General features: G+C 49.7%; 51 protein-coding genes (2 of these 51 cut by a window edge). 19 read left to right on the forward strand and 32 right to left on the reverse strand.

The features are described 5' to 3' along the window. The 16 genes from EX31_RS02900 to EX31_RS02975 form a co-directional block, all read right to left on the reverse strand. Nucleotides 1-120: the 5' end (the start) of a glycosyltransferase gene (locus EX31_RS02900; RefSeq protein ID WP_037033315.1), read on the reverse strand. It extends 1,119 nt beyond the left edge of the window; 120 of the gene's 1,239 nt are visible here — the first part of the coding sequence; the start codon lies at nucleotides 118-120; its stop codon lies off the left edge, out of view. 15 nt (nucleotides 121-135) lie between these two features. Beyond that, nucleotides 136-1,827: a right-handed parallel beta-helix repeat-containing protein gene (locus tag EX31_RS02905; RefSeq protein ID WP_037033316.1), complete on the reverse strand. Its 1,692-nt coding sequence runs from the start codon at nucleotides 1,825-1,827 to the stop codon at nucleotides 136-138. 17 nt (nucleotides 1,828-1,844) lie between these two features. Then, complete coding sequence (locus EX31_RS02910; protein WP_037033317.1) at nucleotides 1,845-3,083, reverse strand: hypothetical protein; 1,239 nt, start codon at nucleotides 3,081-3,083, stop codon at nucleotides 1,845-1,847. 75 nt (nucleotides 3,084-3,158) lie between these two features. Further along, on the reverse strand, nucleotides 3,159-4,142 hold the full coding sequence (locus tag EX31_RS02915; protein ID WP_037033318.1) for a glycosyltransferase family 4 protein: 984 nt from the start codon (nucleotides 4,140-4,142) through the stop codon (nucleotides 3,159-3,161). A gap of 25 nt (nucleotides 4,143-4,167) precedes the next feature. Next, nucleotides 4,168-5,325 (reverse strand): glycosyltransferase, encoded by a 1,158-nt coding sequence (locus EX31_RS02920; protein WP_037033319.1) that lies wholly within the window; start codon nucleotides 5,323-5,325, stop codon nucleotides 4,168-4,170. Between the two features lie 80 nt (nucleotides 5,326-5,405). Beyond that, entirely contained in the window at nucleotides 5,406-7,586 is a 2,181-nt protein-coding gene (locus EX31_RS02925; RefSeq protein WP_037033320.1) for a polysaccharide biosynthesis tyrosine autokinase, read from the reverse strand. 18 nt (nucleotides 7,587-7,604) lie between these two features. Continuing rightward, nucleotides 7,605-8,039: an arsenate reductase/protein-tyrosine-phosphatase family protein gene (locus EX31_RS02930; RefSeq protein WP_037033321.1), complete on the reverse strand. Its 435-nt coding sequence runs from the start codon at nucleotides 8,037-8,039 to the stop codon at nucleotides 7,605-7,607. Between the two features lie 2 nt (nucleotides 8,040-8,041). Further along, the gene (locus tag EX31_RS02935; RefSeq protein ID WP_037033322.1) at nucleotides 8,042-9,175 is read right to left on the reverse strand and encodes a polysaccharide export protein; all 1,134 of its coding nucleotides are present in this window, start codon (nucleotides 9,173-9,175) and stop codon (nucleotides 8,042-8,044) included. Between the two features lie 97 nt (nucleotides 9,176-9,272). Beyond that, the gene (wbaP, locus tag EX31_RS02940) at nucleotides 9,273-10,703 is read right to left on the reverse strand and encodes an undecaprenyl-phosphate galactose phosphotransferase WbaP (protein ID WP_013576880.1); all 1,431 of its coding nucleotides are present in this window, start codon (nucleotides 10,701-10,703) and stop codon (nucleotides 9,273-9,275) included. Between the two features lie 169 nt (nucleotides 10,704-10,872). Next, nucleotides 10,873-12,963, reverse strand: coding sequence for a YjbH domain-containing protein (locus tag EX31_RS02945; RefSeq protein ID WP_037033561.1), 2,091 nt, complete (start codon nucleotides 12,961-12,963; stop codon nucleotides 10,873-10,875). Next, nucleotides 12,963-13,706, reverse strand: a complete 744-nt coding sequence (locus tag EX31_RS02950) for a capsule biosynthesis GfcC family protein (protein WP_037033324.1) — start codon at nucleotides 13,704-13,706, stop codon at nucleotides 12,963-12,965. Before EX31_RS02950 ends, EX31_RS02945 begins: the two co-directional genes overlap by 1 nt. Beyond that, the gene (locus EX31_RS02955) at nucleotides 13,703-14,359 is read right to left on the reverse strand and encodes a YjbF family lipoprotein (RefSeq protein WP_037033326.1); all 657 of its coding nucleotides are present in this window, start codon (nucleotides 14,357-14,359) and stop codon (nucleotides 13,703-13,705) included. Before EX31_RS02955 ends, EX31_RS02950 begins: the two co-directional genes overlap by 4 nt. A 74-nt stretch (nucleotides 14,360-14,433) precedes the next feature. Further along, nucleotides 14,434-14,649, reverse strand: coding sequence for a hypothetical protein (locus EX31_RS02960; RefSeq protein ID WP_013576884.1), 216 nt, complete (start codon nucleotides 14,647-14,649; stop codon nucleotides 14,434-14,436). A 288-nt stretch (nucleotides 14,650-14,937) separates the two neighbouring features. After that, nucleotides 14,938-15,624 carry an EAL domain-containing protein gene (locus EX31_RS02965; RefSeq protein ID WP_037033328.1) on the reverse strand — a complete coding sequence of 229 codons (687 nt, stop codon included), beginning with the start codon at nucleotides 15,622-15,624 and terminating at the stop codon, nucleotides 14,938-14,940. A gap of 74 nt (nucleotides 15,625-15,698) precedes the next feature. Continuing rightward, nucleotides 15,699-16,172: a helix-turn-helix transcriptional regulator gene (locus tag EX31_RS02970; RefSeq protein WP_223509121.1), complete on the reverse strand. Its 474-nt coding sequence runs from the start codon at nucleotides 16,170-16,172 to the stop codon at nucleotides 15,699-15,701. Between the two features lie 1,110 nt (nucleotides 16,173-17,282). Further along, nucleotides 17,283-19,994: a cation-transporting P-type ATPase gene (locus EX31_RS02975; protein WP_037033329.1), complete on the reverse strand. Its 2,712-nt coding sequence runs from the start codon at nucleotides 19,992-19,994 to the stop codon at nucleotides 17,283-17,285. Between the two features lie 290 nt (nucleotides 19,995-20,284). On the opposite strand from EX31_RS02975, the gene EX31_RS02980 reads away from it, so the two are divergent. Genes EX31_RS02980 through EX31_RS02990 form a run of 3 tightly spaced genes read left to right on the forward strand, consistent with a single transcriptional unit; the run spans nucleotide 20,285 to nucleotide 25,397 of the window. After that, entirely contained in the window at nucleotides 20,285-21,370 is a 1,086-nt protein-coding gene (locus EX31_RS02980; RefSeq protein WP_037033330.1) for an efflux RND transporter periplasmic adaptor subunit, read from the forward strand. Continuing rightward, complete coding sequence (locus EX31_RS02985) at nucleotides 21,370-24,435, forward strand: efflux RND transporter permease subunit (RefSeq protein WP_037033331.1); 3,066 nt, start codon at nucleotides 21,370-21,372, stop codon at nucleotides 24,433-24,435. The genes EX31_RS02980 and EX31_RS02985 overlap by 1 nt, the downstream gene beginning before the upstream one ends. Beyond that, a complete protein-coding gene (locus EX31_RS02990) occupies nucleotides 24,432-25,397 on the forward strand; it encodes an acyltransferase (RefSeq protein ID WP_013576891.1) in 966 nt (321 codons plus the stop codon). Before EX31_RS02985 ends, EX31_RS02990 begins: the two co-directional genes overlap by 4 nt. Before the next feature lie 63 nt (nucleotides 25,398-25,460). Here EX31_RS02990 and EX31_RS02995 read toward each other — a convergent pair whose 3' ends face one another. The 3 genes from EX31_RS02995 to EX31_RS03010 all read right to left on the reverse strand — a co-directional run bounded on the left by EX31_RS02995 (nucleotide 25,461) and on the right by EX31_RS03010 (nucleotide 27,400). Next, nucleotides 25,461-25,715 carry a hypothetical protein gene (locus EX31_RS02995; protein WP_037033333.1) on the reverse strand — a complete coding sequence of 85 codons (255 nt, stop codon included), beginning with the start codon at nucleotides 25,713-25,715 and terminating at the stop codon, nucleotides 25,461-25,463. A 349-nt stretch (nucleotides 25,716-26,064) separates the two neighbouring features. Further along, nucleotides 26,065-26,721 (reverse strand): hypothetical protein, encoded by a 657-nt coding sequence (locus tag EX31_RS03005; RefSeq protein ID WP_037033335.1) that lies wholly within the window; start codon nucleotides 26,719-26,721, stop codon nucleotides 26,065-26,067. 130 nt (nucleotides 26,722-26,851) lie between these two features. Beyond that, on the reverse strand, nucleotides 26,852-27,400 hold the full coding sequence (locus tag EX31_RS03010) for a helix-turn-helix domain-containing protein (RefSeq protein ID WP_013576895.1): 549 nt from the start codon (nucleotides 27,398-27,400) through the stop codon (nucleotides 26,852-26,854). A 98-nt stretch (nucleotides 27,401-27,498) separates the two neighbouring features. Between EX31_RS03010 and EX31_RS03015 the strand changes: the two genes are divergently transcribed. Further along, on the forward strand, nucleotides 27,499-28,167 hold the full coding sequence (locus EX31_RS03015) for an AzlC family ABC transporter permease (RefSeq protein ID WP_013576896.1): 669 nt from the start codon (nucleotides 27,499-27,501) through the stop codon (nucleotides 28,165-28,167). Further along, nucleotides 28,164-28,487 (forward strand): AzlD domain-containing protein, encoded by a 324-nt coding sequence (locus tag EX31_RS03020; RefSeq protein ID WP_013576897.1) that lies wholly within the window; start codon nucleotides 28,164-28,166, stop codon nucleotides 28,485-28,487. Before EX31_RS03015 ends, EX31_RS03020 begins: the two co-directional genes overlap by 4 nt. A gap of 50 nt (nucleotides 28,488-28,537) precedes the next feature. Here EX31_RS03020 and EX31_RS03025 read toward each other — a convergent pair whose 3' ends face one another. Then, nucleotides 28,538-29,899 carry an APC family permease gene (locus EX31_RS03025; RefSeq protein WP_037033563.1) on the reverse strand — a complete coding sequence of 454 codons (1,362 nt, stop codon included), beginning with the start codon at nucleotides 29,897-29,899 and terminating at the stop codon, nucleotides 28,538-28,540. Nucleotides 29,900-30,506: 607 nt separating this feature from the next. Here EX31_RS03025 and EX31_RS03030 point away from each other — a divergent pair. Then, nucleotides 30,507-31,313 (forward strand): helix-turn-helix transcriptional regulator, encoded by an 807-nt coding sequence (locus tag EX31_RS03030; protein ID WP_013576899.1) that lies wholly within the window; start codon nucleotides 30,507-30,509, stop codon nucleotides 31,311-31,313. Here EX31_RS03030 and EX31_RS03035 read toward each other — a convergent pair. Further along, nucleotides 31,300-31,938 carry a LysE family translocator gene (locus EX31_RS03035; protein ID WP_037033336.1) on the reverse strand — a complete coding sequence of 213 codons (639 nt, stop codon included), beginning with the start codon at nucleotides 31,936-31,938 and terminating at the stop codon, nucleotides 31,300-31,302. The genes EX31_RS03030 and EX31_RS03035 overlap by 14 nt on opposite strands. Continuing rightward, nucleotides 31,935-33,227: a hypothetical protein gene (locus tag EX31_RS03040; protein WP_037033341.1), complete on the reverse strand. Its 1,293-nt coding sequence runs from the start codon at nucleotides 33,225-33,227 to the stop codon at nucleotides 31,935-31,937. The genes EX31_RS03035 and EX31_RS03040 overlap by 4 nt, the downstream gene beginning before the upstream one ends. 155 nt (nucleotides 33,228-33,382) lie before the next feature. Between EX31_RS03040 and EX31_RS03045 the strand changes: the two genes are divergently transcribed. The 4 genes from EX31_RS03045 to EX31_RS03060 all read left to right on the forward strand — a co-directional run bounded on the left by EX31_RS03045 (nucleotide 33,383) and on the right by EX31_RS03060 (nucleotide 37,020). Beyond that, nucleotides 33,383-34,042, forward strand: coding sequence for a DUF1345 domain-containing protein (locus EX31_RS03045; RefSeq protein WP_037033343.1), 660 nt, complete (start codon nucleotides 33,383-33,385; stop codon nucleotides 34,040-34,042). A gap of 154 nt (nucleotides 34,043-34,196) precedes the next feature. After that, nucleotides 34,197-35,015, forward strand: coding sequence for a transporter substrate-binding domain-containing protein (locus EX31_RS03050; protein WP_015690384.1), 819 nt, complete (start codon nucleotides 34,197-34,199; stop codon nucleotides 35,013-35,015). Then, complete coding sequence (locus EX31_RS03055; protein ID WP_037033345.1) at nucleotides 35,015-35,839, forward strand: amino acid ABC transporter permease; 825 nt, start codon at nucleotides 35,015-35,017, stop codon at nucleotides 35,837-35,839. The genes EX31_RS03050 and EX31_RS03055 overlap by 1 nt, the downstream gene beginning before the upstream one ends. A gap of 44 nt (nucleotides 35,840-35,883) precedes the next feature. Next, a complete protein-coding gene (locus tag EX31_RS03060; RefSeq protein ID WP_037033346.1) occupies nucleotides 35,884-37,020 on the forward strand; it encodes an aminotransferase class I/II-fold pyridoxal phosphate-dependent enzyme in 1,137 nt (378 codons plus the stop codon). 94 nt (nucleotides 37,021-37,114) lie between these two features. Here EX31_RS03060 and EX31_RS03065 read toward each other — a convergent pair whose 3' ends face one another. The 5 genes from EX31_RS03065 to EX31_RS03085 all read right to left on the reverse strand — a co-directional run bounded on the left by EX31_RS03065 (nucleotide 37,115) and on the right by EX31_RS03085 (nucleotide 41,810). Continuing rightward, nucleotides 37,115-38,899 carry a chitinase gene (locus EX31_RS03065; protein WP_037033347.1) on the reverse strand — a complete coding sequence of 595 codons (1,785 nt, stop codon included), beginning with the start codon at nucleotides 38,897-38,899 and terminating at the stop codon, nucleotides 37,115-37,117. A 289-nt stretch (nucleotides 38,900-39,188) separates the two neighbouring features. Then, nucleotides 39,189-39,455 (reverse strand): phage holin family protein, encoded by a 267-nt coding sequence (locus EX31_RS03070; protein ID WP_037033348.1) that lies wholly within the window; start codon nucleotides 39,453-39,455, stop codon nucleotides 39,189-39,191. 262 nt (nucleotides 39,456-39,717) lie between these two features. Continuing rightward, complete coding sequence (locus tag EX31_RS03075; protein ID WP_037033349.1) at nucleotides 39,718-40,659, reverse strand: LysR family transcriptional regulator; 942 nt, start codon at nucleotides 40,657-40,659, stop codon at nucleotides 39,718-39,720. 142 nt (nucleotides 40,660-40,801) lie between these two features. Then, on the reverse strand, nucleotides 40,802-41,344 hold the full coding sequence (locus tag EX31_RS03080; protein WP_015690389.1) for a glycoside hydrolase family 108 protein: 543 nt from the start codon (nucleotides 41,342-41,344) through the stop codon (nucleotides 40,802-40,804). Between the two features lie 22 nt (nucleotides 41,345-41,366). Continuing rightward, nucleotides 41,367-41,810, reverse strand: a complete 444-nt coding sequence (locus tag EX31_RS03085; protein WP_037033565.1) for a winged helix-turn-helix domain-containing protein — start codon at nucleotides 41,808-41,810, stop codon at nucleotides 41,367-41,369. 450 nt (nucleotides 41,811-42,260) lie between these two features. Here EX31_RS03085 and EX31_RS03090 point away from each other — a divergent pair, with 450 nt between their 5' ends. Continuing rightward, nucleotides 42,261-44,402, forward strand: a complete 2,142-nt coding sequence (locus EX31_RS03090; protein ID WP_037033350.1) for a glycoside hydrolase family 18 protein — start codon at nucleotides 42,261-42,263, stop codon at nucleotides 44,400-44,402. A 62-nt stretch (nucleotides 44,403-44,464) separates the two neighbouring features. On the opposite strand, the gene EX31_RS03095 is transcribed toward EX31_RS03090, so the two are convergent. Then, a complete protein-coding gene (locus EX31_RS03095) occupies nucleotides 44,465-45,361 on the reverse strand; it encodes a LysR substrate-binding domain-containing protein (RefSeq protein WP_037033351.1) in 897 nt (298 codons plus the stop codon). A gap of 117 nt (nucleotides 45,362-45,478) precedes the next feature. Here EX31_RS03095 and EX31_RS03100 point away from each other — a divergent pair, with 117 nt between their 5' ends. The 7 genes from EX31_RS03100 to EX31_RS03130 all read left to right on the forward strand — a co-directional run bounded on the left by EX31_RS03100 (nucleotide 45,479) and on the right by EX31_RS03130 (nucleotide 53,317). Continuing rightward, on the forward strand, nucleotides 45,479-46,975 hold the full coding sequence (locus EX31_RS03100) for an MFS transporter (protein ID WP_037033352.1): 1,497 nt from the start codon (nucleotides 45,479-45,481) through the stop codon (nucleotides 46,973-46,975). A 413-nt stretch (nucleotides 46,976-47,388) separates the two neighbouring features. Then, nucleotides 47,389-47,934, forward strand: a complete 546-nt coding sequence (locus EX31_RS03105) for a Csu type fimbrial protein (protein WP_013576914.1) — start codon at nucleotides 47,389-47,391, stop codon at nucleotides 47,932-47,934. Between the two features lie 62 nt (nucleotides 47,935-47,996). Then, nucleotides 47,997-48,515 (forward strand): Csu type fimbrial protein, encoded by a 519-nt coding sequence (locus tag EX31_RS03110; RefSeq protein WP_037033353.1) that lies wholly within the window; start codon nucleotides 47,997-47,999, stop codon nucleotides 48,513-48,515. Between the two features lie 8 nt (nucleotides 48,516-48,523). Then, complete coding sequence (locus EX31_RS03115) at nucleotides 48,524-49,069, forward strand: Csu type fimbrial protein (protein ID WP_037033567.1); 546 nt, start codon at nucleotides 48,524-48,526, stop codon at nucleotides 49,067-49,069. A 19-nt stretch (nucleotides 49,070-49,088) separates the two neighbouring features. Then, entirely contained in the window at nucleotides 49,089-49,886 is a 798-nt protein-coding gene (locus EX31_RS03120; protein ID WP_037033354.1) for a fimbrial biogenesis chaperone, read from the forward strand. A gap of 18 nt (nucleotides 49,887-49,904) precedes the next feature. Next, complete coding sequence (locus EX31_RS03125) at nucleotides 49,905-52,352, forward strand: fimbria/pilus outer membrane usher protein (RefSeq protein WP_037033356.1); 2,448 nt, start codon at nucleotides 49,905-49,907, stop codon at nucleotides 52,350-52,352. Beyond that, nucleotides 52,349-53,317: a Csu type fimbrial protein gene (locus tag EX31_RS03130; protein WP_013576919.1), complete on the forward strand. Its 969-nt coding sequence runs from the start codon at nucleotides 52,349-52,351 to the stop codon at nucleotides 53,315-53,317. The genes EX31_RS03125 and EX31_RS03130 overlap by 4 nt, the downstream gene beginning before the upstream one ends. 56 nt (nucleotides 53,318-53,373) lie before the next feature. Here the strand turns inward: EX31_RS03130 and EX31_RS03135 are convergent, their stop codons facing one another. Continuing rightward, nucleotides 53,374-53,853 carry a cold-shock protein gene (locus tag EX31_RS03135; RefSeq protein ID WP_013576920.1) on the reverse strand — a complete coding sequence of 160 codons (480 nt, stop codon included), beginning with the start codon at nucleotides 53,851-53,853 and terminating at the stop codon, nucleotides 53,374-53,376. A gap of 108 nt (nucleotides 53,854-53,961) precedes the next feature. Continuing rightward, nucleotides 53,962-54,615: a DNA oxidative demethylase AlkB gene (gene alkB / locus EX31_RS03140; RefSeq protein WP_037033358.1), complete on the reverse strand. Its 654-nt coding sequence runs from the start codon at nucleotides 54,613-54,615 to the stop codon at nucleotides 53,962-53,964. A 137-nt stretch (nucleotides 54,616-54,752) separates the two neighbouring features. On the opposite strand from alkB, the gene EX31_RS03145 reads away from it, so the two are divergent. Next, a complete protein-coding gene (locus EX31_RS03145) occupies nucleotides 54,753-55,571 on the forward strand; it encodes a shikimate 5-dehydrogenase (protein ID WP_037033359.1) in 819 nt (272 codons plus the stop codon). Between the two features lie 61 nt (nucleotides 55,572-55,632). Here the strand turns inward: EX31_RS03145 and gudD are convergent, their stop codons facing one another. Continuing rightward, nucleotides 55,633-56,970 carry a glucarate dehydratase gene (gene gudD / locus EX31_RS03150; RefSeq protein WP_037033361.1) on the reverse strand — a complete coding sequence of 446 codons (1,338 nt, stop codon included), beginning with the start codon at nucleotides 56,968-56,970 and terminating at the stop codon, nucleotides 55,633-55,635. A gap of 28 nt (nucleotides 56,971-56,998) precedes the next feature. After that, on the reverse strand, nucleotides 56,999-57,671 hold the 3' portion of the coding sequence (locus EX31_RS03155; protein ID WP_013576924.1) for an enolase C-terminal domain-like protein. Its footprint extends 671 nt past the window's final position; 673 of the gene's 1,344 nt are visible here — the last part of the coding sequence; its start codon lies off the right edge, out of view — the gene reads right to left on this strand; the stop codon is at nucleotides 56,999-57,001.

Below are 57,671 nucleotides of genomic sequence, written 5' to 3' on the forward strand. Positions count from 1 at the left end.
GCCGGGAAAAACAGAAGCAATTCTAACATCACATCCCTGATTAATGAAATAGGCTATCTGATTGAGTATAAATGTTTCCGATAAGACAGGGAATTTATACACAAAAAACAATACTTTCATAGCGCCTCTTTATTTTTAATAAAATCCATCTTTTATAACCAAGAAATATTTATCACCAGATTTTAATTGCAAATTTTTCACAGCAACCAACGATCTATTTTTTAAATTAGGGTTGAAAATGTTATCTTTGATTACCGGCTGCTTTGACATATTTCGTCCAGTCACTACAAATGCATAAGCTGAAAAACCAGTAAATGTATTCTTTTGCATCTCAACTTCGTCAGAACTACCATGCCCAGAATTTATTGTGAATATTGCGCTATTCCTGTTTCCAGCGCTAAGTATACTTATTTCGTTTGAAGTCATACTTAAACTATTAAAGTTTTGAAATAGCGTGCTATTAACATTGTATTTATCAGAGTGATAGATGAATTTATTATCTGTGAAAACGACTTTATTCAATCCGTTTAGCATCCCCATATCATTTGAAAAAGATTCAAATCTGTTATTTTTAAAAATAACAACAGCATCACTCTTATTACTGGCTCTGGAAGCGAAACATCTCATCGACTTATTTGAAGAATTTTGCGCAGTAATACTGTTGTTTTCAAAAATAATGGGGCCAATCAAATGAGGATCAAGATTGCCATAAATCATGCATGCACCGACATCTTTCAAATAATTTATTTTTTTGGTGCCTGCGCGATTCAAATAATCCCCTGCCCTGACAACGATATTATTCTTATGAGTCAGGTTTCCCATTGGGACGTTAAATCTCTTCAACTCGGGTCCTGTCGCAAAAACGGCTAATTCACCATTTGTACAGAACTTTATGGTATTACCATCTGAAATGCAGTTATTACCCCCCTCCCAGTCAAGACCCACATCAGAGCAATCATGGATAAGATTTTTTGCTGCATATACATTTTGAGCGCATGCGCTCCATATACCACCTTTTACCTGTGATATTTGATTTTCATTTATTTTTATGTTTTTCGAAAGCCACAACTGAATACCATGATATGAGGTTGAAATACTATTACGTGCATAAACACAATCTTTACTCATATAATCTAATATGGCCTGGCCTTTACCATTAGAAATCCGACAATTTTTAATCGCGACATTAGTTTTCTTTTCTACTAGAAAACCATTGTTTCTAAAACCACCACCATTAATGATAACCCCATCAATATCGCAGTTATTACCTACTTCTAAAGTTTGCCCTTGATTATTTTGGCTTCGTTCTGGATCGTGATTAACGTCGCTGATCGCGTAAATTACCGCTCCTTCCGAAGCAGACAGACGAGTATCATCAGCTAACCTGGCCATACCACTCGTGAAAATACTCACATCGATAATTTTTTCAAGTTTGCATTTCAAGAAATCCTTGAAAGCCATGGTATTATCTCCGGGTTTTCCATCCATACCATAATCGCTGGCACGAATTTTGTTACCCGCTACAATACGTTTTATTCGTTCGCCACTGCTATTAATAAAGCAATATCCTCCATCATCAGGACTTTGCTTATCTGCGAGGTCAACTTTGAATGTTCCGCCACCTTTCCCAGACCCATTAGAGTATTCAGCCAGATAAATTATCTGTCCTTCCTTGACTGAGCTCAGATTGCGTAATGCGGTGACGTTGGCACATTTTATGTCGACGCTACTGCCAGTTTGGCTGGCAAATACTCGCCCCAGCCCTCCTAATACTGGGTAACATAACGCAAATTTTATCAATCCTCTTCGATTTATACCCGCAGACATAAGTTATGGCCTCTGGTTTAACGTTCTGACTGTAAAAAATAGTTATGTTTCGATATTAAGCATAGCAATGCCAGGAAGAAAGGGAACAATGCATTTACAGGGAAAACCACTTCTAGCGGAAGGTTAATTCCACCAATAAACACAGAAAAGCAGAAAGTCAGAGCACAAAGCCCCAGGATATAAGTCGGATCATTTTTGATATATCTGAAGTGCTTCTTATATGATTTCAAATGTTGGCTAAATCGGTAAAGAATAGTGATGACCATGCCATACATAGCCAAAGTAACTATTATCCCAAAATTCAATAAAATATTAACATAGGCGCTTTCTGCAATCCAGCCGGGTGGATTCAACCCCAGGACATCAGGAATACCTATATTACTTAACGCGCTAAATAAATTGGCATGCTGATCAATTGAACCTTGTTTAGTAGAAAGGATGTTCTGAAGAATAGGCAATTGAGATAATAACATAATACCAATTACGCCAAAAACAAGCGAGAACCATGCTGTTACCAGTTTAGTAAAGCTAACAGGCATGCTAAGAGTCATCACAACAACAATCGCCAACATCACTGATGCCATGCCGGTAAAACTTATGGTTAACAATAAATTAATGGCATATAAAAGATAAAATATTGTTTTCTTATATCCATAGTAAGACATACCAACAAAATAAAGTGCAGCCAAAAGAAAAGCATAACCATTAGGATCATCTTGCAATGAACCAAACCGTACTGAAACACTCCCCGCATAGGCAAGTGCAGGTAATCTGTTAAAAAAGTAGAACAATAAATATTGAATTAAATCATAAAACAAGAAAATCCAGGCAGAAATTTTTACTATATTAAATATTTTATTAAAAAGTTTCTCACGATCATACTGGCCTATCAATATAAATATAAAGACCGGGAAAAAGCACACTGCTTCAAACGCATAGGCATCCCGTGATAGAACAGTAACAGACATAGCATATAAGCAAAATAGCATTGACAAAATAATATAAATTGAATCATTTTTTCTGTCTTGTCGCACTGCAACAGAAACACCATAGGGCTTTACTTTGTACTTATACATTGCCAAAACAAAAAGCATTAAACCAAAAGTAGCAAAAATAATAATATACTTTCCGCTTGATAGCCAAAGAGGTGTATCAGAATAAGTTGGTGATGTCCTTGCATTGTTTATTTTAAAAATATACCTGTAAAAATTATAATAAAATACAGTGAAAAGGTAAAAAGTAACCAACTTAATCATAATATTCTCTGGTATTCATCATGATGGTATGGAAATAATTAATGATTCTTCAGTTAGCCTGTGAGTGCCCCAATCTTAAATCGCTGATATTGCATCTTTAATCTTATTAACTGTTTTATCCCATGTGTATAATTTCACATGTTCCAAACCTTTCTCGATCATATGCTGTCTCAATTCAATATCTAAAAATAACTTACTGATTGAGTCCGCTATATCAGCAACATTTGTTGGGTCAACCAGTATTGCTGCATCACCTGCAATTTCCCCCAGTGAGGTTGTACGGGATGCAATAGTTGGAACACCGCAAGCCATCGCCTCAATAACCGGAAGCCCGAACCCTTCATAAAGAGAAGGCATAATGAGTCCCGTCGCGCCACGATAGTAAGAAGGTAGTTCATCATCTCGTATAAAACCGGTAAATCTCACACGATCGTTAAGGTTGAGCTGGCCGATAAGTTCAGACAATTCAGGTGTCGTATTACCGGATAACAATAACACGGTATCACTACCCGTATTAGCCTGCGCAAAAGCCTGTATCAGGCGCACTTCATTTTTATGAGCCTTCCGGTTGCTGACACAAAAAAGATATCTGTAGCCCGGGCTATATGGTTTTACATGGGGAGAAAAATCATTGGAAACACCATTACCCACAACGACCACTTTAGATTTTTCCACACCTGACCATTCGATAATTCTTTTTTTAGAAAACTCAGAGACAGTAAAGATAACTAATGCTTTTTTACAGCCTCTTTTGAGAATTATATTATAATAAATCCTTTTGAGCAGACTCGAGTTACCTGGCATATCTATATGATTTAAATCGTGTATCGTGATGATAGATCGACTTGCTGCGACATAGGGTGCATTGAATCCCGGAGTAAAAAAAATGTTCTGATTAAATATAAGCGCCCGGGCCGTAATTAACACATCAAAAATACTGGTCGGCTTTATTTTAGAATTTAAATAGTTATTAAACTTTAATCTTTTGGTAATCTCTGTGGAAAAACGCCCAATGCCATGACTTCCTTCCCAACGCTGATCATAAGTAATTTTCTTCACCGATCCCCCTTTTACCTATAAATCTTCACATGAGTAACTCAGACCATTTATTTATTATATTTTCCGTTCTGAATTCTTGTAATTTGAAGTTGAATTCAATTTCACCGTTCACAAACTTATTGATTATCTGAACAAGCCCGACTTCATCATCAAATAAAAAATCTTTATTATCTGTCAATAACTCTGGGATCCCACCGACATTCTTTCCTGCCACCGGAACATGTCTGCCCATGCTTTCAATCAAAACACGTCCAAAAGGTTCATTCCATTTCGAGGGCACAATCAGCAAATCGACACTGTCGAGAAAATCATTTGCATTCCTGTTACCCAAAAAATGACATTTTACACCGAAGGAATTCGCCAATATTTTCAATTCTTCTATATATTTTTCATCGCCAGTTCCTGCTATATGAACCTCAATCTTACCTTTCAGTTCTGCGCTAATTCTGGAAAGTGCATTGAAGATAATATCGATACCTTTCGTTTTATGTACTCGCCCCAAATAACCTATTTTAATCGTGCCCTGCTTGAAACCATTATAAAGTCGCTGGTCAATAACAGCTCCAAGGCAGATATTGTATATGACATGTTTTTTAGCTGCTGAAAAATACCCATACTTAAGATGTTCATCAACAACAAAATGGCTAATACCTATAACATCATCAACGTATTTCGAATTGTGTTTTTTGGGTAGAGTGATAGTTTCACAAAGTTTACACCTGGAATCGCAATTATCTTCTTTAAACATATTTGCATTAGGGCAAAGTAGTGAGTAACTTCTTAATATATGTACAGTTCTTATCTTATTACTTTTTGCAACCTTCCATATTATAGATGAAATATCTTCTATGGTGCTGGTGATCAATACGTCTGGCTTTACCTCAGCAAGGATTTTCTTTAATTCCCCTTCGATAAATATATTATTTGAATCAATCAGGTGCCAGGCGATTTTTTTTACCGGCCCAACATCTGCATTCTTGAAAGACCAATAAACATTTTTATATTTTATTCTATGAACTAATACTCCCTCAACATTTTCTTTTTTATTACTGTCACTTATTGTAAGTACCGTGACATCGAAACCTAATTTAACCAGAGTTTCAGAGAGTGTTTTTGTCGATATTTCGCCGCCCCCTGCAATATCAGGATAGTAAGCTCTGCATGCTATTAATATTTTCTTCATTACTCGAGACCTACCTCTTATATTAAAATGCAAGCATTGCTCAATAAAAATTAATTTCATTTAACAGCTTGCATAAGAGATCATGCACGGGGATTTTTATTATCTGAATAATCGTATCCATAATGGTTGTAGCCATAGCCATAATAGCTGCTAGCTTTTTTGATTATCCCATTAAGGATGCAACCTTTAATCGTGACACCACTTTGCTCAAATCGTCTCGCACTTACTTCAACTTCTTTAATTGTATTTTGTTCAAATCGGGCAACGAGAAGTGTTGTCCCGGCATGACGTCCAATGATAGCGGCATCTGTAACGGCCAGGATAGGTGGGGTATCAATAATGACTAAATCATACTTCGCCGAAGCCCAGTTAAGCAATTCCTGGAATCTTGCGTGCATCAACAATTCTGCTGGATTTGGCGCTACCTGCCCACGGGAGATAAAATCGAAGTTGGCACTTTTGATGTTCTTTACACCGCTTTCAAAGCTTATGCTCGATGAAATCAGATCTGAAAGCCCCATTTCATATCCAACTTTTAGCATCTTATGAGCAATACCTTTGCGCATATCCCCATCAATTAATAATATTTTTTTATCTGCCTGAGCCATAACAGCAGCCAGGTTAGCACTGACAAAAGATTTACCCGCTCTTGGACTTGGCCCTGAGATCATCAATATATTATTGGTAGCTTCGAGCATAGCGAAATGAAGACTTGTCCTCAAACTCCGCAACGCCTCGATTGAAATATCCGCAGGGTTATCCACCGCCAGGAAACTGGTATTATCTTTATTCTTACCTTTAACTTTTTTCCCAGTGTTTATTACTGAATTTTTCAACAACCAATCTGAGCTTGGGATACTGGCATAAACGCTGATACCCAGATTTTCAAGCTGCTCAGGAGATTCAATGCCTCTGTGGAAAAATGCCTTAAATAAGATCACACCCACGGAGATAAAACCACCCAAAATAAAGCTTATTGCAACAATTAACGCTTTTTTTGGCTTAACGGGGATGGGATCCGTGACTGCATGGTCAATGATCCTCACATTGCCTATTGCACTCGATTTTGCTATTTCCAGCTCTTGCTGTCGATTTAATAACTGCATATAAACAGCTCTGCCAGAATCAACATTTCTGCTCAACCGCACGACTTCCTGCTGGGTGGACGGCATAGCTGAAACCTGCTGATTCAGACTCAAACGGTTTTTCTCGAGAACTTTTCTCTTTTCCAACAACGCTTTGTATTTAGGATTTTCTTTTGTATAGAGTTGTGAGATTTCGGCCTCACTAAATGTCAACTGATTAAGTTGATTATCAACATTGACAATCTGATCTAATACTGACTTCGCTTCCAAAGAGAGATCTATTGAATCTTGTTTCTTGCGATACGCATTCAGTTTATCTTCTGCATCATCAAGGTCTGAACGCACCTTAGGCAATTGTGACTGCAAGAACTCCAGACTTTTAGCATCTTGCGCGGCTTGTCTGGCGATATTTTGTGCCAGATAGTTTTGAGTAATACGATTGAGAATCGCTGATATTTGTGCACGATCTTCACCCGTCAGAGTCAGTGTTAACATGCCTGAATCTTTACCCTGGTCAACTACCAGAAGATTTTTTTGTAATTTCTCAATCGCGCTCAATTTGCTCTGATAAGTAATTGTAAAAGAGGTACCTGGTTCCGCAACTATCTCATCGACGAGTATCGTGACCTCAGGTTTTTCTAATACCTTCCCTGTTTGTCCGGAAAATGAGAAAGATTTTCCTTCGACTTTGAAATTATTTTTATCGATGACCGTTAAAGTCACTTCTTGTTTATCACTCCCAATTTGGGGAATATACAGTTTTGTGACTTTAAGACTTCCCGTTTTTGCACCTGTCAGACGGGCCCATCCTTGTCCGAAGAGAGGAAAATAGTTTTGTTGGATCTGAGCCTGTAAATTGAGATCATCAACGGTTTTTCCCAAGATCATACGCGATTGTATTAGCGCAATCTCCGGTTCTGATTGCGGTTGAGCCTCAGGAAGAACCTGACTCAGATTTTCCAGCAAAACATTCCCTTGCTTTTGTTCAACTTGTACTAAAGCATCAGCCTGAAAAACAGGAGTTGAAAAGAGAACATATAGAATAGCAATAATCGTGAATATCCCGGTGATGCTAATAATCAATTTTTTATGATCTAAGAGCTCACCAATAATCAGGCCCAGTTCAATTTCATCTGAGTCAGGAACAGTAGGTTTTTTTGTGAATGCCGATGTCATGCAATAATTTCCTGAAGGTTATCCATTTAGTTTTTCAACCCAGCGAAGGCAGGCTTGCTCAATGAGTTGGTACACATATTCGAATGCCTCATGGCTCTTACGGTAAGGGTCCGGAATTTCTTTCTGTTCTAACCAATATCCCAAAAGAAAAACCTTCCCTCTTGCTTCTGGTGATATGCCACTAATAAATTCGATATGCGACTTTTCCATTACCAGAATCAGGTCATATTTCCGACCAAGTGATGACTTGAATTGAGTTCCTTTATGCCCGTCAAGAGATACTCCATGTTCCTGCGCTACAGCGATAGCCGATGCATCTGCTTCATGGTCCACTAAAGCGGCAATACCTGCCGAGTCTATTTTCTTCTCTGGAATTAATTTCCGTAACAATCGTTCAGCGAGGGGGGAACGGCATATATTGCCGGTACATACAACCAGGACGGAGTCAAACATAGTTAGTTCCAGTTATGGATATAACGAACCGCTTCGATCGTATTATGTACACCGGAGATGGTCGGAACGATTTGAGATATCACGCGGTTCCAGCGGACAACCGGTGCGGCGGTAACATAAACAATATCGTACGGCTGTAACTGGAATTCAGTACTCATCACCATTGCGGAGGCATCTTTAGCATTCAGCTGATAGATATTGGCGATTTTCCCCTGTTTATTATCCTTAATCTGGCGGATAACAAATATCCCCGACGCATCCGACATAACCTGTGAAACGCCGTCGGCATTACCTAATGCTTCTGCCAGCGTCATTCCGCTGCGATCCATTTTAAGCGTGCTCTGTTTCCCGACTTCACCCATGACGAATACTTTCAGGTCATCATTACGTGGTACGTAGAGAATATCGCCCGGAAAGAGCAACTGATTTTGGGTTAAATCCCCTTTCTGCATCAATGCTTCAAGCGAGATGCGACGATCCTTCCCGTTATGAGTTAATACGACATTACGCCAGTCTGCGTCCGGCGCCAGCCCGCCCGCGGCATTGATGGCATCAATAACAGTGAGAGGGATATTGGTAATCGGCTGCTGGCTCGATTTCACAACCTCGCCACTGACATAAACTTTTTGTGAGCGGAACGACGCGACGCTGACATCCACCTGCGGACTTTCAATGTACGTCGCCAGACGGCTGCTGATCTCCTCACGAACCTGAGAGACAGTTTTCCCCGCCACGGCGACTTTACCTATGTATGGGTAAAATATCGTGCCATCGGTATTCACCCAGTTACCCGTATCACTGGCACTGCGGTACTGACCTGCCGGGGTGGTCAGTTCAGGATGATCCCACACCGTAACCATCAGAACATCACCGGAACCAATGCGGTATTGGTAGTTTTGCAGTTGCATATCCAGCTCTGGATTTGGCCGTGCCTGAGCAACGATCGGACGCAGCTGATCCACCAGGCCGGGCGTCATCGGGTACACGTTAACTAATTTATCAATGTCATAATTGCTATCAGTAGGTTGAACAACATCTTTGTCCATGGTACTTAACGACTGCCCTGGAATAACCGTACATCCGCTCAGTAGCAAAGCCCCGAATAATGCAGAAATCTTAAACGTTTTATTTTTCATAAAATCCATATCATGTGGTTCAACAGAAATTGATGTTGGCCATGACGCTAATAACTAGCAGCCAATACATGAGGGTGATGCATTATTTAAATAACTGTTAATAAGCACCGTCTTTTCTAAGCACAACACTTACTGTTTTAAATAAGATGGCAATGTCATTCCACATCGACCAGTTTTTTACATACCAGGCGTCAAGATAGACGCGGGTCTCGTAATCCACATCACTGCGACCACTCACCTGCCATAATCCGGTCATTCCCGGTTTGCTCAGCAAGTAATAATCCACCTCATCACTGTAACGCTCCAGTTCAGCGTTAATAATAGGCCTCGGACCAACAAGGCTCATCTCTCCTTTTAATACATTAAATAACTGCGGCAATTCATCCATGCTGGTTTTACGCAATAAATGTCCGATGCGCGTAATACGTGGATCGTTTTTCAGCTTAAATGTCTCATCCCACTCAGCGCGTGCTTCGGGGTTATTTGCCAGCAATTCCTCAAGCACTTCCTTGGAATTGATTACCATTGAGCGGAATTTAAGACATTTGAAAGGACGGCCGCCTTTACCAATACGCTCATGACCATAAATTGCCGGGCCGCCATCTTTCCTCACTTTGAAGCTGATATACAGCAGCAGCGGAGACAATATGGCAATAATCCCCAGTGAAGCCACAATATCGAAAGCACGTTTCAGGAAGCGTGATGACCATTTCGCCAGGTTCTGATGAACACGTAAGATCATCACTTCATGGCTGAAAATAAACGACATATCCGTACTGTCGAGCGGCATGCCGCGCAGGGTCGGGATCACTGAGACATAACGGTAACCGTGGATCATAAACACCCGCAGCCAGTAGTTACGGATATCGCTCTGGTGTGCTTCCACGGCGACAATAAACTGGGTTTTCTTGTCGCACGGGGTTAATAACCACAGGTCATCGCAGAATATGATCGGAATGCCATCAATGCTGTCCCCCGGCTTGTCAGTCAGTTCGCTGGAAATAAATCCGGTGACGTTCAGCCCGAGATTCTTTTCGCTTTGAATCGCTTTGTAAGCCTCGTGAGCATTTTTACCGGTACCAATAATAATGGCATCGCGTTGCCAGATACCCAGAACCGTTAATACACGCTTAGTCATCATGCGGGCACAAGGTACAAATATCAGCACCAACAGCCAGGTGAGGATCCACATATAACGGGAAAAATTCCACTCCGCGAAAGCCATCACCGCGATCTCAATAACGGCAAAAATGACCAGCGTGCGTAAAATTTCTTTCAGTTCAAACCAGAAGGTTTTGCGGTAGTAATAATGCCGCAAGCGCATGGAGAACCAGCCAACACAACAAAATGCCAGCGTCCAGTGTAATAAAACCAGGGCAGTAACATGTTGAGCGGGAATATAGTCATCAAACTCTTTGAGCATGAAGCTCAGTAATATTTTAGCGACATAAATCGACAGGGTAAAACTGACGAAATCCGAAAGAGCAAGAAACAGGCTTGAGTAAAAATTTCTGGTGAGAAATGTCATATTTCCCTCACAACAAGTATCAAAAATAATTATTACCTGAGGACATCAGGTTAATAGGCTTATAATAATGGACTTCATTAACTGTCTCCTGACATGCTGACATATCAGAAAAATAATAAATAAGTCATTTTGTAGGTGCCTGACTGTTGCAGTCAGGCACAACCTTTCATTAAGGCAACTGCGGTGTATCTCTGTCTGAAGTAATACCGTACAAGCCGTACTGTCTGCCCAGCATCTGGCCACCATCACGCGTCAGTGGTGTCCAGCTGACGGTTGGTGTACTGCGTGTCGGTTTGACCGTCAGCAAGTCCAGCGGAACAGAGATGTAGAAACCTTTAGTAAAGGAGCCTTCACCGTATTCCTGTTTAGAGACATTCGTCAGCGTCGCATAGGCTCCCACGGTGACACCGCTGTCAAAGCGTTTGGAGAGATCCAACGTGCCGCCTTTGTCTTTAGCCAGATATTGCCCGACACTCATTTTCACCAGCACATCATCCATAAATGCCGGCCGCCAGTAGGCTGTCAGGTTGCCGGTCGCGGCTTTGTAATCGGTAAAACGCATCATGTCGTCCCAGTCGCGCTGTTTGACATAGTTAGCATCAATACCCAGTGCCCAGTCAGAATCCAGTGGCCGGTAGAGCACTTCGCCCCCGACGCCGCCGTACATCATCTCCAGATAACCGCCATAAAGCTGTCCGTAGAAACCGTTGCCCAGATAACGGAAGTAGTTGGCTTGCAGGTTATTCACATAGACATCGTTCTGAACGTATTCACGGATATGCGTTCGTACGCGTGGCAGAGAAGAGTCATTACTGACGCCGTCATAGCGGAACTTATCGTAGTTATTGGCAACGTTGCCAAACACGCCGCCATCGACAAGCAGGTGATCTGTCAGCCAGTAGTTGGCATCCGCCAGCACCCCGATCTGATACATATAAAAGTTTTCAGGGCCGCCGACGGATTGTCTTAATACCGGCGACAGGCTGTAATTAAACCGGTCCTTGCCGATAAAGAATCCCTGACCAACATCCGTGACCGGTTCAATCCGTTGCTGGTTCAGGGACTGTTCCTGCCCCAGGGGATAACCCTGTTGCTGCTGACGCAGGCTCGCCACACGGGTACGTGTGGTGACCATCGGCATACCAAAGCGGTTTTGGGTAACATCCAGTGTGTCGACATTCTCCGGCAGATTATTCAGCATGATGAGATTGGCACGCTCTACGCCTTTGGACGTATTGCGATATTTATCCTGCTGACCCGTAACGTTGAGGGTGTCGTCACGGATGTCGATACGCGGTTCGCTAAACCCGGCATTGCCTTTCAACTGAGCCAGTTGCCCGGTCGCGACGCTGTAATTAACCATTCCCGCACTTTGCGGCTGCGGCTGATAGGCAGGAACCGGATCATCAATCTGATGAGGAACCCAATCGTTCATGTTACTGCGCAGGGTAAACCCGAACATAAAGGTATTGCCACGCTCGTAGCTGGCGTTGACATCCATCCAGCTTGCCAGGCGATAAACAGCACCGAAGTTAAACTTACTGTTCTGTTTTAGTGCCCCGGCAAAATCATCGCGGTAGTTATTACCATCGTATTCCATCTTCAGGCGCAACGGCTGCCAGGGGGTCTGATACTCCACGCCGCCGAATACCCCCGCAGGGCCGCGGAACATATCATTGAGTGAAATATCGCCGGTGGAATGGCTTTGCGCGCGGGTACAATATTTATCGCTGGCTTTGCAGAAAGGGTTCGTGATATTGCCGCTGTTGCCGATATAACCCCAGCCTACCCCCAGCGTGAAATCTAGCGGTCCGGCCGCTTTACTGGCGACCAGATATTCACTGTCAAACAACCCCGTGCCGCCGATATCGCGCTTGCCCAACGCGACCTGCGGAAGATAGTAACCCTCTTCCCACAGTCTTAATTTCACATCGAAAGACTTGTCTTTATAGGTTTGATTGCCGCTGAAGTTCGGATCACTACTGTAAAGCCGGTCACGCACGTCGGTATAACGCAACGTGGTCTCCAGCCAGGGAAACAACGCCATCGAGACCGAATAAAAACGGTAGGCATCATTATCGCGGTAGTTGGCACTGAACTCCCCTTCTTTGGGGACCCGCGCCGTCGGTGTTTGTAAAAGTCCCGCGCCACCGAAATCGGACTGTGAAGGACCAAGGGGTTCATCATACGTTTGCGCCCGGACGGAATTAGCGTAAACCACGGACACAGCAAGCAGGCTGAGAAGATATTTTGGTTTCATCATTCAGGGATCCGGTGCGCCAAAACAGAGACGATGTGCTGATTAAGGTTTTTAAACTGGCGCGGCAGCGTCCAGTCAGAAAAACCGACCCAAATGATACTGCCCGGCTGGGCTTCAGCGTGGCGATAATTCCAGTACGCGACCGGCGCGACCCGGATGGTTCCATTGGGATCAATCACCACGGCTTCATTCAGATTGGCACCAGAAAGAAATTGATGGTCTGCGAGATATTCACGAATCGTACGACCTGCAACCCACGGCTGTTTTCCCGCACCACTCACCGCCCCCAGCAACAACACGCTGTTGGGACGCGTTGCGGTATAGACGCGATAATCCCCTTGTAACTGGCGGTTAGCGGCATTGTTGTTGAGGATCAAATCCGCATCCATCGGGGTAAACTGACGACCGGTAACCTGCAACCCCTGCAACTGCTGAATGACGCGGTTAATGGTCTGCTGCGTATCACCACTCTCCGTGGCACGCCAGGCCTTGAGCTGGTTCTGCATGGACAGATACTGTTGCTGCGCCTCAGGCGTAGCGGCAGGCACAGCAATCACGGTACCGGGCGACCAGGATTGGCGGATCAGATCGGACTCCGCCATCATCTGGCGCATATCTTTAATATGGCTGAGTACCTGGGCAGGCTGCCCCTGAGAGGCGCTGGTGTAAACGGCCACGTTGCCCTCGGAAAATGCCATCCCCGGCAAGGCGCTAAAAATGAATAAAAGCGTTTTTATTTTCATGCTGGTGGGATCCCCGCATTGGCAGGTTTGAGCAATGTCATACTCACCGGCATATCTGCTCCCAACCTCTGATTGCTCTTGAGCACTAATCCGCTGTGCGGATCTACCCAGAAAGTGTTTTGCCAGCGGTCACCCGTGGCCTCAAGCGTCACATCCTCGCGCCACACCTGACAGGCGACGACTCTTCCGGGAAGTGTCAGGGTTTCGTCGTCCTGACGGCTGAAACGGGATGTCACAACGGATGACAATGGCTGCCGGTTCTCCGTCCAGCGCATCAGACGTGTCCAGCTCGCCCCTTCACGCAAACTTGCTGCATGCAACAGCGGGTCTTGTTGCAGATTGGTGACTTCCAGCAGATCCCCTTGCGAATAACCGGTCGAACGGACCAGGCGACCATTTTGGGTAATAAATACGACCTGGTCGCCGGTACTCCATTTTTCAAAGCCATCCTGGAGATAACCGACCACAAAGATTTGCGCAGACGTAGGCAGTTTTAAATAAATGCTGCCGTAAGGAATAGCGGCAATTCTTTGGGGTGGTACCACAACATCCTGCGGCCCTTTAACGGCAACCTTAAAAGTATCAACCAGACTGTTTTGCGAAGGGGAACATGCTTGTAACAAGAGGCAGAGGAACAATAAGGAATAGCGCACAAGTGATTCCCTATATCTTTATTATCATGTGGGAAAATAACCACACGGATGTGTGGTTATAATTAAGTGACTTATTAGCGTGAGGTTGTGGTGGTAGTTGAGGTATTGGTGTTGCTGTTACCATCACTATCATCGTTACCTACAGCAATCAGACCTGCGGCTAATATTGCGCCGCTGGTACCGACCACTGCCGCCACTGTTTCCCCTGAGCTGAGTTCAGCAGCAGATGTTGTCTGCGAATATAGGGGCAGCAGCATCAGGGCAATAACAGAAAACATAAATTTTCTCATAATTACTCCTCTTCAATTGACAAACGAATTGTTCACCCAATAACCAATGGGCCCTTTGAGTATATCAATAGAAAATAATTATTGTACAATTTAAGACCGGTATATATTTTAGCTATGCTACCGCCCCTGGTTTACGGCCACCAATTTGCCAAACGATAATTCCGGTAATAATTCGCACAGGTTCCCCTCGCCAAAAATAGGTCAGGCGATAGGTTCCCGTACATTTAAAATAACCGCAGTAATTAGCTATTCGTGCTTATTACAGCGTTATTTTAAAAGTCATTTTTTTCAAAAAAATGACTGTATTAATTCATCCTGACTATAAGGCAGCCATAACGCACCTTGCATAGCAAGAATATCACTGCCGCTTAAGTACTCAATATGCTGCGAATTCTCGACACCATTGATAATAATGCCACGGCAATAGGGCCTGAGATGGGCGATCACTTTTCTTAGAGATTGAGTTCCCTGGTGTTGCCAAAAAAAGGTCTTACTGATTTTTATATATTCAAACTTTTCGCTCATCACCAGCGTAAGACTGGTGTTACCTGCGCCAAAATTATCCAGCCATAAAGGGCAGCATGCAGCTAAAGACTGAAGCACAGGGCGTTCCTGCCCGGCATTGAATTCGTGAAAATCCTCACTCACCTCCAGTCTTATATATTTGTGCTGCTGTAAAACCTTTTGTATCGCCTGATTGCTGGCAATATGCACCGCAATCTCATAGTCAATATTGATCGACAATAAAAAGCCGTTGGCGACAAAGATACTTTCATTCACACAGGCTGTCGTGACCTGCTCAAAGAAGTCCTTGACCTTCTCTTCAGCAGAAAGAGGTAATGCGTAATCCTCTGAATACTCGTTGCTTTCCTTTGTGTTCTTTTTCTTAACCAGCTCAAAACCAAGTATCACTCCCGAGACGGACACAATGGGTTCATACAGGAAGCCAGGATGACTTCTTTTGAGTGATCGCATTTCATACCCCTGAAAAAATAGCAACGTCTGTCGCGGACCTGCACGGTGCAAGGTCAGCTTAAAAAATATTTTTGTTATCTGACAATTCTGTTACCCACGGCGTGTTTGTGCAAAAAGAACAAAGCTGAACTGCTGCTGGCATCAACGCCTATTTTTCTTAATGAGTTGCATTTATGAACACTAATCGTTTTAACACTGAGCTTTAGAATATTTGAAATGCTGGTGACAGACAGACCAGACATCATCATCACCAAAACTTTTTCTTCCATTTTTGTAATATTATAATTGAATTCTTCCTTGTTAATCGCGCTGCCCTGAAGCCGGATAAATTGCTCAACTGATCTCTCGACATCAACCAGATCACTCTTCTTCTTAAGGAACTTGAACTCCTTTTTCAGTAAAAGCTCGAGCATTAACATATCAACGGCTGATGACACAATCAGAATTCTCTCCGGGTCCAATATATTCAGATTTTCTCTTAAAAACTCATAACACCTGTGGAAGCCACCGCCTGAAGGATCGATGATCAAGTAATCTTTCGCAAACAAGTTCATCCCTTCGTTCTGGTCAAATGGGATGACATTGTCTACGTAAGGCAGCTTCTTGGAGATTATTTCTTTCAACGCCAATTTAGTAAATTGGCACTCACTCCAGATTATTACCCGAGGCATTGGGCCGCCTAATTATGTGGTTTTAAAAACGCTCAAATTCTGCCTCGTTAATCCGGGGAAGAATAAAGCACTCTCAGAAAGAGATAAGAAAAAAGAATGTTTAGATCCGCTCTAAATCATATTTAAAACTTTTCAGTATCTGTACGTAGAGTAATACGCAGCCGAAACTCTTCAAATCGTTTTTCTCGCTCATAATAACACCTAACAATAGGTTTGACCGATCGATTTACACTTTCTTATCGTTAAATGCATGCCTGTTTTCTAGGCGCATTCTTACAATTATTCCTAATTAGTAATCAAAATGTGACGTATACGACGCTTTTAAGGTTAAGCGCTCCCAAAATCTAAGAACTATCTCAGTAAGAATCTCTCTCATTTAAACAACTCCATTAACACACTTAACTGTCTGTATTTTTGTTTTAAAACAGGATTTTTCACTTTTTTAAGTGTGATTTCAGATTTTGCTTTTTACGAAAACTAAACATTCAAATTTCATTATTGAGTCATTATCTGAAAAACCGCTCAAAAAAACTAACCTATTGCTCTTTTATACACATTTATGCATAGCGATTAACCGGGCCAGTAAACCCTAATTTACCCAAGAACATTCTTAACTCATAGGGCAAACAGAATTAATTCTTTATTTTCATGCAAGTAATAATAATTGTTTGATTATTCATATCTTCTAATACCAAGACTATTCTTATAAAAATGTCTTTTTAACGTAAATTCGTGCAGATAAATCAGGGTAATTAGCATTTAAATCATTGTGGCTATCAGATAACTCGGATAAATATTAAAAAGTAAATTTTTCAATATGTTGAATTTACAGACAATTAAGAGAGGTGAATGCGCAATAAAAAACCAGCCTTTCGGCTGGTTGATGTTTTTTATGCGGGCTGCTGAAGCGCGGGAAGGTGGGCGGGTGAGTATTTTCTCGGCGGTAATATACAGGCCCCTGAGAGGAAAATATCCCAGGGGCTTGCCTTAACTCGCTTTGCGCCAGCGGCGGGTCAGCACTTTTTCTATTTCAACAATCACAAACAGCGCCACACCGATTATCAGGCCGATGATCCAATAGATGAACGGCAGCGGACGCGTACCGAACAGCGTGTTCATCAGCGGCACATAGATAATGATCGCCTGCAACGCAAACAGCACCAGGGTGACAATCCAGATGCCTTTATTGTGCAGCAGACCGCGACTGAGCGAGAAGTTATCCGAATCGCGGCAGTTGATCATGTACACCCACTGCGCGGTAACCAGCGTCTGCAACAGCACGGTGCGGATGAATTCCGGCTCATAACCGCGCGGCTGTAGCCAGGCTTCCAGCATGAAGGCGCTGATGGAAATCAGCAATCCGACAAACGCCACGCGCCAGATGGCGTATTTATCCATGACGTGTGCGCTGACGTTACGCGGCGGACGGCGCATCACGCGGCTTTCAGCCTTCTCAAATGCCAGCCCGAAGGACAACGTGGCGGAAGTCGCCATGTTCATCCAGAGGATTTGCACGGGTGTTAACGGCAGCAGATTGCCCATCAGAATGGCGATAATGATCAGCAGCCCCTGCGCCAGGTTGGTCGGCATAATAAACAGGATGGTTTTTTTCAGGTTGTCGTAAACCCGCCGCCCTTCCCTGACCGCGTTGGCGATGGTGGCAAAGTTGTCGTCCACCAGAATCATGTCGGCAGATTCTTTGGTTACTTCCGTACCCTTAATCCCCATCGCAATGCCGACGTTGGCCTGTTTCAGCGCCGGTGCATCATTCACGCCGTCGCCGGTCATGCCGACAATTTCTCCGGTATCCTGCAACGCTTTCACCAGACGCAGTTTATGTTCCGGACTGGTGCGGGCGAAAATATCAAACTGCTTCGCCGCCGTTCTCAGTTGCGCGTCATCCATATGCTCCAGCTCATAGCCGGTGATGGAATTCTCGCTGTTACCGATGCCGAGCATTTTACCGATCGCCATCGCGGTTTCCTGATGGTCACCGGTGATCATCTTGACGCGGATCCCCGCCTGCTGACATTCGCCAATCGCCACAATCGCTTCCGGACGCGGCGGATCCATCATGCCCGCAATGCCGATCAGCACCATGCCGTGACTGAGTTCAGGATGATCGAGTGAAGCAACCGGTTGATCGACCGGCTTCCAGGCCGCGGCCACCATGCGCAGCCCTTCGCTGGCATATTGCGTGATCGCCGATTCCCAGTAGGCGTGATCCAGCGGCACCGCCCCTTCCGGCGTCTGCTGGAACTGACACAGTTTGAGCAGCACGTCCGGTGCGCCGGTCAGCATAATCTGCGACTGGCCGTTTGTCTCACCGGCCACCGCCATATATTTATAGAGAGAATCGAACGGGATTTTACTGCTGAGGTTAAACGGCAATTCTGGCAAATGCGCCTTGGCTGCCAGCACTTTCAGCGCCCCTTCCGTCGGGCCGCCGGTAATACCCCAGTGCCCCTGCGCATCCTGCGACAGTGTGCTGTCGTTACAGATATCTACCGTACGCAGGAACTGGGTCAGCAAAGGCGAAGAATCCGCAGGCAGCGGCGACGCCGAACCGGCAATGGAAAAGCTGCCCATCGGCTCGTAACTGTTGCCTTCTACCGTCCAGACATTATCCGCCAGAATCACTGCCTTGACGGTCATTTCGTTCATGGTCAGCGTGCCGGTTTTATCCGAGCAAATCACTGACATCGCGCCCAGTGTTTCCACTGTGGGCAGCTTGCGGATAATGGCTTTGGAACGTGCCATCGCCTGTACGCCGAGCGAAAGAATAATCGAAATGATCGCCGGTAACCCTTCCGGCACCGCCGCCACCGCCAGGCTGATCACTGACAGCAACAGCTCGGCAAACGGAATGTCGCGCAGCAGATAACCAAAAATCAGCAATGCCACCATCATGAACAGAATGATGACAAAAATGGATTTCCCCAGTTTATCTATCTGCACCAATAGCGGCGTTTTGTTGTCTTCAATGGAGGAGAGCATTTCATTGATATGGCCGAGTTCGGTCTGGCCGCCGGTGGCAAACACCACGCCGCTGGCGGTGCCGGAACTGACGGTGGTGCCTGAAAATGCGAGATTTTTACGGTCGCCGATGGATTTCTCACCTTCCAGCGCCCCGGTCTTTTTCGAAACCACGGTCGATTCGCCGGTCAGAATGGCTTCTTCGACACGTAAGTTATGCACGTCAATCAGACGTAAATCGGCAGGGATTTTGTCACCGGGGCGCAGCAGAACAATATCTCCCGGCACGATTTCATCGGTACCGACGGTGACCTGTTGTCCGCCGCGTAATACCAGCGCTTCACTGGAAAGCATATTCTGAATGCTTTTCAATGATTTCTCAGCATTATTTTCCTGGATGAAACCAATTAAGGCATTGATGACCGCCACACCTAATATCACCAGCGTATCAACCCAGTGCCCCATAATGGCCGTGACGACAGCGGCCGCTAATAATATATAGATAAGAATATCTTTAAAGTGCGAGATAAACTTAATAAACAGAGATTTACCTTCTTTTTGCGGCAGGACGTTAGGACCGTAATGGTGGAGTTTATTTTTCGCGTCTTCGGGTGAGAGCCCGTCAGGCCCGGACTGAAGTCCGGTAAGGCTTTCTTCTACGCTTTGCTGATACCACAGTGTTTCTGTTGTTTTATTCACGGAATATGGCGCTGGATTATTCATGATGCCTGACTCCTTGATCCCTGAAAGGGTTCATGAATGATGCGGGTAATGCAAGAATTGTGATGTTAATTTCTGGCAAGATACGTAAAGCTGTATAAACTATAATATACCGTGTTAAATAGTGTTAATTCCCGGCTTTGAAAAAACAATTAGATTAACAAAAACAACAGATAACCTGAGTCTCAATAAGAATAGGTCAGAGATATAATATATTGGCACAGCACATTAAATGTCCTTATATATTCTGTCTTAATTTATTATTTCGTGTGTTGTTTATGAGGGGAAGTATTATGGACATTCGTTTCTCTCCCGCTCTGCTCATCCTATTTCTGATAAGCGCCTGTGACCAGAAAGCCACGGATCCTCCCTCCCCGCCGCGACAGGTTAAAATTGCGACGGCAGAAGCCGCCAGCCCGCTCAGCACCCGCGTTTTTCCGGCGCGCATTTTAGCCGGTGATAACACCGACATTGCTTTCAAACGTGCAGGCCAGTTGCAAACGCTGGACGTCCGCGAAGGCGAAGCGGTAAAACAAGGACAAATTCTCGCCCGGCTGACCAACAACGATGCCCGTCAGCGCCTTAACGATCGTCAGAGCGCCGCCACGCTGGCGCAGCGCCAGTTTGAACGTTATCAGACGCTGGCACGGCGCAACGTGGTGTCGCAGGCCGAACTCGAGGTGCATAAAGCCAGCCGGGATTCCGCCGCTGCCGCACTGAAAATTGCGCAGGAAGAACTTAACGATCTGAACCTCACTGCGCCGTTCAGCGGCGTCATTGCGCGGCTGTCTGTGCGCAATCATCAGGTTGTTGCCGCCGGTCAGCCGGTGGCAACCATAAGCCGTTCCGACGTGCTGGATGTGGTGTTCAGCGTGCCGGAAAATCTGTTTACCAGCCTGGATGTACGCAATGTCGATTACCGCCCGCGGGTGCGTATCAACAACCTTCCCGACCGGGAATTCACCGCAACCTATAAAGAACACACCGCCAGCAGCGAAGCCAATACGCTGACCTGGCAGGTGACGCTGGTCATGCCGCGTCCGGAAAACTTCCCGGCGGTGGCCGGATTAAGCGGCACGGTCACGGTGAATCCGGCCAATCTCGCCACGGCAACGCCGGTCAGTACGCTGGTTATCCCGGTCGAAGCCGTTTTTAATCCGGACAGCAGCCAGCGTAATGACGCACACGTCTGGGTAGTGGCCGGTGAAGGCGATACCCTGCACGTCGAAGACCGTAAAGTCACCGTCGGTGAGCTGACGTCTCAGGGCATTGAAATCACCGCCGGACTGCAAAAAGGCGACAGAGTGGTGGCTGCGGGCGTCGGGGAATTACACGCTCAGCAGCCGGTTCGCATCTGGACCAGAGAGCGGGGTCTGTGATGGGAATTAACGAAAGCTTCATTAATAATCCGACGCGCATCTGGCTGGTGATCCTGCTGCTCGGCGTGGGCGGGCTGATTGCGTTGTTCAATATCGGGCGGCTGGAAGACCCGGCGTTTACCATTAAAACCGCGGTGGTTGCCGTGCAATATCCCGGCGCGTCATCCCAGCAGGTTGAGGAAGAAGTCACGCTGCCGCTGGAAAATGCCCTGCAACGCCTGCCTTACGTCGATAATATTTCCTCGATCTCTGCCGTCGGCTTATCGCAAATTACCGTCAATATCGATTCCCGTTATCACTCCTCCGAACTGCCGCAAATCTGGGATGAACTGCGCCGCCGCGTCAACGACGCCACGTTGCAGTTTCCGCCCGGTGTCAGCCCGCCGTTTGTGAACGATGATTTCGGTGATGTGTACGGCTATTTTTTCTCGATTTATGGCGACAACTTTAGCAACCCGGAACTGCGTAAATATGCCGAACAACTGCGCCGTGAACTGGTGCTGGTGCCCGGCGTGGGTAAAGTCGCGATTGGCGGCGTCCTTCCTGAACAGGTCAACATTGAGATTTCACGGGCAAAAATGGCTGCCTATGGCGTCACGTTGCCGCGCCTTGCCGACGTGCTGAATCGCCAGAATATGGTGTCAGATGCGGGCAGCATGACGGTCGGCAGCGAGTCGATCCGTTTGCATCCGACCGGTGGCTTTGAAAATATTGACGAGCTGAATAATGTGCTGATCAGCCCCGCCGGTTCGACGCACAGCATTTATCTGCGTGATATCGCCACCATCTCGCAGGGGATCACCGATCATCCGGGCAATATTTATCACGCCAATGGCCGTAATGCGCTGACCATTGGTGTCTCTTATATTCCCGGTGTGAATGTCATGAACATTGGCCGGGCGATAGAAGCCAGAATGCATCAGCTTGAAGCCGATAAACCGGCCGGGATCCAGCTGAAAGTGTTTTACGATCAGGCTGCTGAAGTGAAGAAATCCGTCGATGGTTTCATCATTAACTTCCTGATGGCGCTGGCAATTGTGGTCGGCGTGTTGCTGATTTTCATGGGATTACGCAGTGGGATTATTATTGCCGTGTCGCTGGCGCTGAACGTGCTCGGCACGCTGCTGATCATGTATTTGTCCGGCATCGAACTGCAGCGCATTTCGCTCGGGGCGCTGATTATCGCGCTCAGTATGCTGGTGGATAACGCGATTGTGGTGGTGGAAGGCGTGCTGATTTCGCGCCAGCAGGGTAACCCGCTGATGAACGCCATCTCGCAAATCATTAAGCGTTCCGCGCTGCCGCTGCTCGGCGCGACGGTGATCGCCATTCTGGCGTTTGCGCCCATCGGGCTGTCACAAGATTCGACCGGTGAATACTGTAAATCGCTGTTCCAGGTGCTGCTGATTTCGCTGATGCTCAGTTGGGTGACCGCGCTGACGCTGACGCCGGTCCTGGTGAAATGGGCCTTCGCCAATATGAAAGTGGCGGATAAAAAACCGGACGAACAGATTGACCCTTACGGTGGCAGGATATTTCGCGTCTACCGGCGGATGCTTTCCGCACTGCTTGCACATCAGGCCCTCACGCTCAGCGTTCTGGCTGCGCTGCTGGTGGCTTCGGTGTGGGGTTTCGGTTCCGTGCGGCAGAACTTTTTCCCTTCCTCTAATACACCGATTTTCTTCGTCGATTTGTGGCTGCCCTACGGCACGGACATTAATTACACCGCGCGCATCGCCGGTGAAATCGAAAAAGATATTAACAAGCAGGAAGGCGTGGAAAACACTGTCACTACCGTCGGTCAGGGCGGGATGCGTTTTATCCTCACCTACAACGGCCAGCGGCAATATTCCAACTATGCGCAAATTATGGTGCGCATGGATGACCAGCGAAAAATCGCCGCGCTGGCCCACAGCACCGAACAGAACATCCGCAATCATTATCCTGAAGTCAACGCCAGCCTGAAACGCATCATGTTCGGGCCGTCCGGTGACAGTGCGATTGAAGTGCGGATTAAAGGTTCCGATCCCGACCAGTTGCGTAATATCGCCAGTCAGGTGGATAAGATTATCCTCGATGACGGCGCGGCCGACGGGGTGCGTAACGACTGGCAGGATCGCAGCAAAATGGTTCGCCCGGTATTTTCGCCGTATCTGGGACGTGAACTCGGCGTGGACAAAGGCGAAACCGACAGCGCATTACAGATGAATTTCAGCGGCAGCACCGTTGGGATTTTCCGCGATGGCTCGACGCTGATGCCGATTGTTTTACGCCCGCCATCATCGGAACGGCTGGATGTCGATCATATGGCCAATATCATGGTCTGGAGCCAGACACGTCAGCAATTTATCCCGCTGAGTAACGTGGTCAGTGATTTTAAAGTTGAATGGGAAGATCCGCTGATCATGCGGCGCGACCGCTCGCGGGTGCTCACCGTACAGACCGATCCGGATCCGGCCAGCGGTGAAACCTCCGGCGATATGCTGGCGCGTATTAAACCGCAGGTTGAGGCGCTGAAATTACCGCACGGTTACAGCATCGAATGGGGCGGCGACGCGGAGAACTCCGCCGAGGCGCAGCAGGGGCTGTTTACCACCCTGCCGGTTGGTTTCCTGATGATGTTTATCATTACTGTACTGATGTTCAGCTCGGTTAAAAACGCCATCGCCATCTGGCTGACCGTGCCGCTGGCCCTGATTGGCGTCACCTTTGGCTTCCTGCTGACCGGTATTCCGTTTGGCTTTATGGCGCTGATCGGCCTGCTTAGCCTGAGCGGGATGTTAATCCGTAACGGCATCGTGCTGGTGGAAGAAATTGGTCAGCAGAAAAAAGAGAAAAACCAGACCGACGCGATTATCTACGCGGCCACTTCGCGTCTGCGCCCGATCCTGCTGACGGCGTTTACCACCGTGCTCGGCCTCGCGCCGTTGTTGCTTGATGTCTTTTTCCAGAGCATGGCGGTTGTTATCATGTTCGGGCTGGGATTTGCCACCGTGCTGACGCTGCTGGCGCTGCCGGTGATTTACAACTGTTTCCATCGTGAAGGGCAACGACGTACACAATGAACACCACGGGACTGAATATTATTAAAACGCTCGGCTGCCTGACCGCCGTGACCTTTTTCACCGTTTATAACACTTACGACAATTACAATTATAACTACGACACTATTCTGGCTTTCCTGACCTTTATTTCCACCATTGCCACACCGCTGTTTTTTGTGGTCACCGGTTATATGGATGCCGGTTCACAGCACACGGCAGAATGGCAACTGAAGAAAATACGCAGCATCTTAACCCTCTTCATTTTCTGGTTTTCGATTTATTATTTATGGGAGCCTTACCAGAAAGGTTATCTGATTCAGCCGTGGTTTATCTTTACGCTGGTGATTATTTACACCTTTCATCCGCTGGTGGAATGGCTGGCTAAAAGACGGGTCATTCTTGCGGCACTGGTCGCCAGCCTGCTGATTTTTTCCTTTGCGTATGATCTGCTGGCGATCTATTTCACTGACCATAAATCTTTTTCAACCCCCGCGCAGTTCCGCATCTGGACCTGGGTACTTTATTATCTGACCGGCCAGTTGTTATATGACCCGGTGGTTTCCGCCCTGTACGGTCGCCCGCGGGTGGCGAAAATCGCCGCCATCGCCATTCCTTTTGTCTATATTTTCACCTGGTATTATGAAAAACACTTCTTCTTTTCCATCTTCAACCTTGAGCGCAACAGCTTTATTCTGACCGGATCGCAGGTCTATATTCTGGTGGTATTGATCATTATCGCGGCCAATGGCGTGAAACAGGACGCCACGCGGTTGCCTGTCAGTGAAATGGTCAGTTCGCTGGGGAAAACCATGACCGGCGTTTATATTCTCCACTACACCTTTTTCAATTTATTAATCCAGTGGATCCCGATCAACTCCCTGACCGCCAAACTGTTCGTCATCCTGCTGACTTTTCTGCTTTCAGTGTTGTCTTCAATGCTGCTGCTGAAGAATAGCGTGACGAAGAAGCTGATTACGTTTTGAGAAGGCAGTCTGAGGCAGGGATCAAATATGAGCCCTGCAAATGGAGGGGCCTTATCAAGGAAATTAATTATCACGTTTATCTCTGCCAGTGATTTTATCAATCACTTTTGACAGAAAATAGAGGAACACCAGCCATACTCCGATACTGACAAACTTCAACGGCCAGGGTTCGACAAACATAATGCAAAGTATTGGGCCAAAAATAACTAACGGGGCAAATGCAAAGCCAAACGAATGATAGACTATAAAAGCCACCATATTTTTTACTTTGATAATCAGAAAATTAATAAATTCCAATAAGCGGCTATTGGTTGACATTTATTTTACGCCTCATTGTTTCCCTGAATGCATGATCCCTACATATGCCCTTGATAGATATAATGCCAATGGGAATAGTAACCGCCATATCATGTCCTTATCAAGTTAATTATCACGTTTATCTCTGCCAGTGATTTTATCAATCGCCTTAGACAGAAAATAGAGAAACACCAGCCATACTCCGATGCTGACAAACTTCACCGGCCAGGGTTCGATAAACATAATGCAAAGTATTGAGCCAATAACGATCAGTGGGCCAATAAGTGCTTCGAGACTATGACTTATCGTGAAGGTAATTATCTTATAAGCGATGTAGAGCAGGGACCGGATAAATTGTATAAATGGGTTATTATGCGGCATTGAGTTTCCTCCTCACCGTGTCCATTATCTTTCTGAATGCGGATTCCCCCTGTGTCACCCTGACATGTATCGCATCGACAAAGGGTTGTACTGAAGGCTTAAACAAAAAATATAGAAGGTCGTAATCCCTCGGTCTGAGGAGTTTATAGACTTCAGGATCCTCAGTTTCAAGAGCTTCTGATGTTCGTATTGAACGCTCTGTCATGCCTCCTATTAGCAAAACGCCGGTTAATGCAGATATCGGCTGATAGCGAAAACTGGCAGAGATGAAAGAGACTCGTTCTAATACTGAGGCAGTTATCAGCGCAATTATTATGTTGGTTCCCATTCGTCCAATGAATGAAGTAAAAACCTCCCTGTAAATTTTGTCTTGCTCAGTTTCTGAAACATATTTATTAAACTCGGTAAAAACCAGCTTAACGGCTTCAGAGATATGGTGATGATTCAGAATGTCGTTTCTGATGGCATCCGCCATACGTATTCGCATCGTTTCATGTATGTAACGTGAACCGGTATCAAATATCCCATACACCATGTATCCAAAATCAACCGGAACGGTCAGTGCACCGTTTATCAGGCCATATACAGAATCAGGGGAAAGAATAATCCCGGCAATGCGCGTTGCAATATCATCAATGTCAGCCATGTCATCCCTTAGCCATTAATAATTCCCGCGCAAATTGTAGGGTATTAATAACTCAGCAACCAGACTCTTTATTGTATATATCTGCCGCGCAGTACCTCCGGGATCACAGATTGATCATTAACACAAAACCTTAACTCTGCTCCGATACCAGCACCGCCATGGTGTCCGGTTCCAGCGCGCGAAAGATATGTTCGACGTCGGCGGGATAGGAAATGTAATCTCCGGCATTCAGTTCCACTGGTGAGTCAACCAGCCCGACGAGGGCGCGTCCCTGGGTGATGATGATGTGCTCGACCGAGCCCTGCGGATGCGGGCTGGAGATACGGTCAGCGCCCGGTTGCGTGGTCAGCAGATAAATATCCCGGCGTGCAGCGGGCGGACAGGTCGCGAGTAATACCGCTTTATAATCCGCCAGTTCGGCCACTACCGCCGGACCTTCACCCCGGCGGATCACCTGCATTTTATTCACTTCCGGCTCCATCAGTCGCGCAAAAGGAATGTTCAGCGCCACACACAGCGCCCACAGGGTTTCCAGACTCGGATTCCCGTTGCCCGCTTCAAGCTGGGAAAGCGTCGATTTGGCGATACCGGCACGGCGGGCGACTTCCGCCAGTGACAGGCCAGCCCGCTGGCGTTCACGAACCAGTCCCTTCGAAATAACGCTAATAGGTTGTGACATAACCGCCTCATGATCAGTATAACGAACGATCGTTCGACTTGAAGAACGATGCAGATGCGTTCATTATAATGGATACTTGTTCGTTATGGGATGAAATTATGTCTGCACGTTTCTTTTCACCGTTGGGGAATGATGTGCTTAAAGCCATCTTTCTGGTGTGTCTGGCCGATGGTCTGGTCGGCATTTCTTATGGCTCGCTGGCGGTCGCAGGCGGTTTCCCGCTGTGGGTGCCGCTGATGCTTTCGCTGCTGGTGCTGGCAGGGGCGTCGGAGTTTCTATTTATCGCCATCGTCGGCGGGGGTGGCAGCCCGTTTGCGGCGGCGGCGGCCGGATTGCTGGTCAATGCGCGCCATTTACCGTTCGGGATTGCGGTGAAGGATCTGGTCGGCAGCAAAGCCATGAGCTGGCTGGGTTGTCACATCATGAACGATGAAAGCGTGGTGTTTGGCATCTCGCAATCTACCCATGAAAAACGCAAAACCGCCTACTGGTTATGCGGTGCAGGTATCGCCTTATTCTGGCCGGTCAGTGTGATGGCCGGGGCGTACATCGGCCAGTTCATTCCGGATATCAAAGCCATCGGCCTTGATGCCGTGTTCCCGGCCATTTTGCTGGGGTTGATTTTCCCGGCGCTGCGCAGCCGCAGAACGCGCATACCCGCTACCTCCGGTGCGCTGATTTCGCTGGCTGCGGTGCCTTTCGTTCCGGCTGGTATGCCGGTGCTGTTTTCCCTGCTCGGATTGCTGGCGTGGAGGAACCGAAAATGACCTCACACAGCCTGATGATCGCGGGAATTGCGGTGCTCGCCGCCGGAACATTTCTGATGCGCGTGGCCGGTTACCGGCTGGGCTCACGCCTGAATTTCTCCCCTGCAACTCAGACAATGTTATCGGATGCGGCGACCACCTTATTGCTGGCGGTGGCCGCTACGTCGGCGCTGTTCGAAGGTCAGCATTTCGCCGGATACGCGCGGGTCACCGGCGTCAGCGTGGCGTTGTTTTTAGCCTGGAGAAAAGCGCCGCTGATGGTGATTATTATTGCGGCAGCAGCAGTGACGGCGCTGCTGCGCGGGTTCGGCATTCAGTAGGCAGAAACAAGAATGGCTCCCGCAGGAGCCATTTTCACACCGGTGATGAGTTACGCCACGTCTTCGTATTGCGGCACCGGATTGCGGAAGCTTTTGGTCATGCAGGCCAGATAGATAAAGCCGATTGCGCCCCAGATCAGGCCGAGCACCATCGAGCCTTCTTCCAGATTCACCCACAACGCACCGACGGTCAGCGCACCGCACAGCGGCAACAGCAGATACTGAATATGATCCACAACGGTTTTGTTGCGCTGCTCGCGGATCCAGAATTGCGAAATCACCGACAGGTTCACAAACGTGAATGCCACCAGCGCACCAAAGTTAATCAGCGCCGTGGCGGTGACCAGATCGAAATTAATCGCCAGCAAGGCAATGGCGCCGACCAGCAGCACGTTGAAAGACGGGGTGCGCCATGTCGGATGGATATAACCGAAGAAGCGTTTCGGGAACACGCCATCACGGCCCATCACATACATCAGGCGGGAAACGCCCGCGTGCGCTGCCATACCGGAGGCCAGCACGGTGATGCTGGAGAAAATCAGCGCGCCAAACTGGAACGCCCGGCCTGCCACCTGCAGCATGATTTCCGGCTGTGAGGCGTCCGGGTCTTTAAAGCTGGAGATATCCGGGAAATAGAGTTGCAGGAAATAGGTCGCCGCAATAAAGATCACGCCACCAATTAAAGCGGTCAGGAATATCGCCCGCGGGATCACCCGTTCTGCGTCTTTGGTTTCTTCCGACAAATTACTGATGCCGTCAAAACCGGTGAAGGAGAAACACAAAATGGTCGCGCCGGTAATCATCGGCACGGTATGCGCATTTTCACCCCAGAACGGTTGGGTGCTGGCGAGCGTGCCATAGCCGGTGCCGTGATTCACGCCATAAATCACCATGCCGGTGATCACCGTGATCAGCACAATCTGCAAGACAACAACCAGCGTATTAATGTTGGCGACCGTTTTGATACTGCGCAAATTCGACAGCGTCATAAAGCTGACCAGTACGACGACAAATATCCACGACGGCACCGACGGTACCAGCGCTTCAAAATAGATTTTTGCCAGCAGAATATTGATCATGGGCGCGAATAAGTAATCAAGCAGCGACGACCAGCCGACCATAAAACCGATCACAGGATGAATGGCTTTTTGCGCGTAGGTATACGCAGAACCGGCGGAAGGATAGCGGCGCACCAGCTTGCCGTAACTCAGCGCGGTGAACAGCACGGCGATCAGCGCAAAGGCATACGCCGTCGGCACATGGCCGTCCGTCAGGCCGGAGACAATACCGAACGTATCGAACAGTGTCATGGGTTGCATATAGGCCAGACCTATCATGACAACCGGAATCAGCGTAAGGCTTTTACGTAATTCCACGCGGGAAGGGGACCCTGTGACGAGGTTATCCGACATGATGTTGATTTCCCATGACGGAGAACGCTGCATATAAAGAGTGCTGCACCATTTATGATTCCTTGCGACAAGACTGTCGGTATCTGAAAGTAAATATCTATCCGGTACTTAGCCCGGCCTCTGGTATTTGAAGGTTTGCTTAATGAAGAATGCGTAGTGCAATGAACGAAAAATGAGTCATCCCCGTTTTGCGGGGCGCATATTTTGCCTTATTAAGTATTGAATTTACAAGCCGGATAAGAATAAACACGGTCAATAAATAAAACAGGCAGTCAAAACGAGCACGTATTGCAAAAGTCGTTTGCCGGTGGTTTTGCTAATTGTTTTTATCCTGTAAAACAAAAATGAATTCCCCGTTATTGCCGTTATCAAATATCGGCAGCGCGTGGGTGAAAATAACGTCTGCGGCTATTAATCAACATTCATACAACATTCCGCCGGGTCCCGCTGCCCGGATTGACTAATGGGCAAAATCTGAAAATTTAGCCTGTTGCGATGAGAGATGAATTTTCCTCGCTTTTGTTGTTAACAATTTGTGCTATAAATTTCATATAAGAAAAACCAATGTAGCCTCTTTTCCGCACAGCAAAGATTTTCGGAGTGCAACGTGTCTCTTTCTATTTCTGAATGGACGATGGCTAATGAGATTGAATGCTCGCACCTGACAGCGAGCAATTCTTCATTTCCGCGTCATACTCACGACGAATATGTCATCAGTGCCAATCTGACCGGTACGGAAGAAATCTGGCTGCACGGCAAAACCGAACTTGTGCGCGGCGGCGATATCACGATTTACAACCCGGCCACCGTTCAGTCGTCGCTGTTCGGTAACGACAAGGTCGAATTTCTCAGCGTGCATATTCCGCAGGCTTTACTGCGTCAGGTGTCGGTCGATCACAATCTTCGTTCCGATCACTGCGCGCCGGTGTTAACCGAAGGCGTGCTGAGTAATCCCGCGCTGTTTTCGGCACTGTGCCATTACAAACGCACGCTGAATGACGACGATCAGGAACAAAATTTGTTGTGGCTGCTGGGGGCATTGCTGGAAGAACCCGCCAGAGAGCAGGAACAGTCTTTGCGGCCGATTACGCTGGCGCTCGATTTTATGCGCGACCATCTGACCCGCAAAATCCATCTCGATACGCTGGCGCAAATCAGCGGACTGAGCAAGTTTCACTTTGTCCGCCTGTTCCGCCAGCACATCGGCATGCCGCCGCTGCAATACCATATGCAACTGCGTTTGCTCGAGGCCAGAAATCAGCTGCGTAAAAATAATAATGCGCTGGATGTGGCGATAGGGCTGGGCTTTTATGATCAAAGCCATTTCATCAATACGTTCCGTAAGATGATGGGGATCACTCCCCATCTTTATTCGCAGTCACTTCACGCATCGCAGGTGCTTATACCAAGATGAACTCCCGATAACCGCTGATCACCACATACAGCGCAAAGTAAGAGAAGATCGCCGCTGAGGCCACATAAGAATATTTCAGCATTTTGGTGCCCAGCATTTTTCCGCCAAGGCTGCCGACGGAACAGATCACCATCGTCCAGAACACGCCTGCAATAAAGAAGCCGCCCAGGAACCACGAGGCATTCGCCGTGCTTCCCTGCCCCATGCGGGAGATCAGCGCCCCGCCGACGGCGGCAAACCACAGAATAGCGGTGGGTGAAGACATCGCCAGTACGATGCCGCGACCAAAATTCCGAATAACAGAACGTGGCTGCGCGCCGTCACCGGCGCTCAGATCCTCCGCAGGCGCGAGTGCGGCGCGGATCATTTTGTAGGTAAACCACATCAGCATCAGTGAACCGCCGACCCACAGCACCCAGCGCACACTCTGGTATTGCAGCAAAATGGTCATCCCGGCCAGCGCCAGCACCGCGTAAATTAAGTCGCCGATGCAGGTGCCGATGCCCAGCCAGAATCCATGAAAATACCCCCGCTGCATCGCCAGCGTCATCATGGCGATATTAGCAATCCCAATGTCCAGACACAGCGACAGGCTGAGTAAAAATCCATTTGAAAACGGCATCATAACGGGACTCTCTTAATTAACTGGTTGTATTCAATCATGTCATTGGTTGTACCAAGGCGCGCCATCAGGATTTCGACATCTTCCGGATTAGTGTGCGGACAATGTTGCAGCATGAACGCCTGCGCACGCTCCGCATCGCCCCCCAGCAGCGCTTCGCTCATCAGGCGGGTCAGATCGGCCATTTGCGGGTAAAACAGCGCCGGATGGAAATCAAGCGTCTCCGCCGACAGCTCAATGCAACCGTGTTCGCGCAGATAGTTGAACTGGATCCAGGCCGCGCCAGCATCCGGATAACTTGACGGGCCGCGGCGCAGATAGCGCAACATTTCGAGGAAATAGATCCGCGCCAGCACGGTCCGGTCGAGCTGCAAACCGGTGGCCACCTGCGGCGTGAGGCACATCAGTAAACCAAACTGATCGGCCAGCGCTTCCTGCACTATCATCGATCCCCAGCGATCAATTTTGCTGAGTTTCGGAAAGACGTTCTCGTTACGCACCAGAGAATGCCCGAGGTCGTGCCCGCGGAACCAGGCAATCAGATAACGCTGGCACACATCACTGTCTGGCAGCATGTCTTCGGCCCAGCCCATTTTGGCGGCTTCGGTACGTGAAAACAGCTCGAACAATTGCTGATACGTATTGGCAAACACCACCGTGCGTTTGACCGGCGAATACTTCAGCCCCTCGTCTTCCGGGAAGAAATAGGCAAAATGTTTGGGATAGGTATTGGCTTCACCGGCAATGCCAAAGAGGTTGATAATTTTGTATGCGCAGCCCGGCATCGCCAGTAAATCGGCGGCGATTTCCTTTTGCAGATACAGTAAGCTTTCCGGAAACAGGCTGTCCATCACGTCGGAAACTTCCTGCAAAACCGGGGCAGGTTCACCAAACCACGACGAATAAAAACTCTGTTTGGATTTCCCCACCCAGGTAGACGTGTTACCGATGCCCAGCACCAGTTGCTGTTCCTTCAGGCCAGCAATTTGCGGTAATACCGTTTTTCCGCAACTGTCATCTGCCAGCATTTCCGCCCGTAAAAACAGTCCGCGCCGGGTATCGGGATCATCAAACAGCGGCGCTAAACGGAAACACTGAATCGACATCTCTTCACGCAGGGCATCCAGCAAACGGCTTTCACAGGCCGCTTCCAGCTGGTTGATGGCTTCGGTCAGACGCAGGCAATAATGAATCGTTTGCAAAGCTTTAGGACTTAAATTTTCCGGGGCATCCAGATCCATCATGGATACCTGATATGCCGGGGCGACTGGCCAAAATGATGTCGTAAACATAGTTTCAAACCCTTGAGCGCAATGGAGAGAAGCTACTTAAACACTCCCCTGCGGCGGGGTATTGGAAGAAATTGCGCATAAGTCTGCACGCCGGATATTGCCCCCGGCGACTACAGTTAATCTATCCCCGTTTCTTTTACCAGGTGCCTGACATCATGAGTTTCTCTCTGCGCCATTATCTGCACGTTCGTGGCCGTTTACTGATTTCTATTGTTGCTGGTCTGATTTGCTTCTTCGCGCTTCCCCCGCATCTGGGAATTTTGCAGCGGCTGATGATTGGCTGGAATGTGCTGGCATGGATGTATCTGTTTTTTCTGTGGTTTCGCATGCTTCGCACCGAAGCGAAGGATATCCCGCACATCGCTAAAACGCAGGATGAAAGCGCCAGTCTGGTGCTGACGCTGGTCACGCTCACCTGCCTGGTGAGCATTCTGGCGATCCTGATGGAACTCGGCTCGCTTAAAGTGCTGACGGGAAGCGCAAAAACCCTGCATATCTTGCTGACCGCGACTACGCTGATTGCCTCGTGGGCGTTGCTGCCGACCTCTTTCGCCATGCATTACGCGCATCATCACTATCTGCGGCAGACAAAAGACATCACGCCGATGATCTTCCCGGAAAAGCCTGAGCAGCCCGGCTACTGGGATTTTCTCTATTTCTCCTTCACCATCGCCGTCGCCTCACAAACCGCCGACGTCGCGACCGGCACCACCGATATGCGCCAGATTGCCCTGTTGCAGTCGGTCATTTCCTTTGTCTTTAATCTGGCGATTTTAGGGTTGTCCATTAACGTCGGGGCGGGATTACTGAGTTAACACCGGGTTGAAGTAATGCGCTGTCATTGGGAGGATTTCCCGCAGAGTTCACTGTAAGTCAGAAAAGGTTTAATTTAGACTTCTATACGTCTAAAAGTTAGTGTAGGTTTTCACAATAAATTCCCATTCTGGTTACGTTTAAGGAACTCCATTTATGCGCACTCCGTTTGTAGCTGTGACTCTCCTTGCCGCCACACTGTTTTCTGCTGCCTCGTTTGCCGGTGCGACGCTGGATCGCGTGACCCAAACCGGTGTGCTGCGCAATGCGATCGTTAACGATTACCCGCCGTTTGGTTTTATTGATGATAATAACCAGCTGGCCGGTTTTGACGTGGATGTGGCGAAAGCGGTGGCGCAGCGCATGGGCGTAAAACTTGAAATCATCGCACCGGGTTGGGAAACGATTGTCGGCGGCAAATGGCAGGGTCGCTGGGATACCTGTATCTGCTCGATGACGCCAAACACCGAGCGCGCCAAAGTACTGGATTTTCCGACGCCGTATTACAACTCTCCGGCGGTCTTAGTGGTCAATAAGAAAGACGACCGCATTAAATCGGCGGCCGATCTGAGCAATAAAAAGATTGGCGTCGGCATTGGTTCGACCTACGAAACCTATCTGCAAAAAACGCTGGTGATCCCGGGCAGCAAACCCATCACATTCCCGTTCGATAACGTACACGTGATCCCAAGCGACGAAGAAGTGGCGTTCCAGAATCTGGCGCTCGGGCCGGGTGTGCGCCTCGACGGCGTGGTGTCAGATTTAGCCACCGCGAATGCCCGCATCAAACGTGCGCCGGTGTTTAAAATTGTCACCGAGCTTTATGCTGAACCGAACTGGGTAGCCACCGACAAAGGTGACGCCGAATGGGACAAGAAAGTGGCCGATACCATCAAATCGCTGCGCGACGATGGCACGCTGGCGAAAATCTCTCAGCACTGGCTGGGTGAAGATATTACCCACGAGGTACCGTAATGCCACAAATCCCGGACAGCCAGCCGAAAGTGGAAACGCCGGAGCGCTGGCACCACGCACATGCGTTTAAATTTAAAACCGGGCTGACGTGGCTGATTTTGCTCAGCCTGCTGCTCGGCGCGTTCAGCAAAATGGGGCTGGACTGGAGCCTGATTGGGCAGAAATTGCCGTTCCTGCTTGGCCTGCGCCTGTCGCCGGACGGCTTTATTCAGGGTGCGGCGCTGACCATTATGATCACCGCCTGCTCGATGTTTTTCTGTCTGCTGATTGGCCTGATTACCGCGCTCGGCCGGATGTCTGAAAATGCGCTGGCGTTTGGTTGCGCGACGTTTTACGCCTCGCTGTTTCGCGGCACGCCGCTGCTGGTGCAGGTGCTGATTATCTATCTGGCGCTGCCGCAGGTGGGAATTGTGCTCGGGGCGCTCAGCTCGGGCATTATCGCTCTGTCGATGAACTACGGCGCGTATCTGGCGGAAACTATCCGCAGCGGCGTGCTCTCGGTGCCGCGCGGTCAGCAGGAAGCCGCGCTGGCGCTCGGCGTGTCACGCTGGACGGTGGCCGTTCACGTCACCGCGCCGCAGGCACTGCGCATCATTATCCCACCCGCCGGGTCGATGTTTATTTCGATGCTGAAAGATTCGTCTCTGGTGTCACTGATGGGTCTGTGGGAGCTGAATTTTCTGGCGCAATCCTACGGGCGCAGCACCTACCGTTATATGGAAATGCTGGCGACTGCGGCGGCAATATACTGGATTATGTCGATCGTGCTGGAACTGCTGCAAAGCCGCCTTGAGCGCCGTTTTGCACAAGGCCACCGCCGCTAAACTTTTTATTTTCAAATGCTCTGACTTCTTATCGCAGGTATATCATGGCTTTTCCTGAAGATTTCCGTTTAATCAGCTATCTCTCGCGCCTCGAACACGCTGTGCGTTTTCCGCTGTCCTCTTCCTATCCTGAATCGATGAGCCTGGATACGTTATTTGAACTGGCAGGGAAAGAGCACCGCGCGCCGTTCATGCAGACCATGCTGGATTATCCGCCACTGCGCGGAACGCCGGAACTGCTCGACGCCATCGCCTCGACCTATAAAAATGTCACCGCGCAGGACGTCATCAGTTTTGCCGGTGCCGACGAAGCGATTTACGCCAGTTTTCAGATGTTGCTCAAATCCGGCGATCACGCCGTGGTGATCACCCCAAATTATCAGTCGCTGGAAAGCGTGCCGTTATCGCTGTGTGACGTCACCGGCGTGGCGCTTGATGAAAATAACGACTGGGCGCTGGATACCGGCAAAGTCCGCGACGCGCTGCGCGCCAATACCAAAGTGCTGGTGATTAACTTTCCGCACAATCCGACCGGCGCGCTGATTAGCCGTCAGCAACTCGACGAACTGATCGTGTTATGCCGCGATCGCGGGATCTGGATTTTCTCGGACGAAGTGTACCGGCTGACAGAGTTTGATCCGGCAGACCGGCTGCCGCAACTGGCGGATATTTACGAACGTGGCATTTCGCTGAACGTGACCTCAAAAGCTTACGGATTACCGGGGCTGCGCATCGGCTGGGTGGCCTGTCAGGATAAAGCGTGGATGCGGGAACTCGAGCGCATGAAGCAGTATCTGTCGATCTGTAATTCCATGCCCGGTGAGTTTCTCACCACGGTGGCACTCAATGCCCGCGCACCGATCCTTGAACGGGTGATGGAACGCTCGCGCCGCCAGCTCGTAACACTGACTCAATTTCTGGCGCAATACCCGCACCTGTTCAGGCTCAGCGTGCCGAAAGCCGGTGTGCTGGCGTTCCCACGTTTTACCGGTGAGCAAGGCGCAGAAGCCTTTGCCACACAACTGGTGGAAGAAGCCGGTGTGATGGTGATCCCTTCTGTCGCCTACGCATCAGAACTGAACAGGGTGTCTGAAGATTTCCTGCGCATAGGTTTTGGTCGCGAAAATCTTGATGAAGCCCTGGGCGAAACGGGGAGATGGCTGGACAAACGCGGCCAGTAAGGATGAAAAAAATGGGCGCGGAAATCGCACCCATTTTAGTTTTCCCCGATGAACGGAAACCGGACTTGCCATTGATTTGTTAATGACTTACACGTTACTTACAGGCTTTGATCTCTTTCCACTGTGACCATTCGCCAGTGAACGACGGGTTACCTGGCTCATTGTTCTGAGTCCAGTAATTCGCGAGATACTCCTTACCTTTCCAGTTAACACTTTCTCCGCCGTTATACACTTTACCGGCATCCCAGTTGTCAGCGCAGCCGGTGCTGGTGCCTTCATCAGGGATCGGCAATACCTTCGGTGTGACCGTCAGCACGTAGGTGGCCACACTGCTTTTCTTCCCGTCGGACACGGTGAGGGTAAAGTTGAAGCTTTGCTTAGTGGTGACCACGGGTGCGACAAAACTCAGCGATTCACGATCGTTACCGGCGAGGGTGGACCCGTTCGGCAGCAACCAGCTGTAGGTCAGTTTATCGCCGTCAGCGTCGGTAGATTCTGCTGCATTGAGCGTCACATTCGCCTGGCTTTCCACATCACCAATCGGACCTGAGAGTTTTGCCACCGGCGTGGAATTGCCGTCAGCCGGGGCTGGTGTCGGTTCCGGTGTTGGTGCTGGCGTCGGTTCAGGAGCAGGTGTCACCGCTTCTTCTTTACCGGCATCATCGACCACTTTCACGTTAAAGAAGTGCTGGACGCAGCGTTTGTAATCGCCCTCTTTGAACGCGGAGAACGGTGTCTGATAACCGACCAGCTGACAGGAATACGTCAGGCCAGTTGGCGTTTCTGATGACCATCCCCAGTCCTGTTCCCAGTACTGCGGCAGCGCACCGGCTCCACCTTCATCAAACTGTTTCATGTTTTTACAGCCCAGCACTTCATTAGCCGGAACCGGCACTTTCAGGTATTCCGCTTCGCTTTTGTAGTAGGAGATACGGTTCAGGCCCTGCGCGATTTCCTGCGAGCCACCGCACTCAACACCGCCATTGATGATCTGAATAGTCACGCCGAATCCCGGCACCAGACCGTTGGCTTTGTCACGATCGTTCGGCTGCCAGGTGCCGTCGATCACATGCAGCATACTCGGCTTCGGTGCCTGCGGCGTGACGTAGAAGAACACCGCACTGGCAAGGTTCAGCCAGGTATCAGCCACCAGCTCCGGTTTATCAAGCAGGGTTCTGACCGTGCCGAACATCGCATCGGAGAACGGGCCGTAGTTATAGTTATAAGAAAGTTGTTTGGCACCGCGACCGAAGTAGCTGACAAAATCGCCGTCGGCATCTTTGCCGCAAGGCCAGGTTTGTCCCTGCCAGACATTCGGATTACATTCGCCGTTATAGCCGCCTTTCTGCCCTTCTTTCCAGCCCATTTCTCGCAGATAGACCAGCCCCTGACGCCATTCGGCTTCCGGGCGCCAGCTCTCGTGGCCGCCGGTTTCCTGTGCGAAGTGTGCAAACATGGTGGCAAGGCCTTTACGGCAAATGGCATCCGAATCGCGTCCGTCGGTATACGTTCCGCACACGGCCGGGAACTTGCCGATGGCCTGCAGGAATTTGGTGTAGGTATAGCTCGGGTCACGCAGCGGGAAAATGTGTTCCCACTTATCACCGCCCAGAATGCTGTCCACCCGCTTCACGTTAGCCGGGTTATCGCTGCGGCCGGGGGCGATTTTATCGACGGAAGCATTATCCAGTGTGCGGATAGACGCCTTAACCTCCTGCATCAGCGGGTTTTGAGTCAGGCTGTTTTCTTTTTTAATCAGATCACTTTCTTTGATGACATAGGGATCCGACGTATCGGCTGCCATTGCCGGAGCAACACAGGCCATCAGACAGGAGAGTGTAATAAGATTCAAAAGGTATTTATCTTTAGTTCTGCGCATAAGGACAACCTTATATAAATAGTCGAAGTTAAATGCTGAAAATTATTTCTGCATAACATTAACCGGTCAGAGTTTCTGTACTGCCCCCTGCCCTGTCAGTCAAAAGGCTAATCGCATAAGCGCATACAGGCTAATAAAAACAAAGCCATAAACATCATAAAAAACGGATGATATTTATCAAAAACCACTTATAAATTTATTCGAAGAACAATAAAAAATGCGGACTGATCACCCGGAATCAGTCCACATACTTATGAACAAACTTTGAATACTTAGTGAATAAAGTTGTTTACCGTTGGGCCAGTGTAAAAGTTCCCGCCAATTTCTTCACCCGGTCCCCTACCAGAATTAATAGTGGCCCGCCTAACACACCGCCTATACCGAAGGTCATCAGGATCATGTTAAAACCCATATCCCTTTCGATGAAAACGATGCTTAGCAGGAAACCTGTGAAACACGACACAACGATTTGCGTAAAACATTTATAAACATCCTCCACAGTGGGCTTACTTTTGCAGCGCATGATAAATCGCACCAGGCCACCCCAGGATGACATAACTAATATAGAAACTAATAACTCAAATTATATAAACACAACTTCGTTAGCATGAAGACTGATCATGACGAAAAACCTCATAGATTAACTAATAAAGATTGAGATAACTGCGACAATGATAATCCGCCATCATCAAAGCAATAATCACTTCAGCTCAATAATTAATTTTAACAATCCGGCGCTGATTTTTTATTAAAAAAATCATTAAAAAATAAACAAACACTCTCTTAAATCACGTTAACTGCATTTCTTGCCACATCCTTCATATTGATTCCGCGCTTTTCAGCTGTGACATCACCAGATGAACATAGCGTCGCTTACTGCTGTTTGAAAGGTAATTCATGTAGACCGGGGAGTCCTTTATTGAAATTTCTTTAGGTAGATCAAAGCACTTTAACTTGCAATGCCGCTCCCTGATAAAGTAATCCGCCAGCACCCTGGGTAACACAGTGAGCATATCACTGCGTTCGAGCGCGCTGATGATACCGTTGATGGAAGAAGAGCGGTAAATGACTTTAACCAGACCCGCGTAAGGTGCGTTAATCGTCAACGTCGTGCCGAGAAGACCGGTAAAATCATTATAAATACCGTCGTTATAGACAGCGTGAGGTAATGCGTAGTAATGCATTAACGCCAGTTCTCTCTGGTTGGACAATAAACTGCTAGCACCGCACAGGATAACAAACTCATCCATGGCATCAATTTTTATTGAGGTGATTTTCTCATGATTTAGAGCATGATGCGAAATAACAACATCGATATTTGCCTGTAACAAACTCCTTACCATTTCATCACTCTTAATATTCGTTGAATTAGAAAATTCGACCTTTACTGACTTTCCACTTTCGTTCTTATACATCCGGTTAAAATAATAGTCCTCCAGAACATCCGGACACATTACCCGCAATATGGCACTCGATGGCCCTTCGGTTCTTGAGGACTGTAAAACATCTTCAATAATCGTAATGGCGTTGACAAAAGAATCATGGATATCCAGCGCAGTGGCGGTGGGTTTCAGACCCGTAGCCGTGCGGTAAAACAGTTCTTCACCCAGATGTCGTCTGAGCTTATTTATCGATAAGCTTACTGCGGAAGGTGTAAGATTCAAATTTTCTGCTGCTTTTGAAATATTCCCAGAAACAATCACTTCATTCATTATCTTGATAAGATTGTAATCAAAGTTAATTGTACTTGACTCGTTCATTATTTACTCTCCAGATAAAGGGGGCGTTTGCTTCGAAATAAATAATACAGCTCTTTATGCATTCAGTTTTCATAAAAATCCACCTTTAATATTGTGAAGCGTTTTGAGTTGCGTACGTATTAATCACATATCCCGAGCATATTTAAAGCGTTATCCGCCCCTTCATCCAGCCGTAAACAAACGACTCATTCGCACTACGCCCTTCTGCCAACTCCAGGTAACGTTGCCCCTGACTGCAATTAATAGAAGTGATTAACACGCCCGCTCCTTCGGTGCCACGCTTCTCAATGAACTGTGTTAACGCCTTTAGCGTACCGGGGCCGATTTTGCCGTCCACGACGATATCACCATAATATGCTTCACCGTGATTAAATACATTCAGCCAGCGCTGCAACCAACGGATACCCACTGCCGGTCCCATGTTGGTGCCGGTGTCGCACAGTTCCAGCGCCAGACCTGGCGCAATGGCATACACTTTGTCGAATCCCGGCTGATACCAGTAATTCTTTTCAAGGATCAGATAAGCATCTTCTTTCGTGAAATCGGTCATTTTTCCGGTATAGCCATAACTGCGGGCCGTTTTTTCGGTGATACCCCAATGCGTCGGGCCACCGGTATCATTCGGGTGGTCTACATAGCCACCTTCGTTTTTCAGTACGGAATTAATCACAGGGTTGGTAAACATAAGGTCTTCCTCCGGACAACAGTTAAAGTTGAAACGTCAGAAACAACGCGGTACCGAGCAACAGTACCGACACCAAAAAACCAAACATCAGTATCCACGGTCTGAGGTTCTTAACCGGTGATACCTTCTCTTCCATGACTTCCACAGTGGCCGAGGTACTGACACGAATGCCTGATTTCGGCACAGTAATGAAGAATTCATCCAGCCCGGCAAATTTAAGATCACGACGGATTAAATAAAGGGTCTGGGTCAAACTGGCATCGCTGGTGAATTTACTGCGGCTTCCCCATAACGCGACAGAGATGGCCTCTTTTTCGATCACTTCATCTTTTGCATGTTCAATAATATAACTCAGGCAACGTGCTCTCATTGAGGTCAGTTTAATATTCACATCACTGTGAAGTTTTTTAAACTCCTTGGTTTTTTCATTAAAGACATATTCGCCATTTATAAGATATACAGCCATCATCCTCTCCCCTCCATTATTTCAGCCATTTGTAGCTGCCCCTTAATCTTTGCTGATGATTAAGCGTATCTGTTTTTATTATTTTCACCACAGGCAATAGGATTAATATTAAGTATTTTAGTTAAGATGTGACTGAATCAAAAAAAACGGGGGGATATTAAGTAAAACTCAAAAACCACTTAATTGTCACTCAACATGCAGAAAGCATTCAACAAGCTGAAAATCAATGCTTTTTATGATTAATTTGTGATATGTCTTTTTATCATCAACGTGATTATTGATGACGATAAAACCCGCTAAATTTCGCCGTTCAAAAAACAACCATAAATTTTATATTAGTCAATTTTATTTATATCTCAATATGATTTGTCGGTTTTTATTTCCGGATCGAATATATCCACCAGCAGCAACCGGCTGTTTATGTACTCATTCAAAATTTAGGAAAACACTATGTCTACCAGCAAAATCATTAAGACCGATGAGTTAACCCAATCCTCTTATACTCTGGACGGTTTTAATCCAGCCACAGAAACTGAAAATTACAGCTATACGTCGGCACGTGTGACGAAACCGGTTTATAACAAATACAATACGGCGAATAAGCCAAAAGTATTTGGCTATTACACCGACTGGTCACAATATGATGGCCGTCTGCAGAATTCGCAGGCTGGCAAAGAAGCCCGTGGCCGTGGTTTTGACCTCGCAAACATTCCACCGACTGCTTACGACAAAATCATCTTTGGTTTCGTTGGGATTGTTGGTGACCAGGGTGAAAAAGCCAATACCGTGGCCAATGCCGCACAACAACTGGGTAAAACCACCCATCAGGCGACGTTCCTGGATCCGTGGGGTGACTTTGGCTCCTCCGTCAATAACAACCTGGACAATCCGGGCTGGGTGGAACTTTCTCCGGCCACCGCGACGCAAGCCAATGTAAAAGGTCTGGTCGGTGGCTTACGTGACCTGCAAAAACGCGCCAAAGCAGTGGGTCATGATCTGGTGCTTTCGATGAGTATTGGTGGCTGGACGTTGAGTAACGGCTTCCACAATATGGCAAAAACCGCAGAAGGTCGTACCATCTTCGCGAAAAGTATTGCCAGTCTGTTCACCCGTTTCCCGATGTTCAGCGAAGTGGATATCGACTGGGAATACCCGGGCAACACCGGGAATAACAACCCGTATGATGATAATGATGGCGCGAACTATGCGCTGCTGATTGCTGAAATCACCAAACAGATGGCCGCCATCAAACGTTCTGATGTAAAAATCAGTATTGCCAGCTCCGCCGTGGTCACTATTTTGGAAAAATCCAACGTTCCGGCCCTGCTTGAAGCCGGTCTGTACGGCGTTAACCTGATGACCTATGACTTTTTCGGTACGCCGTGGGCAGAAAAATTGTCGCATCACACCAATTTACATGCATTGGTTGAAGGCGGCTGGGGCATTGACACCATCATTAACTATCTGCTGTCGAAAGGGTTCCCGGCTGACCGCATGAATGTCGGCTATGCGGCCTATTCCCGTAACGCGCAAAATGCGGTACTGGAAAGCTATTCTCCTTTAGAAGGTACCTATACTCCTGTTGAAGGTAAAACCACTGTCGGTACATTCGAAAGCGGTACCACCGAATGGTACGACATGGTGAATAACTACCTGGATCTGGAAAATCAGTCAGGACGCAATGGCTTCCAGGTGTATACCGATCAGGTCGCTGATGCTGATTATCTTTATAACAAAGACACCGGCATTTTCATGTCCATTGATACCCCACGTACCGTGCGTGAAAAAGGCCGTTATGTGGTTGAAAAAGGACTGGGCGCACTGTTCACCTGGACTATCGATCAGGACAACGGTCTGCTGGTCAATGCGGCACGCGAAGGTCTGGGTTGTACTATCCAGAATCAGGTTATCGATATGGCGCCTTTCTACTTTGAAGGTGTCAATATCGACGGTCAGGTTCCGGAAGATGAAGTCCCTTCAGAAACCAATACTGCGCCTACCGGTGATATTGCCCTGCAGGTGTTCAGCGGTGCCAAAGTGCGTCTGAGCGCGGCAGGTTCTGCCGATAAAGACAACGATAAACTCACCTACAAATGGACTGCACCAGCCGCCATCGCACTGTCCTCGTACGATGCGGCCTCCGCAGACTTCACCGCACCAGAGCTGGTCAGTAAATCTGACTTCAACTTCACACTGGTAGTCACCGATGAACACGGTGAAAAATCGGTATCGAAAAGCATCGTGGTAACAGTGCTGGGTAACGCAGCCGTTGAGCCAGAGCCAACACCGGAACCGACACCGGAGCCAACGCCAGAACCTACGCCAGAACCTACGCCTGTGCCAACGCCTGTGCCAACGCCTGTGCCAACGCCTGTGCCAACGCCTGTGCCAACGCCTGTGCCAACGCCAGAACCTACACCAACGCCTTCTCCGGCGGGCAAATATGCCACCTGGGATGCCAGCAAAGTGTACAACACCGGCGACAAAGTCAGCCTGAACGGTAAAGACTACCAGGCCAACTACTGGACGCAGGGCAATCAGCCGGGCAAAGCCGAATTTACCGGCGAATGGTCACAGTGGAAGCAAATCTGATCTCTTGGTGACATGTTCTGATGCGCGTTAAAAATTCTCACGGGGCCTTGTGCCCCGTTTTTTTATGCGGTTGTGATATCTCCCAGGACCTGTTTTTCGGTCAGAAAATCAATAAACACCCGCACTTTTGGCAGCATATGGCGGCTGCTCGGCCAGACCACCGAAAACTTCCCGCCTTCTTTAAGATACGCAGGCAGTACCGAAATAAGCTCACCGGATTCAAGATATGGCCGCACGATGAATTCCGGCACATACGCCAGTCCCAGTCCCTGTATCGTCGCCTGTAAAATCGACTCCAGATTGTTACTGCTCAGTGCCAGCGGCAGTTCCGGCGGTGTCACGCTGGTCATCTCCCATTCCTGCCATTGTCCGTTGCCCGGAAAGCGGTAGCGCAAACAAGCGTGCTGATAAAGGTCGTCAGGCGTAAGCGGCGCAGGATGTCCGGCGAAATAATGTGGCGCGCCGACAATCGCAAAACGAAACGGCCCGAGGCGGCGCGACATCATCTGCGAACTGTTCAGTTCCCCGCTGCGGATGGCGATATCAAATCCTTCATCAATGACATCCACCATGCGATCACTGAAATCCAGATCCAGCTCGACATCGGGATAACGCTGACGGAATTCCGGCAAATGCGGCAGCAGTATGCGATAGCCGATGGCCGGCGCGGTGATGCGTAATTTGCCGCGCGGCACAGCAGAGATCCTTACCAGTTCCTGCTCTGCCTCTTCCAGTTGCGAAACAATATGCTGGCAGCGTTCAAAAAATAGCTGGCCCTCATCGGTCAGGCTGATACGCCGCGTACTGCGGTTGAAGAGTCGCACACTGAGTTTTTCCTCAAGGCGCGCCACGCTTTTCCCCACCGCCGAGGCCGAAATGCCCATGCGCTCCGCTGCTGCGGCAAAACTCTGACTTTGGGCAGCGCGAACAAAGGCCAGCAGGCCGTTGAGATTTTCCATTTTCACTCCTGTTTATTCGAGCGATTTAGTCCGTAATTCTCGGACTTACAGCCTGTTTCCGCCATATTCAAGACAATTTATCATCACTGTTATACCCCAATATCAGGAAAGCGAACAATGACCTCATCTTCATCAGGCAGCCTGCAGGTGCTATTTACCGTGTGTCTGGCGGCGGTAATTTTGCCGCTCAATTTTGTCAGCGGTGCGGTGGCAACACCCGCCATTGCCCGTGAACTTGGCGGCAGCGCCCAGGCACTGAGCTGGATCACCAATTCGTTCATGCTCACATTCGGCTGTTTTCTGATGGCGGCCGGGGCGCTGGCCGATGAACTGGGGCGCAAAAAAGTGTTCGTCAGCGGCGTTTCGCTGTTTGCGCTGTTGTCGTTACTCCAGGCTTTCAGCAGCAGTTTGCTGTGGATTGATTTACTGCGCGCCGCACAGGGTATTGCTGCTGCCGGTGCGCTGGCCGGTGGTGCGGCTGCTCTGGCGCAGGAATTCGATGGCGCAGCGCGTACCCGGGCTTTCAGCCTGATGGGCAGCAGTTTTGGCGTCGGACTGGCCTTCGGCCCCTTTCTCGCGGGCGTGCTTATCGCAAACTTCGGCTGGCGTTCGGTGTTTTTCTCCGCGACGGTGATTGCCGTTCTTTCCCTGATAACGGGCGCCGGAAAAATGCGTGAAACGCGGAATCCGCAGGCAACCGGCATCGACTGGCCGGGGACGCTGTCCTTTACCGCCATGCTGGCATTGCTGACCTGGGCGCTGATGGAAATTCCACAGTCTGGTCTGCACAGTACACGGGTACTTTCCCTGCTGGGAGGCGCGGCGCTGTTGCTGGCGGTATTTGTGGTTGTTGAGCTGCGGGTGAAAAACCCGATGCTGGATTTATCCCTGTTCCGTTATATCCGTTTTATCGGTGTGCAGGCACTTCCGCTGGCGACGGGTTTCTGTTTCGTGGTGCTGCTGGTGGTGTTGCCGATGCTGTTTATCGGGGTCTCCGGACTGAGCGAAGAACGCGCCGGGCTGATGATGATGGCACTTTCTGTCCCGATGCTGATTGTGCCACTGCTGGCCGCGTGGCTGACGCGCTGGATTTCGGCAGGCGTGTTGTGCACATCAGGTTTGGTGATTGCCGCCGCCGGTTTGGGCTGGCTCAGTCAGGCGGTGCTGGCGCAGGATGTCACTGGCATGATTGCGCCGATGGTGGTTGTCGGCATCGGTACCGGTTTGCCATGGGGGCTGATGGATGGATTGTCGGTGAGCGTGGTGCCGAAAGAACGGGCGGGCATGGCAACCGGCATTTTCAGCACCACACGCGTGGCCGGAGAAGGCATCTCGCTGGCGATTGTCGGCGCTATTCTGTCGATGTTAACGCACAACGCACTGGCGGCCCGCTTTACCGGCGATGCGATCAGTCCGGAGGCCATCAGCCAGGCGGCGCAACGGCTGGCGACCGGTAATCTTACCGTGGCACAACAGCTTATTACACAAGCCAGTACGGCGCAGCTTCAGCAGCTTTATGCCGTCTCATTGCATCCCTTACTGTTGTGTCTGATGGCGATTACGCTGTTCTCTGCGCTGCTGGTGTTGCTGGCGCTGCGCGGTAAACATCAGTAGCACTGTTAACCAATCGCGGGAAGAAACCCATGTCCATACAAAAATAAATGTTAAACGCCCTCATCTTTTTGTTTAGGTAACACAATAATTAACCAATAAAAATCAATATAAACAGGATTAAAATTTTATAATTTGTAATTTATAGAATTTTTATCCTTATTGACAAAAATAATGAAAAGAGTCCCTTAAGGTAAATTTATTAACTTATATTTAACCATGACTGCGTTTTTCATCATGCACATAAGGTCAGGGCTCCGCTCCGTTGTGAAGGGAAAACATAATACCCGGCCTGCACGCTGTTTATTACCGGCTTTTCTTGCCGTTTTTTGCGTTAACTATTAACCACCAGAGGATTTCCACATGCAACGCCGTTGCATGAATACACATCCGTGTAAGTTATTTTGGGAGTCATCATGGGCGAAAAAAAATCATTATTACTGGCCGTGCTTTCTGCGGCGACGCTGACTTTAGTCGCAGGTGCACAGGCCGCCGGTACCTTAACAGGCCAGGTAGGCGTTCAGCTCACCATCAGCACAGGTTGTACTGTCGGTAACGGCACATCAACGGGGGGAACCAACCAGTGGGGTACGCTGAATTTTGGTAACTACGCGGATCTGACCAGCGTTATTAACGGGACCGTATTCGGCGCTGACGGCACCGGTGCCGTCACCATCGCCTGTAGCACAGGACTGACCCCAACGCTGTCACTGAACGGCGGACTGGCGGCAACCGGCGGGCTGCGTTCCATGACATCCAGCGGCAACAGTATTCCTTACCGCCTCTATTCCGATACCGCACGTACCACCGAAATCGCGATTAATACGCCAATTACGCTCACCACAGGGACCACGGCGCAAAATATCCCGATTTACGGTCGTGTGCTGCCTGCTGACCAGACCAGCACCACGCCGGCGGCAGGAACCTATAACGATACCGTTGTTGCCACTCTTTCCTGGTAAGCGTTTTTCCCTCAGCGCCGGGTCCGGCTCTGACTGGCTTTCGGTTCAAGGAAGGAAAAATCATGGACATCAAGGTACTGCGGCTACTGCCTGCCACCCTGCTGGTGTCGGTGCAGTTGCACATTCCGCTGAGTCAGGCGGCAACAATAGGCATCAGTGCCACGTTGCTGCCCGCCTGTGAAGCGGGAACCACGACGTCCGGCAGCACCCGTTTCGGTACGCTGAATTTTGGCAATTATGCGTCGCTCACCAGCGCGGTGAATGCTACCAGCACACAACTGGCGGGTTCGATCCGCGTAAAATGTGTGAGCGGGCTGACCTACAAAATTGTCATGGATGGCGGCAGCAGCGGTGTGGTTACCGCCCGCAGAATGGTCAATACCACCAACAGCGCCGAGACGTTGCAGTACAACCTTTACACCTCGGCGGCACGCACCACCGTGTGGGACAACACCACCGGCGTCAGCGGCACCGGTAACGGCGCGGATCAGTGGAGCACGGTCTATGGCCGCGTTCCGGCACAGACCACGCCTGCCGCCGGTGTTTATCAGGATACGGTGAATGTCACCGTATCCTGGTAGAGGTGACGATGCCTGCCAGCCTGCGTTTTCCGCCCGTGTTATTACCGATGATGTTATTGCTGCTGATATTGTGCAGTTCAGCGCGTGCCGCCACGGCAACCACGACGTTTACCGTTTCGGCGACCCTCACCAATGGCTGCGTATTTGGCAGCTCGCTTGCCAGCCCGATCTCCAGTCTCGGCACCCTCAACTTCGGCTCCCTGTCGGACATCGCCAGCAACGTCGATATTGTCAGCAGCGCGGGCGCAGGTTCCGTGGTCGTCACCTGCACGCCGGGTACCTCCGTCAGTATTGCCATGGATTACGGCACTCACGGCGGCACCGCCACACGTCGCTATATGCAAAACACCACCAATACCGATCTGCTGGGCTACCAGCTTTTCCGCGATGCCGCCCGCAGTCTGGTCTGGGGCAATGGCGCGCTGGTGATGTCCATCCCCAGTTTTCCGGATACCTCGCAAACCTACCCGGTTTATGCACGTTTATACGCTGTGACCCCTCTGCCTTCCGCCGGGACGTATACCGATACCGTCACTGTTACGTTAACTTATTGAATCATCAGGATATAAAAATATGAAGACACTGTTTCTACGCCTTTTCACCACCGCCGCATTGCTCGGTGCCTTTCTGTCTTGCGTGAATGCACAGGCTGCCAGTTCGGTGCTGGTCTGGCCGGTCTATCAGATTATTGAATCCGATCAGAACGGATCTGCCCTGTGGCTGGAAAACCGTGGCGCGGAACCGGTGTCCTTGCAGGTGCGCGTACTGGCCTGGAAGCAGGAGAATTTTAACGAGAAGTATGCCGATCAGACCAACGTGGTCGCCAGCCCGCCATTTGCTACCGTGCCACCGGGACAGCGTCAGTTGATCCGCCTGATCCGCAATATCCCGGTTCCGGCCAATACCGAGCAGGCGTATCGCATCATTATTGATGAAATCCCTTCTCCGCTGAACGATTCCGCGCAGGGGAAGGACAAAGCGGTCGTCGGTCTGCAATTGCAGATGCGTTATTTACTGCCGCTGTTTATGGATGGCGGCAATTTGTGGACCAACGATCGTGCGGATATCAAACGCGACCCTTCCACGGCGACGCGCCCGATCCTCAACTGGCGTACGGTGTCCGAGGGCGGGAAAACCTATTTGCAGGTGGGTAATACCGGCCTCGTCCATGCGCGCCTGAGTAACGTTTTCTGGTCGGCGACGGGTAACCAGAAACAAGGCGTAAAAACCATGGTGGGCGGCTTTATGGGTTATGTATTGCCGGGACAACAAATGCGCTGGCCGGTGCCCGCAGGTGTGACGCCAGGGGCGCAACTCAATGCGCAGATTGCCGATAACACCCAACCGATTGTCATTCCACGCGGCCAGTAACAGCAGGAGCCGCAACGAATGACGATCAGACGTCTTCTCCGGGAAGGTCATCAGCGACCGCTTTATTTCCGGGGAAGCCTGTGCCTGATATGCCTGAGTACGCTCAGTGCACAGGCGCAGGAATATTCTTCACTGCCTGATGCCCCGCGTGCGGCACCGGTGGTCACGGACGCCATGTTTTATCTGTCGGTTGTGGTCAACGGTCAGACGGATAATCAGGTCGTGCCGGTGACGTATCGCAATAACGCCTACTTCGTCGAAGCCGGTGTTCTGGCGAAGAATCACATCCACATTAATGGCCGGCAGGGGCTGATCAATGTCGGCGAATTGCCGGACGTCAAAGCAAAATACGATTCGGCCACCCAGCAACTGGTGTTAACGGTGCCAGATGCCTGGCTGCCGAACCAGAATGTCAGCGGCGATCCGCTGATGAATTACACGCCGTCGCAAAGCAGCACCGGCCTGTTGTTTAACTATGATTCGTACTACACCGATCCACCCGGCGGTGCGAAGTCTGTCGCCACCTGGATGGAGCAACGGTTATTCAGCAGCCTCGGACTGGTCACCAATACCGGCACTTACCGCTACAACATTGATAACGCCGACAACAGCAACGGCGGCCAGACCACGCAGGACGGCTATCTGCGCTACGACACGTTCTGGCGTTTCACCGACGAGAAAAATCTGATCAGCTATCAGGTCGGGGATTTCGTCAGCGATTCCCTGACGTGGAGTAATTCGGCGCGGATGGGTGGCCTGCGTATCAGCCGTAACTTTGGCGTGCGTCCGGATCTGGTGACCTACCCGTTGCTGCAATACAGCGGCACGGCGGCGGTACCGACCACGGTTGATTTGTTTCTGAACGGCTACAAGGCCAGCAGTAATAACCTCAATTCCGGGCCTTTTACCCTGACCAACGTGCCGTATATCAATGGCGCCGGTGAAGCGACGATTGTGACCACCGATGCGGTCGGACGTCAGGTCTCAACCAGCGTGCCGTTTTACGTTTCCAACACGTTGCTGCGCAAAAGCCTCAGCGATTTCGATTTCTCGCTCGGGGCTGTACGTAACAATTATGGCGTCACCAACGGCGACTACTCAGATACCGCATTCAGCGGGATTTACCGATACGGGCTGAGCGATTACCTGACGCTGTCCGGCCATTCCGAAATCGTACAGGGTCTGGCGCTGGGCGGATTGGGCACCGATATCGCGGTCAGTACCTGGGGCACTCTGAGTGTTTCAGGCAGCCAGAGTAAAGCCGACCGTGCGCGGGGCGAGAACGTGACCGATAAAAAAGACGGCAGCCAATACACGCTGGGCTATTCCTACTATTCGACGGTATTCAGCCTGTCTGCTCTGCGCTCAAAACGCACGGCGGGTTATCAGGACATCACGTCTTACACCAGCGACACGCGGTTAAGCCGTCAGGCAGATCAGGTGACGTTCAGCGCGTCGCCGTTCGGGAACGCTAACGGCACGATGGGCATCGGGTATTACGATGTCGAAGCCTATGACAATTCGCATACGCGGCTGGTGAATTTTTCTTACAGCCGCTCGCTGTGGGGACAAAGCAGCATGTTTTTATCCCTCAATAAAACGCTGGGCGATACCGGCTACAGCGCGCAGTTGCAGTTCATCATTCCGATTGGCACCAACATCAATATGAATGCCGGCGTACAGCGCGACAGTGCGGGTAATTATCAGGAGCAAACCGGTGCCAGCAAAGCCACGCCAACCGACGGCGGTCTGGGCTGGAATCTGGCTTACAGCGGCGGCAACAATCCGTATCAGCAGGCCGACGCCACCTGGAAATCCCGCTACGCGACCCTGCAGGGTGGGTTCTACGGCAATCGGGGCGATTACACGCACTGGGCAGATCTGAGCGGATCCGTGGTGTTCATGGCCAATGACTGGTTCCTGTCGGATAAGATCAACGATGCCTTTATCGTGGTAGATACCGATCATTACGCGGATGTTCCCGTGCTGTTCGAGAATCAGAAAATGGGCAAAACGGATAAAAATGGCCACCTGCTGATCCCGACCGTCAGCTCGTATTACCCGGCCAAAGTGGAAATCGATACCCTGCCGCTGCCCGCCGATGTGGTCGCCAGTAACGTTAATGACCGCATCGCGGTGAAACAAGGCAGCGGCGTGGTGGTGAAATTCAGCGTCGAAAAAGTGCTGTCCGCCAATATCACCCTGCATGACGCCGCCGGACAGCCGCTGAAGCCCGGCACGCTGGTTACGGAACAAAACACAGAACAGACCACCGTCACCGGTTACGACGGGCTGGTGTACTTCTCGCACTTACAGGAAAACAACGTGCTGAATATCCAGACGGAAGATCATTCGCTTTGCCGGGTCAGTTTCACCCTGAACCCTGCCCGTCACAGCATTGAGCAGGTCGGCCCGCTGACATGCCCCGGCAGCACAGCGAAAACAACGGCAGGAGATAAATCATGAGGATTTTCAGGCAGCAGATGCATCGCGGATTATTGCTGATGCTGTTGCTGGGTACAACGTGGTGGGCAAAAGCGGGATGCACGACGGCGCCCGGGAGCATTACGCTGGGCACACAAAACTCGTTTGCAGTCAGTTCATCGCCGCTGATCACCTCAGGGGGCAGCGGATTAAGTTGTACTGGCGGGCTGCTTAACATCGCAGGCACCAATACCATCACCGCGTTTATCGGCGTGACTCAGCATCCCAGCAACTCGCAGCCCAGACTTTACAGCGGGACAACGGGGCAGTATTTACCCTACAGCCTGTGCAAGGATGCCAGCTGCAGTGCCGTTTATAATCAGGGCGATACCATCAGCTGGAGCAGCACCACGGCGCTGGGATTACTCGGCTTGTTTTCCGGCCCCAACAGCACCTTACCTCTCTACGTCCGGCCGGTCGCCATTTCCAATCTGGCCGCAGGCACTTATACCGATGTCATTCCCATCTCATGGACATGGAACATGTGTTCAGTGGCTATCGGCACCTTACTGTGTCTCGCAGACTCCGGTAACGTGTCGGGCAATGTCGCCCTGACGCTCAATGTCACCAATTTCTGTTATATCGACAGCGCGCCCAATGTGGGTTTCGGCAGTGCTGCACTGCCTTCCGGCCTGACCACCGTGGTAGCAAATACTATCAGCGTACGCTGCACCCTGAACGCCAGCTATTCCGTCAACCTGACCAGCAGCGTGCCGGTGTCCGGACAATACCGGCAGATGGCCTCCACCGTCGGCGGCACCACCCGTTATCTGCAATATCAGATATTTAAAGGTGACAGCACGGTATGGACGGCTTCCACCGACAGCAGCGCAACCGGCACCGGCACTTCACAATCGTTTCCATATACCGCATCCGTAAATCTGGCGCAAAGCAATCAGCCCGCAGGTAACTACAGCGATATGGTGACGGTCACGGTGACGTATTAAGAAAGAAGGGAAAGCAGAACCGGTGCCACGGATGTGCACCGGTTTGAGAAGGGATGTTACAGCGCTTTCAGCGTCTTGACGGTGGCATCCACGTCAATTTCATCTTCAGTGAACACATAGGTGCTGTTCTGGAAAGTGGTGATCAGCAACTTTTTCATGGTGCGCATCTCTGCTTTTTTTTCTTCTTCCTGCGGGCGGATACGGTTCATCAACAATCCGACGGAAAGCACAGCGTTTTCTTTGTCGATTTTGGTTTCAGCAGGAACCTCTTCGTTAAACGCCAGGAAGGATTTGATGCTGGTGATTTTGATACGCTCACCGGCAATAAAGATGTATTTGCTCTCCGGCTCGACTTTCACCGCAAAGGCGGAAAGGCCTTTGTTGTTGGTGGTCGGCTCAAAGGTGACTGCCGCATCTTTTTTAATCAGCTCAGGGTTTGCAACTTTAATCACGTGGAAATAACGGTTATCGCCGTTTTCATCTTTGATAAAACCGAAACCTTTATCTTCAAACCAGGTTGTGATTACGCCGTTCATCGCTTACCGCCTAAGTAATTATTTATTCAACATGTCATTTTTGCAGGGCGGCAGTGTAAAGCAGAATGCGGACAAAGTCCTGTGCTTTACGGCCTGATCCCCACGGAATTACGTCGCTTTACGGAACGTAAGATTAAACCGGTACGATCCGGTCAGCGGATGCTCGCCCGCTTTCAGTGGCAATACGCCGTGATAACGCAGCCGCGACGGGCCGCCCCACACCACAATATCGCCATGCATCAGCGGCACACGCTGGGTTTTATCACTGCGCTCCATGCCGCCAAACTGGAAAACAGCCGGTAAGCCCAGCGAGACAGAGACGATCGGCTGGCCGAAATCGTGCTCGTCTTTGTCCTGATGCAGGCTCATTTTCGCCCCCGGCTGATAGCGGTTGATCAGACAGGCATCTGGCTCAAAGCCTGCAAAACCCGCCTGTTCCGCCGCGCTGACGGCAAGCGAACGAAACAATTCCGGCATCGGTGGCCATTGCTGATGACTTTCCGGCGAGGTGGCCTGGTAGCGATAACCTGCCCTGTCAGTCACCCAACCGACATCACCGCAATTGGTCATTGCCACCGACATCGCATAACCGCCCGGCGTGGCGCGATACTGAAAAGGCACCAGCCCGGCGATCCGGTCGATTTCCGCCAGCAATGCGACATCCTCTGCCAGCGCCGCACCGCGCAATACCACCGCGCCCGGGCACAGTTCTTCGCGCCAGTTGGGGTGAAAATCGGGGTGATCAAACAAGTCCAAATTCATATCAGCCTCCGTGTTCACGCATCTGTTAAGTATAACAGCCGATTTGAGACAGAGGCAGATTGTCGGGGCGGATCGTTTCAGCTAAGGTTCATTAAGAGGCCGTAAGGTCATAAAGAACATCTTAAAAGGAGAATGAAATGAGTCGGGAAATTAACAAAGACACGCAGTTGTGTATGTCCCTTTCCGGTCGTCCGGGCAATTTCGGTACCCGTTTTCATAACAGCCTTTATCAGGCGTTAGACCTGAACTTCGTCTACAAAGCATTTTCCACCCAAGACATCGAAGCCGCAGTGAAAGGCGTACGCGCACTGGGCATTCGCGGCTGCGCGGTCTCGATGCCGTTCAAGGAAGCCTGCATTCCTTTCCTCGATGAGTTGGATCCTTCTGCGACAGCCATTCAGTCGGTGAATACCATCGTCAATGACGACGGCTTACTGCGCGCCTACAACACGGATTACATCGCGGTCGCCAAACTGCTCGACAGCCATCAGGTGCCGCGTGATGCCGTTTTCGCCCTGCGCGGCAGCGGCGGCATGGGCAAAGCCGTGGTCGCGGCCATTCGTGATGCCGGTTTCAAAAAGGGCTACATCATTGCCCGCAACGAAGCTAACGGCCGTGCGCTGGCAGAAGAATACGGTTATGAATGGAAAGCAGAAGTCGGCGATGTTGCCGTCGATATGGTGGTGAATGTCACGCCAATCGGCATGGCGGGCGGGCCGGAAGTGGATTCACTGGCCTTTGAACCGGCGGTGATTGACCGCGCCAGCATCGTCTTTGACGTCGTCGCGCTGCCGGTAGAAACCCCGCTGATCCGCTATGGCCGCGAACACGGCAAGAAAGTGATTACCGGTGCGGAAGTCGCCACACTGCAGGCCGTCGAGCAGTTCGTGCTGTATACCGGTGTACGCCCTTCGGATGAACAGATAGAAAAGGCCGCGGCACACGCACGGGGCTGAGTTTCCTGTCAGAACGTAAAAAGCCTCTCACCGGAGAGGCTTTTTTATAGTTGCATATCACTTACCGCACCAGACACGGTTTTTTCGGATCAAACTTCCAGTCCGGTACCAGGAACTGCATGCCCTGCGCATCGTCACGGGCACCCAGCCCCATGCCTTTGTACAGCTCGTGCGCCTTCATCACCTGATCCATATCCAGCTCAACGCCCAGACCCGGTTGTTCCGGCACGCGCACCTTACCGCCTTTGATCTGCAACGGTTCTTTGGTCAGGCGCTGATTGCCTTCCTGCCAGATCCAGTGCGTGTCGATGGCAGTGATTTTACCCGGCGCAGCAGCGGCCACCTGGGTAAACATCGCCAGTGAAATATCAAAGTGATTGTTAGAGTGCGAACCCCAGGTCAGCCCCCATTCGTGGCACATCTGCGCGACGCGAACTGACCCCTGCATCGTCCAGAAGTGCGGATCCGCCAGCGGAATATCCACGGATTTCAGCTGGATGGTATGCCCCATCTGACGCCAGTCGGTGGCGATCATATTGGTGGCCGTCGGCAGGCCGGTTGCCTGACGGAATTCGGCCATCACTTCGCGCCCGGAGAAGCCCTGCTCTGCACCGCATGGATCTTCCGCATACGCCAGCACACCGCGCAGTTGTTTGCCGAGCGCAATCGCTTCATTCAGCGACCAGGCACCGTTAGGATCAAGCGTGATCCGCGCCTGCGGGAAACGTTGCGCCAGCGCCGTCACGGCTTCGGCCTCTTCGCTGCCTGCCAGTACGCCGCCTTTCAGTTTGAAATCATTAAAGCCGTATTTTTCATATGCTGCTTCCGCCAGACGCACCACCGCCGACGGTGTCAGCGCCTCTTCATGGCGCAGGCGATACCAGTCGCAACTGTCGCCCGGCTGGCTCTGATAGCCCAGTGAGGTTTTGTTGCGGTCGCCGACGTAGAACAGATAGCCGAGCATTTCGACTTCATCACGTTGCTGCCCGTCGCCCAGCAATGATGCCACGGTGACGCCCAGATGCTTGCCGAGCAAGTCCAGCATCGCGGCTTCGATCGCCGTCACGACGTGGATAGTGGTGCGCAAATCAAAAGTCTGCAAACCGCGGCCAGAGGCATCACGGTCGGCGAATTTTTCCCGCACGGCGGTCATCACATTTTTGTATTCACCCAGCGTTTTGCCAATCACCAGCAACGCGGAATCATCCAGCGTCTGACGAATTTTCTCGCCGCCCGGCACTTCACCGACGCCGGTGTTACCGCTGCTGTCCTTGAGGATCAGGATGTTGCGGGTGAAGAAAGGGGCATGTGCGCCGCTGAGATTAAGCAACATGCTGTCGTGCCCGGCCACCGGGATCACCTGCATGGAGACAATTTTAGGTGTAGATGAAGAGGTCATGCTTACTCCTTAGTGAATTCAGATTCCGTTAACCACGCCCCAGTGCCGGGCGCTTGCGATCGAATGTCCAGCCAGGGATCAGATACTGCATCGCGGCGGCATCGTTGCGCGCACCGGTCGGCAGTTTCCGGTGCAACTCGTGGGCGCGATGGATTTGATCCATGTCGATCTCCACGCCCAGCCCCGGTTTTTCAGGCACTTTGATTTTCCCGTTCACAATTTGCAGCGGCTCTTTGGTCAGGCGCTGGTTGCCTTCCTGCCAGATCCAGTGCGTATCTATCGCTGTCGGTTTACCCGGTACGGCTGCACCGACATGGGTAAACATCGCCAGCGAAATGTCGAAATGGTTATTCGAATGGCAGCCCCACGTCAGACCCCACTCATCGCAAAGTTGTGCGACCCGCACCGCGCCATGCATAGTCCAGAAATGCGGATCGGCCAGCGGAATATCCACCGACTGCAACATCACCGCGTGCTGCATCTCGCGCCAGTTAGTGGCAATCATGTTTGTGGCGACCGGCAAACCGGTGGCACGGCGGAATTCCGCCATCACTTCGCGGCCGGAAAAACCCTGCTCCGCACCGCACGGATCTTCGGCATAACTGAGGATACCGTGCAGGTCTTTGCACAGGTCGATTGCTTCATCCAGCAGCCACGCGCCGTTCGGATCAACCGTGATCCGCGCATCAGGGAAGCGTTTT

This window comes from Rahnella sp. WP5 (assembly GCF_000745615.1).
GTDB lineage: Bacteria > Pseudomonadota > Gammaproteobacteria > Enterobacterales > Enterobacteriaceae > Rahnella > Rahnella aceris.

Coding starts and splice junctions, on each gene's coding strand:
- EX31_RS02905 (WP_037033316.1), bottom strand. CDS start 1,827: ATGTCTGCGGGTATAAATCGAAGAGGATTGATAAAATTTGCGTTATGT.
- EX31_RS02910 (WP_037033317.1), bottom strand. CDS start 3,083: ATGATTAAGTTGGTTACTTTTTACCTTTTCACTGTATTTTATTATAAT.
- EX31_RS02920 (WP_037033319.1), bottom strand. CDS start 5,325: ATGAAGAAAATATTAATAGCATGCAGAGCTTACTATCCTGATATTGCA.
- EX31_RS02925 (WP_037033320.1), bottom strand. CDS start 7,586: ATGACATCGGCATTCACAAAAAAACCTACTGTTCCTGACTCAGATGAA.
- EX31_RS02930 (WP_037033321.1), bottom strand. CDS start 8,039: ATGTTTGACTCCGTCCTGGTTGTATGTACCGGCAATATATGCCGTTCC.
- EX31_RS02935 (WP_037033322.1), bottom strand. CDS start 9,175: ATGAAAAATAAAACGTTTAAGATTTCTGCATTATTCGGGGCTTTGCTA.
- wbaP (WP_013576880.1), bottom strand. CDS start 10,703: ATGACATTTCTCACCAGAAATTTTTACTCAAGCCTGTTTCTTGCTCTT.
- EX31_RS02945 (WP_037033561.1), bottom strand. CDS start 12,963: ATGAAACCAAAATATCTTCTCAGCCTGCTTGCTGTGTCCGTGGTTTAC.
- EX31_RS02950 (WP_037033324.1), bottom strand. CDS start 13,706: ATGAAAATAAAAACGCTTTTATTCATTTTTAGCGCCTTGCCGGGGATG.
- EX31_RS02960 (WP_013576884.1), bottom strand. CDS start 14,649: ATGAGAAAATTTATGTTTTCTGTTATTGCCCTGATGCTGCTGCCCCTA.
- EX31_RS02965 (WP_037033328.1), bottom strand. CDS start 15,624: ATGCGATCACTCAAAAGAAGTCATCCTGGCTTCCTGTATGAACCCATT.
- EX31_RS02975 (WP_037033329.1), bottom strand. CDS start 19,994: ATGAATAATCCAGCGCCATATTCCGTGAATAAAACAACAGAAACACTG.
- EX31_RS02980 (WP_037033330.1), top strand. CDS start 20,285: ATGGACATTCGTTTCTCTCCCGCTCTGCTCATCCTATTTCTGATAAGC.
- EX31_RS02985 (WP_037033331.1), top strand. CDS start 21,370: ATGGGAATTAACGAAAGCTTCATTAATAATCCGACGCGCATCTGGCTG.
- EX31_RS02990 (WP_013576891.1), top strand. CDS start 24,432: ATGAACACCACGGGACTGAATATTATTAAAACGCTCGGCTGCCTGACC.
- EX31_RS02995 (WP_037033333.1), bottom strand. CDS start 25,715: ATGTCAACCAATAGCCGCTTATTGGAATTTATTAATTTTCTGATTATC.
- EX31_RS03005 (WP_037033335.1), bottom strand. CDS start 26,721: ATGGCTGACATTGATGATATTGCAACGCGCATTGCCGGGATTATTCTT.
- EX31_RS03010 (WP_013576895.1), bottom strand. CDS start 27,400: ATGTCACAACCTATTAGCGTTATTTCGAAGGGACTGGTTCGTGAACGC.
- EX31_RS03015 (WP_013576896.1), top strand. CDS start 27,499: ATGTCTGCACGTTTCTTTTCACCGTTGGGGAATGATGTGCTTAAAGCC.
- EX31_RS03020 (WP_013576897.1), top strand. CDS start 28,164: ATGACCTCACACAGCCTGATGATCGCGGGAATTGCGGTGCTCGCCGCC.
- EX31_RS03025 (WP_037033563.1), bottom strand. CDS start 29,899: ATGTCGGATAACCTCGTCACAGGGTCCCCTTCCCGCGTGGAATTACGT.
- EX31_RS03035 (WP_037033336.1), bottom strand. CDS start 31,938: ATGATGCCGTTTTCAAATGGATTTTTACTCAGCCTGTCGCTGTGTCTG.
- EX31_RS03040 (WP_037033341.1), bottom strand. CDS start 33,227: ATGTTTACGACATCATTTTGGCCAGTCGCCCCGGCATATCAGGTATCC.
- EX31_RS03045 (WP_037033343.1), top strand. CDS start 33,383: ATGAGTTTCTCTCTGCGCCATTATCTGCACGTTCGTGGCCGTTTACTG.
- EX31_RS03050 (WP_015690384.1), top strand. CDS start 34,197: ATGCGCACTCCGTTTGTAGCTGTGACTCTCCTTGCCGCCACACTGTTT.
- EX31_RS03055 (WP_037033345.1), top strand. CDS start 35,015: ATGCCACAAATCCCGGACAGCCAGCCGAAAGTGGAAACGCCGGAGCGC.
- EX31_RS03060 (WP_037033346.1), top strand. CDS start 35,884: ATGGCTTTTCCTGAAGATTTCCGTTTAATCAGCTATCTCTCGCGCCTC.
- EX31_RS03065 (WP_037033347.1), bottom strand. CDS start 38,899: ATGCGCAGAACTAAAGATAAATACCTTTTGAATCTTATTACACTCTCC.
- EX31_RS03070 (WP_037033348.1), bottom strand. CDS start 39,455: ATGTCATCCTGGGGTGGCCTGGTGCGATTTATCATGCGCTGCAAAAGT.
- EX31_RS03075 (WP_037033349.1), bottom strand. CDS start 40,659: ATGAACGAGTCAAGTACAATTAACTTTGATTACAATCTTATCAAGATA.
- EX31_RS03080 (WP_015690389.1), bottom strand. CDS start 41,344: ATGTTTACCAACCCTGTGATTAATTCCGTACTGAAAAACGAAGGTGGC.
- EX31_RS03085 (WP_037033565.1), bottom strand. CDS start 41,810: ATGGCTGTATATCTTATAAATGGCGAATATGTCTTTAATGAAAAAACC.
- EX31_RS03090 (WP_037033350.1), top strand. CDS start 42,261: ATGTCTACCAGCAAAATCATTAAGACCGATGAGTTAACCCAATCCTCT.
- EX31_RS03095 (WP_037033351.1), bottom strand. CDS start 45,361: ATGGAAAATCTCAACGGCCTGCTGGCCTTTGTTCGCGCTGCCCAAAGT.
- EX31_RS03100 (WP_037033352.1), top strand. CDS start 45,479: ATGACCTCATCTTCATCAGGCAGCCTGCAGGTGCTATTTACCGTGTGT.
- EX31_RS03105 (WP_013576914.1), top strand. CDS start 47,389: ATGGGCGAAAAAAAATCATTATTACTGGCCGTGCTTTCTGCGGCGACG.
- EX31_RS03110 (WP_037033353.1), top strand. CDS start 47,997: ATGGACATCAAGGTACTGCGGCTACTGCCTGCCACCCTGCTGGTGTCG.
- EX31_RS03115 (WP_037033567.1), top strand. CDS start 48,524: ATGCCTGCCAGCCTGCGTTTTCCGCCCGTGTTATTACCGATGATGTTA.
- EX31_RS03120 (WP_037033354.1), top strand. CDS start 49,089: ATGAAGACACTGTTTCTACGCCTTTTCACCACCGCCGCATTGCTCGGT.
- EX31_RS03125 (WP_037033356.1), top strand. CDS start 49,905: ATGACGATCAGACGTCTTCTCCGGGAAGGTCATCAGCGACCGCTTTAT.
- EX31_RS03130 (WP_013576919.1), top strand. CDS start 52,349: ATGAGGATTTTCAGGCAGCAGATGCATCGCGGATTATTGCTGATGCTG.
- EX31_RS03135 (WP_013576920.1), bottom strand. CDS start 53,853: ATGAACGGCGTAATCACAACCTGGTTTGAAGATAAAGGTTTCGGTTTT.
- alkB (WP_037033358.1), bottom strand. CDS start 54,615: ATGAATTTGGACTTGTTTGATCACCCCGATTTTCACCCCAACTGGCGC.
- EX31_RS03145 (WP_037033359.1), top strand. CDS start 54,753: ATGAGTCGGGAAATTAACAAAGACACGCAGTTGTGTATGTCCCTTTCC.
- gudD (WP_037033361.1), bottom strand. CDS start 56,970: ATGACCTCTTCATCTACACCTAAAATTGTCTCCATGCAGGTGATCCCG.